50 protein-coding genes, 2 pseudogenes, 2 riboswitches and 1 other annotated feature (2 of these 55 cut by a window edge) are annotated in these 57671 nt (G+C 49.0%); of the genes and pseudogenes, 28 read left to right on the forward strand and 24 right to left on the reverse strand.

The features are described from left to right. Positions 1-761 carry the 3' portion of an HAAS domain-containing protein gene (locus D5E69_RS06860; RefSeq protein WP_063191335.1) on the forward strand. The gene continues 4 nt to the left of window position 1, outside the view, so only the last 761 of its 765 coding nucleotides appear in the window; the start codon falls outside the window, past its left edge; its stop codon occupies positions 759-761. 374 nt (positions 762-1135) lie between these two features. After that, positions 1136-2401: a GTPase HflX gene (hflX, locus tag D5E69_RS06865; protein ID WP_063191334.1), complete on the forward strand. Its 1266-nt coding sequence runs from the start codon at positions 1136-1138 to the stop codon at positions 2399-2401. A 39-nt stretch (positions 2402-2440) separates the two neighbouring features. Here hflX and D5E69_RS06870 read toward each other — a convergent pair whose 3' ends face one another. Then, positions 2441-3844 carry an alanine/glycine:cation symporter family protein gene (locus D5E69_RS06870; protein ID WP_048005070.1) on the reverse strand — a complete coding sequence of 468 codons (1404 nt, stop codon included), beginning with the start codon at positions 3842-3844 and terminating at the stop codon, positions 2441-2443. 282 nt (positions 3845-4126) lie between these two features. Between D5E69_RS06870 and D5E69_RS06875 the strand changes: the two genes are divergently transcribed. The 4 genes from D5E69_RS06875 (at position 4127) to D5E69_RS06890 (ending at position 7644) form a co-directional block, all read left to right on the forward strand. Next, entirely contained in the window at positions 4127-4966 is an 840-nt protein-coding gene (locus D5E69_RS06875) for a hypothetical protein (protein ID WP_159129464.1), read from the forward strand. 32 nt (positions 4967-4998) lie between these two features. Beyond that, the gene (locus D5E69_RS06880; protein ID WP_159129465.1) at positions 4999-5364 is read left to right on the forward strand and encodes a helix-turn-helix domain-containing protein; all 366 of its coding nucleotides are present in this window, start codon (positions 4999-5001) and stop codon (positions 5362-5364) included. 120 nt (positions 5365-5484) lie between these two features. Beyond that, entirely contained in the window at positions 5485-6609 is a 1125-nt protein-coding gene (gene ald, locus D5E69_RS06885) for an alanine dehydrogenase (protein WP_159129466.1), read from the forward strand. A 267-nt stretch (positions 6610-6876) separates the two neighbouring features. Further along, the gene (locus D5E69_RS06890; protein WP_148795873.1) at positions 6877-7644 is read left to right on the forward strand and encodes an SDR family oxidoreductase; all 768 of its coding nucleotides are present in this window, start codon (positions 6877-6879) and stop codon (positions 7642-7644) included. A 244-nt stretch (positions 7645-7888) separates the two neighbouring features. On the opposite strand, the gene D5E69_RS06895 is transcribed toward D5E69_RS06890, so the two are convergent. The 3 genes from D5E69_RS06895 to D5E69_RS06905 form a co-directional block, all read right to left on the reverse strand. Then, complete coding sequence (locus D5E69_RS06895) at positions 7889-8992, reverse strand: DUF1648 domain-containing protein (RefSeq protein WP_159129467.1); 1104 nt, start codon at positions 8990-8992, stop codon at positions 7889-7891. 2 nt (positions 8993-8994) lie between these two features. Beyond that, on the reverse strand, positions 8995-9372 hold the full coding sequence (locus tag D5E69_RS06900; protein ID WP_048005065.1) for a GntR family transcriptional regulator: 378 nt from the start codon (positions 9370-9372) through the stop codon (positions 8995-8997). Between the two features lie 103 nt (positions 9373-9475). Continuing rightward, complete coding sequence (locus D5E69_RS06905; RefSeq protein WP_053072218.1) at positions 9476-10099, reverse strand: TVP38/TMEM64 family protein; 624 nt, start codon at positions 10097-10099, stop codon at positions 9476-9478. Positions 10100-10434: 335 nt separating this feature from the next. Between D5E69_RS06905 and D5E69_RS06910 the strand changes: the two genes are divergently transcribed. Beyond that, entirely contained in the window at positions 10435-13368 is a 2934-nt protein-coding gene (locus D5E69_RS06910; protein WP_159129468.1) for a hypothetical protein, read from the forward strand. A 129-nt stretch (positions 13369-13497) separates the two neighbouring features. Continuing rightward, positions 13498-15270 carry a sigma-70 family RNA polymerase sigma factor gene (locus D5E69_RS23610; protein ID WP_159129469.1) on the forward strand — a complete coding sequence of 591 codons (1773 nt, stop codon included), beginning with the start codon at positions 13498-13500 and terminating at the stop codon, positions 15268-15270. An 82-nt stretch (positions 15271-15352) separates the two neighbouring features. Here D5E69_RS23610 and D5E69_RS06920 read toward each other — a convergent pair whose 3' ends face one another. The 4 genes from D5E69_RS06920 to D5E69_RS06935 form a co-directional block, all read right to left on the reverse strand. After that, on the reverse strand, positions 15353-15814 hold the full coding sequence (locus D5E69_RS06920) for a DMT family transporter (protein WP_048005061.1): 462 nt from the start codon (positions 15812-15814) through the stop codon (positions 15353-15355). Positions 15815-15826: 12 nt separating this feature from the next. Beyond that, positions 15827-16255: a DMT family transporter gene (locus tag D5E69_RS06925; protein WP_048005060.1), complete on the reverse strand. Its 429-nt coding sequence runs from the start codon at positions 16253-16255 to the stop codon at positions 15827-15829. A gap of 64 nt (positions 16256-16319) precedes the next feature. Next, complete coding sequence (locus D5E69_RS06930) at positions 16320-16637, reverse strand: ArsR/SmtB family transcription factor (RefSeq protein ID WP_048005059.1); 318 nt, start codon at positions 16635-16637, stop codon at positions 16320-16322. A gap of 10 nt (positions 16638-16647) precedes the next feature. Then, a complete protein-coding gene (locus D5E69_RS06935) occupies positions 16648-17022 on the reverse strand; it encodes a winged helix-turn-helix transcriptional regulator (RefSeq protein ID WP_048005058.1) in 375 nt (124 codons plus the stop codon). 112 nt (positions 17023-17134) lie between these two features. Between D5E69_RS06935 and D5E69_RS06940 the strand changes: the two genes are divergently transcribed. After that, positions 17135-17629, forward strand: coding sequence for a lactoylglutathione lyase family protein (locus D5E69_RS06940; protein WP_048012561.1), 495 nt, complete (start codon positions 17135-17137; stop codon positions 17627-17629). Between the two features lie 135 nt (positions 17630-17764). Here D5E69_RS06940 and D5E69_RS06945 read toward each other — a convergent pair whose 3' ends face one another. Then, the gene (locus D5E69_RS06945; protein WP_159129470.1) at positions 17765-19444 is read right to left on the reverse strand and encodes a sensor histidine kinase; all 1680 of its coding nucleotides are present in this window, start codon (positions 19442-19444) and stop codon (positions 17765-17767) included. Beyond that, positions 19441-20147, reverse strand: a pseudogene (locus D5E69_RS06950) (response regulator transcription factor). The gene D5E69_RS06945 and the pseudogene D5E69_RS06950 overlap by 4 nt, the downstream one beginning before the upstream one ends. A 155-nt stretch (positions 20148-20302) precedes the next feature. Between D5E69_RS06950 and D5E69_RS06955 the strand changes: the two are divergent. Further along, complete coding sequence (locus D5E69_RS06955) at positions 20303-20992, forward strand: ABC transporter permease (RefSeq protein WP_159129471.1); 690 nt, start codon at positions 20303-20305, stop codon at positions 20990-20992. After that, the gene (locus D5E69_RS06960) at positions 20986-21903 is read left to right on the forward strand and encodes an ABC transporter ATP-binding protein (protein ID WP_159129472.1); all 918 of its coding nucleotides are present in this window, start codon (positions 20986-20988) and stop codon (positions 21901-21903) included. Before D5E69_RS06955 ends, D5E69_RS06960 begins: the two co-directional genes overlap by 7 nt. 35 nt (positions 21904-21938) lie before the next feature. Here D5E69_RS06960 and brnQ read toward each other — a convergent pair whose 3' ends face one another. The 3 genes from brnQ to D5E69_RS06975 form a co-directional block, all read right to left on the reverse strand. After that, positions 21939-23258 (reverse strand): branched-chain amino acid transport system II carrier protein, encoded by a 1320-nt coding sequence (brnQ, locus tag D5E69_RS06965; RefSeq protein WP_048016237.1) that lies wholly within the window; start codon positions 23256-23258, stop codon positions 21939-21941. A 55-nt stretch (positions 23259-23313) separates the two neighbouring features. Beyond that, positions 23314-23552 (reverse strand) — a binding site (T-box leader). Between the two features lie 96 nt (positions 23553-23648). Next, the gene (locus D5E69_RS06970) at positions 23649-24053 is read right to left on the reverse strand and encodes a VOC family protein (RefSeq protein WP_048005051.1); all 405 of its coding nucleotides are present in this window, start codon (positions 24051-24053) and stop codon (positions 23649-23651) included. A gap of 315 nt (positions 24054-24368) precedes the next feature. Next, on the reverse strand, positions 24369-25787 hold the full coding sequence (locus D5E69_RS06975; protein ID WP_159129473.1) for an NAD-dependent succinate-semialdehyde dehydrogenase: 1419 nt from the start codon (positions 25785-25787) through the stop codon (positions 24369-24371). Between the two features lie 188 nt (positions 25788-25975). Between D5E69_RS06975 and D5E69_RS06980 the strand changes: the two genes are divergently transcribed. Then, on the forward strand, positions 25976-26905 hold the full coding sequence (locus D5E69_RS06980) for an NADP-dependent oxidoreductase (protein WP_048012559.1): 930 nt from the start codon (positions 25976-25978) through the stop codon (positions 26903-26905). A 103-nt stretch (positions 26906-27008) separates the two neighbouring features. Here the strand turns inward: D5E69_RS06980 and D5E69_RS06985 are convergent, their stop codons facing one another. From D5E69_RS06985 to D5E69_RS06995, 3 genes are read right to left on the reverse strand one after another with little or no spacing between them, the layout of a single operon-like run. Further along, complete coding sequence (locus D5E69_RS06985; RefSeq protein WP_159129474.1) at positions 27009-27668, reverse strand: hypothetical protein; 660 nt, start codon at positions 27666-27668, stop codon at positions 27009-27011. Further along, positions 27665-27880 carry a DUF3951 domain-containing protein gene (locus D5E69_RS06990; RefSeq protein ID WP_048005047.1) on the reverse strand — a complete coding sequence of 72 codons (216 nt, stop codon included), beginning with the start codon at positions 27878-27880 and terminating at the stop codon, positions 27665-27667. The genes D5E69_RS06985 and D5E69_RS06990 overlap by 4 nt, the downstream gene beginning before the upstream one ends. Next, entirely contained in the window at positions 27880-28842 is a 963-nt protein-coding gene (locus tag D5E69_RS06995; protein WP_159129475.1) for a DUF4003 family protein, read from the reverse strand. Before D5E69_RS06995 ends, D5E69_RS06990 begins: the two co-directional genes overlap by 1 nt. A gap of 325 nt (positions 28843-29167) precedes the next feature. Between D5E69_RS06995 and D5E69_RS07000 the strand changes: the two genes are divergently transcribed. The 7 genes from D5E69_RS07000 to D5E69_RS07030 all read left to right on the forward strand — a co-directional run bounded on the left by D5E69_RS07000 (position 29168) and on the right by D5E69_RS07030 (position 35693). After that, the gene (locus D5E69_RS07000) at positions 29168-30016 is read left to right on the forward strand and encodes an AraC family transcriptional regulator (RefSeq protein WP_159129476.1); all 849 of its coding nucleotides are present in this window, start codon (positions 29168-29170) and stop codon (positions 30014-30016) included. A 152-nt stretch (positions 30017-30168) separates the two neighbouring features. Further along, on the forward strand, positions 30169-31158 hold the full coding sequence (locus D5E69_RS07005) for a hypothetical protein (protein WP_159129477.1): 990 nt from the start codon (positions 30169-30171) through the stop codon (positions 31156-31158). A gap of 62 nt (positions 31159-31220) precedes the next feature. Beyond that, on the forward strand, positions 31221-31856 hold the full coding sequence (locus D5E69_RS07010; protein WP_159129478.1) for a sigma factor-like helix-turn-helix DNA-binding protein: 636 nt from the start codon (positions 31221-31223) through the stop codon (positions 31854-31856). 16 nt (positions 31857-31872) lie between these two features. Continuing rightward, on the forward strand, positions 31873-32451 hold the full coding sequence (clpP, locus tag D5E69_RS07015; protein ID WP_048005042.1) for an ATP-dependent Clp endopeptidase proteolytic subunit ClpP: 579 nt from the start codon (positions 31873-31875) through the stop codon (positions 32449-32451). A 112-nt stretch (positions 32452-32563) separates the two neighbouring features. Then, positions 32564-33622 (forward strand): C45 family autoproteolytic acyltransferase/hydrolase, encoded by a 1059-nt coding sequence (locus D5E69_RS07020; RefSeq protein ID WP_063191328.1) that lies wholly within the window; start codon positions 32564-32566, stop codon positions 33620-33622. A 246-nt stretch (positions 33623-33868) separates the two neighbouring features. After that, positions 33869-34426: a helix-turn-helix transcriptional regulator gene (locus D5E69_RS07025; RefSeq protein WP_053072217.1), complete on the forward strand. Its 558-nt coding sequence runs from the start codon at positions 33869-33871 to the stop codon at positions 34424-34426. A 40-nt stretch (positions 34427-34466) separates the two neighbouring features. Next, positions 34467-35693: an ATP-binding protein gene (locus tag D5E69_RS07030; protein WP_159129479.1), complete on the forward strand. Its 1227-nt coding sequence runs from the start codon at positions 34467-34469 to the stop codon at positions 35691-35693. A gap of 36 nt (positions 35694-35729) precedes the next feature. On the opposite strand, the gene D5E69_RS07035 is transcribed toward D5E69_RS07030, so the two are convergent. Further along, complete coding sequence (locus D5E69_RS07035; protein WP_159129480.1) at positions 35730-36404, reverse strand: NAD(P)H-dependent oxidoreductase; 675 nt, start codon at positions 36402-36404, stop codon at positions 35730-35732. A gap of 164 nt (positions 36405-36568) precedes the next feature. Between D5E69_RS07035 and D5E69_RS07040 the strand changes: the two genes are divergently transcribed. Further along, positions 36569-37186 (forward strand): class I SAM-dependent methyltransferase, encoded by a 618-nt coding sequence (locus D5E69_RS07040; protein ID WP_249931576.1) that lies wholly within the window; start codon positions 36569-36571, stop codon positions 37184-37186. Between the two features lie 96 nt (positions 37187-37282). After that, the gene (locus D5E69_RS07045; protein ID WP_156183439.1) at positions 37283-37444 is read left to right on the forward strand and encodes a hypothetical protein; all 162 of its coding nucleotides are present in this window, start codon (positions 37283-37285) and stop codon (positions 37442-37444) included. A gap of 37 nt (positions 37445-37481) precedes the next feature. Here D5E69_RS07045 and D5E69_RS07050 read toward each other — a convergent pair whose 3' ends face one another. From D5E69_RS07050 to D5E69_RS07075, 6 genes are read right to left on the reverse strand one after another with little or no spacing between them, the layout of a single operon-like run. Next, positions 37482-38807, reverse strand: a complete 1326-nt coding sequence (locus D5E69_RS07050) for a (Fe-S)-binding protein (RefSeq protein ID WP_159129482.1) — start codon at positions 38805-38807, stop codon at positions 37482-37484. Next, entirely contained in the window at positions 38804-40216 is a 1413-nt protein-coding gene (locus D5E69_RS07055; protein WP_159129483.1) for an FAD-linked oxidase C-terminal domain-containing protein, read from the reverse strand. Before D5E69_RS07055 ends, D5E69_RS07050 begins: the two co-directional genes overlap by 4 nt. Positions 40217-40249: 33 nt before the next feature. Then, positions 40250-41419, reverse strand: coding sequence for an anhydro-N-acetylmuramic acid kinase AnmK (gene anmK / locus D5E69_RS07060; protein WP_159129484.1), 1170 nt, complete (start codon positions 41417-41419; stop codon positions 40250-40252). Further along, the gene (locus tag D5E69_RS07065) at positions 41420-42310 is read right to left on the reverse strand and encodes a BadF/BadG/BcrA/BcrD ATPase family protein (RefSeq protein ID WP_159129485.1); all 891 of its coding nucleotides are present in this window, start codon (positions 42308-42310) and stop codon (positions 41420-41422) included. 3 nt (positions 42311-42313) lie between these two features. Next, positions 42314-43405, reverse strand: a complete 1092-nt coding sequence (locus tag D5E69_RS07070) for a DUF871 domain-containing protein (protein WP_048005033.1) — start codon at positions 43403-43405, stop codon at positions 42314-42316. A 13-nt stretch (positions 43406-43418) separates the two neighbouring features. Beyond that, positions 43419-43745 (reverse strand): PTS lactose/cellobiose transporter subunit IIA, encoded by a 327-nt coding sequence (locus tag D5E69_RS07075; RefSeq protein WP_048005032.1) that lies wholly within the window; start codon positions 43743-43745, stop codon positions 43419-43421. A gap of 161 nt (positions 43746-43906) precedes the next feature. Between D5E69_RS07075 and D5E69_RS07080 the strand changes: the two genes are divergently transcribed. From D5E69_RS07080 to metE, 6 genes are all read left to right on the forward strand, one after another. After that, complete coding sequence (locus D5E69_RS07080; protein ID WP_159129486.1) at positions 43907-44773, forward strand: MurR/RpiR family transcriptional regulator; 867 nt, start codon at positions 43907-43909, stop codon at positions 44771-44773. Further along, the gene (locus tag D5E69_RS07085; protein WP_048005030.1) at positions 44773-45078 is read left to right on the forward strand and encodes a PTS sugar transporter subunit IIB; all 306 of its coding nucleotides are present in this window, start codon (positions 44773-44775) and stop codon (positions 45076-45078) included. Before D5E69_RS07080 ends, D5E69_RS07085 begins: the two co-directional genes overlap by 1 nt. A 25-nt stretch (positions 45079-45103) precedes the next feature. Continuing rightward, positions 45104-46381 carry a PTS sugar transporter subunit IIC gene (locus D5E69_RS07090; RefSeq protein ID WP_056534520.1) on the forward strand — a complete coding sequence of 426 codons (1278 nt, stop codon included), beginning with the start codon at positions 45104-45106 and terminating at the stop codon, positions 46379-46381. 179 nt (positions 46382-46560) lie between these two features. Next, positions 46561-46797 carry a hypothetical protein gene (locus D5E69_RS07095; protein WP_213085582.1) on the forward strand — a complete coding sequence of 79 codons (237 nt, stop codon included), beginning with the start codon at positions 46561-46563 and terminating at the stop codon, positions 46795-46797. A gap of 12 nt (positions 46798-46809) precedes the next feature. Further along, positions 46810-48141: a 6-phospho-beta-glucosidase gene (locus D5E69_RS07100; protein ID WP_159129488.1), complete on the forward strand. Its 1332-nt coding sequence runs from the start codon at positions 46810-46812 to the stop codon at positions 48139-48141. Between the two features lie 142 nt (positions 48142-48283). Then, a riboswitch (SAM riboswitch) is annotated at positions 48284-48392 on the forward strand. Positions 48393-48453: 61 nt separating this feature from the next. Then, positions 48454-48638: riboswitch (cobalamin riboswitch) on the forward strand. A gap of 139 nt (positions 48639-48777) precedes the next feature. Then, positions 48778-51048, forward strand: a complete 2271-nt coding sequence (metE, locus tag D5E69_RS07105) for a 5-methyltetrahydropteroyltriglutamate--homocysteine S-methyltransferase (protein WP_159129489.1) — start codon at positions 48778-48780, stop codon at positions 51046-51048. A 69-nt stretch (positions 51049-51117) separates the two neighbouring features. Here the strand turns inward: metE and D5E69_RS07110 are convergent, their stop codons facing one another. Further along, positions 51118-52653 (reverse strand): glycoside hydrolase family 10-like protein, encoded by a 1536-nt coding sequence (locus tag D5E69_RS07110; protein WP_159129490.1) that lies wholly within the window; start codon positions 52651-52653, stop codon positions 51118-51120. A gap of 644 nt (positions 52654-53297) precedes the next feature. Between D5E69_RS07110 and gltB the strand changes: the two are divergent. Next, a pseudogene (gene gltB / locus D5E69_RS07115) lies at positions 53298-57671 on the forward strand (glutamate synthase large subunit); it runs 227 nt beyond the window's last position.

The following is a 57671-nucleotide window of genomic DNA, read 5'->3' on the forward strand; positions in this document are numbered from 1 at the left end:
ATGTTTCAAAGGAAAGCAGGGACTTCCTGGACCGGCTGAGTATTTACTTGATTACAAGCGGGAAGAACGAAAAAGAGATTAGGGAGATCACGGGTGAACTGGAAGATCATCTACACGAAGCTGAACAGAACGGGAAAAGCGTCGAGGACATCACCGGACTGACCCCGAAGGCGTACATGGATCAGATTGCGAAGGAGATGCCGTTTGATAAGATGGGGGTTTTCAAATATGCGCTGGTTTTGATCTTTGGATCCATCGCTTTCTATGTGATGGGGGACGCCATTAACGGCACAATGGATTACTCATGGATCATCCTCATTGGTCTACCTGTCATGATCCTGTTTTATGGTGTAATGGTAGCAAGACTGTTCAAATATACGGCAGGAAAAGTATTATCAAAAAAGAAGGAATTCACGCTCTTACTGGTGATGTCGGGAGTACCACTTGCCGGTATGGGAGGAGTTGTGTTTTTAGAAAAATTCATAGGAGATACAGCCGTATCGCTTGGCACAACAGGAAGAATGGTTGGATTCGTGCTGTGCGCCCTCATCCTGATCGGGATATCGATTTGGTCGAAGACACCTATCATGATCATCCTTCCGATTGTCGTATTTGTACCCCAATATTTTATCGAAAGATCTTCCTGGTCGGAAGAAACACAGCTTATGATGATCGGGATGATATTTCCTATAGGCTTCATGATTTCCCTGGGCATTTCCTTCTTACAGATCTGGCGAAAGGAACGCAAACAGATTGCGTAATCTGTCGGGAGGAATCCCTTTCTTTCACGCGATTTCTATGGTAAGATGACTGTACTTATAGGAATGGAGGTTTTCCAAATGATCTTGATCAGACTACGAATCCGCGAATGGAACGCATAATTGAATACGTTCAATGCTCTGCCTGTGTGCAGGGTAAATGGGATTGGTCTGATCGATTATAAGGGAAGCCTCGAACGTGGAGCCTTATCATTGAAATTGAATACCGACCGGTTGGCACATGATGGGGAAGTGCGGATTTCCCCATGCCTTTTTCCGTTTACGAAAAGCACAGGCAGAGGTCTGGGCTTTTTTTCGTATAGAGGACCGATCCAGATCCTCCCCTAAGGGAAGATCGATGAAGGAGTGAGAAATGAATGGAAGAACAAAAATTAAAAGCAATCGCCATCGGCGTGAATACAAAAGACCGTGATAATGACTTTGAATACGGGATGCTCGAGCTCAAGGGGCTTGCTGAAGCACGCCATATGGACGTAGTGGGTGAGTTCACCCAGAATATGCAGCGTCCCAATCACGTGCATTATTTAGGGAAAGGGAAGATCGATGAGCTGATCCCCCTCATAGAAGAGTGGGAAGCGGATGTGATCATTTCGAATGATGAGCTTTCACCTTCGCAAATCAGGGTGCTGGAGAAGAAGCTTGAGCTCCGTGTGATGGACCGGACCATGCTCATTCTCGACATTTTCGCTGAACGCGCGAAGACAAGGGAAGCACAGCTTCAGGTGGAAGTTGCACAGCTGCAGTATATGCTGCCCCGTCTGATTGGACGGAGGGAGTCCCTCGGCAGACAGGGGGGAGGCTCAGGACTTGCCAACCGTGGTGCCGGTGAGACGAAGCTCGAGCTCGACCGCCGTCGCATCGAGGACCGGATCACGGCCCTCCGCAAGGAACTTGACTCACTCGTTGAACTGAGAAGCACACAGCGGAAGCAGCGGAAAAAGAGCGGCATTCCCGTCGTTTCCCTTGTAGGCTATACAAATGCAGGCAAATCGACGACGATGAATGCCTTTGTCGAGCGATTCCACCACAACACCGACAAGCAGGTGTTCGAGAAGGATATGCTGTTTGCCACGTTGGAGACATCCGTGCGTAACATTACGCTGCCAGATCAAAAATCATTCCTGCTGACCGATACGGTCGGTTTCGTCAACAAGCTGCCCCATCAGCTTGTCAAAGCATTCCGCTCGACGCTCGAGGAAGTGGTGGAAGCAGACCTGATCATCCATGTGGTGGATCTGGCCGACCCCCATCACGACACGATGATGGATGTGACGGACAAAACGCTTGAAGAAATCGGAGTCGGCGATACACCGATCCTGTACGCATTCAATAAAGCAGACCTTGTTGGTGGGGATATCCCCCGCGTGGAGCAAGGCGGTGTCTTTTACTCTGCAAAGCAGAGGATCGGGATCGAAGAACTGCTGGGTGAAGTGAAAAAACAGATCTTTGGCGATTATAAGACATGCACGATGCTCATCCCGTATGACCAGGGACAGCTGATTTCTTATTTTAACGAACAGGCAACCGTCCTTGAAACTGAATATGATGAGAAAGGCACCATCCTGAAAGTGGAATGCAGGGAAAGTGATGCCGAACGGTACCGTGACTATATCATCGCATGAACAAAAGCCCCGTCCGGGATGAAGGACGGGGCTTTTTGGTTACTTCTTCTTGGTTGTTGCGGGAAGGTATTCGTTGAAGTAGTGCTTCGTTTCACTGGATATCACCTTGTAAAGGAGTATGAGTGCGATGAGGTTCGGGATCATCATGAGCGCATTGGCCATGTCGGCGAACTTCCATACGACATTCAGATTGGCAATGGCACCGGCGAACGTTGCGATCACATACACGAGGCGATACGGTACGATGAAACGGTAGTTGGTCAAGTATTCAAAGCATTTCTCCCCGTACATATACCAGCCGACAATCGTGGAAAATCCGAAGAACACGACGGAAAACGATACGATGTATTCCCCAGCCGTGCCGAGGGCATGTCCGAAAGCGGCGCTGGTCAGTGCCCCGCCATCCAGGGAAGGATCGTGGGCCACACCGGAGAGCAATCCGCCGGACGGATCCCAGAAACCTGTGATGAGCAAGACAAGCCCCGTCATTGTACAGACGATGATGGTCACGATGAACGTACCGGTCATGGCCACAAGAGCCTGTTTCACCGGATGGTCGGTCTTGGCATTCCCGGCAATGAGGGCCGCCGTTCCGAGTCCGGATTCATTGGAGAAGATTCCTTTCGAGAACCCGCTCCTCACGGCCTCTGCCACTACGACCCCTCCGAATCCACCTGCTGCTGCAACGGGATTGAATGCATATTCAAAGATCAGGGAGAAGGATGGGATGATCATATCGTAATTGATGAAGATGATCAGCAGTGATCCTCCTATATAGAGGAACGCCATAATCGGGACGAAGAATGATGCCACGGTCGAGATCCTCTGTATGCCCCCGAAGATGATAAGTGCTGTCAATACAGCCAGGGTGATCCCGGTAATCCATGGATTAATGGAAAAGCTGGAAGTCATGACATCGGCGATTGTATTGGATTGGACGCTGTTGCCGATCCCGAGTGCTGCAAATGCCCCGAAGAGAGCAAAGGCGACACCGAGAAATTTCCATTTCCGTCCCAGACCTTTTTCCACGTAGTACATCGGTCCACCGGAGTATTCGCCGTTTTTGTTTTTTACGCGGTATTTCATGGCCAGTAGGGCTTCGGCGTACTTTGTGGCCATCCCCACTAGACCGACGACCCACATCCAGAAGATGGCTCCGGGTCCGCCAATCGTGATGGCCGTGGCCACCCCTGCGATATTTCCGTTACCGATCGTGGCCGACAATGCGGTCATCAGCGTTTTGAAGTTGGAGATATCCCCCTCGGATGAGTCTGTCGAAGCGGACGGTTTTTCTTTCGTAAATGCGAGTTTGAATGCATAGAATAGCCTGCGGAACTGAATGCCTCTCAATACCAGTGTCAAAAATAGGCCTGTCCCGAATAACAGTACTAAACTTGGTGTTCCCCACAAGAATGAATTGATCTTGTCTAGTACGTCTAACATCGAATCCTCCTCTAGCTGTCTGTGAATATGTGAGTTTCCAACTCTTATTATATATAGTATCATCAAGAATGTGGATACCGTTTTGTCGAAAAATGAAAGTTGAAGCGTTTTCAATTGTGTGTTTTCACAAATGAGTGGATAATGTTTGTAAGGATGGAAATGTGCTGGAGGGTTCATTTTCAAAAACCTGTTCAAAATGCAGGGAAACCATTGCTTCGGAAACCGTACATCTACTATGATTAAAAACGGATCATTGAATTGCACGCAAAAGGAGTGGTACGAATGGACAAATTTTCAGAGCAACTCGACCCTTTCAAGGGACCATTCCAATCATTAGAAGAACTGGCTGACGCCATTAGTGAGACAATCGGATGCCCGATTACGATAGAAGATGCTAATCACCGCATCCTCGCATACAGCACCCATGATGATGATGTGGATCCGGCACGCATGGCGACGATCATGCGCAGGAAGGTTCCCGATAACGTCATCAAAAGTCTATGGAAAAATGGTGTCATCCCGAAACTATTCGACAGCGACGAGCCTGTCATCATCCCGGCGATTTCAGAAGTCGGTCTTGGGAAGCGGGTGGCGGTATCTGTATGGAAAAACGATGAGATCCTCGGCTTCATCTGGGGACAGGTGACGTGGGATATCACAGAAGAAGAATTGAATCTCTTCCGTAAAGCAGGGAAGGTCGTCAAGAATCAGATGTTATCGTTGAAAATCCGGAAGAAGGCGGGGGAAGAGGGGCATAAGGACTTCTTCTGGCAGCTGTTGACCGGGCATTTGAAAGATCGGGGGAAGATCGATTCCCTTGCTGATAAATACCATCTTTCCATGAACGGAGCCACGGGTATTGTCGTCTTTGAATTCCCCGAGGAAATCCAGCAATCCCTGGAGCGTCATGTCAACTACTACATCCAGGCCTCTTCCTATATTAAGCTCATCACGAGCACAACCGATGAAAACCAGTTGATCCTTCTTGTAAGGCCGTTCCAGGATGAAGGACCGTCAAGGCAGATCAAGGATTTCGTCCGTGACTTTGTGGAAGAGATCAGCAGCAGACTCGGGGTCCAGGAGCTGAAAGGAGCGGCCGGTACCCTCTATCGCTCCCCGTAAGCATCCGTGAAAGCTATAAAGAAGCCCTTTATGTGCTGTCGATCAAGGATCGATTTAAACATGAGGCAAGCGGGATCTATACGTATCAGGAGCTTGGGGTCTTCCAGTTCATCGATGATCTGTATGAAAAGCGCATCCGTGACGGCTATCAAAATTATCATCTTGAAAAATTGATGGAGTACGACCGGAAGCACCATTCCCAGCTCCTTGAGACGATCGATATGTATCTGAGATACGATTGCAACGTAAATGAGGCTTCCAAGGCCCTGCATGTTCATGCCAATACACTGAATTACCGCCTCAAGAGGATCGGGGAAATCACCGAGATGGATCTGAAGGACCCGAATCAGAAAATGACCTTATACCTGGATCTTAAAATTGAACAGATGAAAAAATGACGGGTTTGTGGAATTCTCCAAACCCGTCTTCTTTTTTTCTCTATTTTCCACGATGCAATTACTGTGAAGAATCCATATAATCAGAATTAACCAAACAATGATTATAGGAGAGATGTAGCCATGCAGATTGGAATTCCTAAAGAAATCAAAAACAACGAGAACCGTGTAGCCATCACACCAGCCGGTGTCCTCAACCTGGTGAAGGCAGGTCATTCCGTATATATCGAGTCTGGAGCTGGAATTGGAAGCGGTTTCACGGACAAGTCCTATCTGGAAGCGGGAGCGAAAATCGAAGCCACTGCTGCTGACGTATGGAATAAAGCCATGGTCATGAAAGTGAAAGAGCCTCTTCCCTCTGAGTATGTGTATTTCCACAAAGGTCTGATCTTGTTCACCTACCTGCATCTCGCAGCAGAACCGGAACTTGCCCAGGCACTGGTTGAAAAAGAAGTGACCGCCATTGCCTATGAAACGGTGGAAGTCAATCGCACTCTGCCGCTTCTGACTCCAATGAGTGAAGTAGCGGGACGCATGGCTACACAGATCGGTGCGCAATTCCTCGAGAAACCAAAGGGCGGGAAAGGCATCCTGCTGAGTGGAGTACCGGGTGTAAAACGCGGGAAGGTGACCATCATCGGAGGCGGAGTCGTCGGTACGAACGCCGCGAAAATGGCTGTCGGCCTTGGAGCGGACGTGACATTGATCGATCTGAGCGCCGAACGCCTGCGCCAGCTCGACGATATCTTCGGCAATGATATTCAAACCCTGATGTCGAACCGCCTAAATATCGAAGATGCAGTGAAGGATTCCGATCTTGTCATCGGTGCCGTGTTGATTCCGGGAGCAAAAGCACCGAAGCTTGTGACAGAAGATATGGTCAAGTCCATGCAGCCGGGATCTGTCCTCGTGGATGTTGCCATCGATCAGGGCGGAATCATCGAAACATGCGATCATATCTCGACGCATGATGATCCTACTTACGAAAAACACGGGGTCGTCCATTATGCCGTAGCGAATATGCCGGGTGCCGTTCCACGTACGTCCACGATTGCCTTGACGAATGTGACCGTCCCGTATGCCCTCCAGATCGCCAACAAAGGCGTGGCAAAAGCAATCCAGGATAATATGGCCCTTGCAAAAGGAGTCAACGTGGCCAACGGATTCATCACATACGAAGCCGTGGCGAGAGATCTTGGATACAAATACGTTACAGCGCATGACGCCATCCTTACAACCGTTGTATAATAGATATGAAAAAAGACGTGTGAATGGGTACACGTCTTTTTTTCTTGTATAGTAAGGTATCTTACTTCCTTCATCATTTTGGGCATACCAATTGCATTATTTAATGCACAATACATATCGTCCAATTAAAATAGAATGTCTAAATCAAATCATTTGGGCAGACCTGTTGCTATCTTTATAAACTTCCAGATTTGGTTCGTTACCAAAAGTCTAAACCTTACAGATGCTACAATATAATAAAAGCAATGGAAAAGGGAGGGAGATTTTTTGAAGATATTAGTAACGGGCTCAACAGGGCAACTTGGTTCAGCGGTCCTTCATCAACTTAAAGATCGTGAGTGTAGTGTCATCATGACTTCAAGACGAAAACCTTTATGTAGTGGGGATTTTGACTGGATCTATAGTGATATGCTCTCAGGTCAAGGATTAGAAGAGGCCTCAAAAGATGTAGATGTGGTCATTCACACAGCAACCAGCCCAATGAAAAAAACCAAAGAAATCGAAGTAGCAGGTCTCTCAAACTTTTTAAGTAAACTCACACACATAAAACACTTTATTTATCCATCGATTGTCGGTATTGAAGATATACCATTTAAATATTACAAGTATAAATACGAAGCAGAAGAATTGCTAAAACAAAGTTCTATCCCTTATACAATTGTTCGTGCAACTCAGTTCCATAGCTTTGTTGATTCTTTGTTTTTATCAAAAACATTATTAAAAGGGTATTTTATTCCGGGTAACATTAAGTTTCAAACTGTTGATGTAGGTGAATTTGCAAATCATTTAATTAATCTAACGGATAAAGGACCTCAAGGGAAAACGGCTGAATTTGCAGGACCAAAAATAATGACACTAAGAGAAATGGCAGATTTGAAAATAGGAATAAACAATAAACCGAGTAGAATTTATAACTTCTCCTTACCAGGAGGACTTTACAAAGCTTTATTAGATGGTAAAAACACGAATCCAATGCAGAATATGGGAACAGTTACATTTGAGGATTATTTAAGAAAAAAGGTGACTGAAAGGTAGGAGAGAATGAAAATATTCAGGGACTTTTTTGTGCGAAAATACGTAAACTAGGGGTTGCTTTACTTTAAGTATAACAAGGAAAACTCGCCACATTTGGGCGAGTTTTCCTTTATTTATATTGCCCTCTTGGACGTCAGCAGGACTGCCATTCCTGTGTGGTTTTTTATCAAAGTCCCTCACAACGTAACCCTTCACAGGGAGCGGACGGGGCTTTTTTTTTGCTTGGGACCCTATCGCTGCTTTTCTACAGCAGGGTGACCAATAAAATGGCGACGATCGGTGCAAGGATGAGGAGATAGCCGGCAGGTCTGGCGAAGTTCACCGTCCAGCCGACACCGAATCGTTTTTCCACCAAGAAGGAAGGGTCCTCGCGGTTGAAGTAAAAGATGCCGCCGATCCAGTGTGAATCATCGTCTTCATTGACGGTGTCCCCACCCTCATCGATGATGGTGGTACGGTCCAGATCCGAATCCGCTTTCCCAACTTTCACGGCCATCAAGACAGCCCCCAGGAAGACGAGCACAGAGAAGGCCAGTGGTGCAAAGAGCATGAGGGATCCGCTCAATAGATCTTCGTAAGCCGTTTTGATATGGAGAAAACTGAATAGCATGGCCGTGGCCATGGAAATGAAGAACAAGAACCAGCTGGAGTACTTTCTCAGTCTGAACTGGCGGACTTTGGATGCGGGAATGTTGCCGGCGCTCAGTTTGATGCCTGAGTTCCGTGTCAGTTCGTGGATGGCAAGGAACATGGCGCTCATGAGCAGTAATACAAAGGGCATGGTAAGAACGCTTATCCTGGTCTTGGCTGTGAATGCATCCGGCTCTCCGTTGGGTCCCCAATGTGTCGGTAGTTGATCAGGGAAGAGCTGATAATTCATCATGGTGAAGACAATGAGACCGGCCCCGATCACGATCGGGAACAGGAAGAAGTACCATGGGAGCATTTCATCCTTGGACCTTGAGGTAAGCTCGGACACGCGCACCTGTCTTCGTCCTTTGAACCATTGGCTTTCACGTTTGTAACGGACCACCCGCATGTGGAAGTAGGCATAGAGGGCCATGGAGATGAAGATGATGATGAATGGAAGCAGGATGCCTGAAGCGATGAGCCGGTCCTCCGGTAGGTCCATTGTGCCTGTAATGATAAAGAACAAGGCAATGCCGGCGACGGATAGAATGGCAGTGACCGCCGCATAGATCTTTTTGAAGCGGAGCAAGTGAGCATCACGTATGTGCTCAACAGGAACCGTGACTCCGAATACGACAGTGCGTTTCACGATGAATGGCAGCATCACTTGTAAAAGGAGCATGATGCCGATAATACCTATCAATAAAATGGATTGCATGGTTATTCCCCCTTGATACTTAATTGAATGGATCTGATCATATCCTGCACCTGTTCATCCGTCATTCCGGTGGCCAGTGCTTCCGCAAGTAGCGGTCGGACGGCGGAGGCGATCAAGTCGATCCGTTCCTTTGTCGGTTCGTCTGGCTTGAGGATGATGGCACCGGACTTGGGCACGATCTGAATGAATCCTTTGTCCTCTAATTCATGGTAGCTTTTATTGACAGTGTGCATATTGACACCCAGGTCAGCAGCAAACGACCGGACCGATGGCAGCGCATCCCCGGGTTTCAAGTCACCCCTCACGATGCCCTCAAGAATACCGTTCCGTACCTGGGCATAGATCGGAATGATAGAGTGTGGTTCAATATGGATCAGCAAAAGATCACCTCCTGTTTGTTATATGTTTATTATAACAGATTTGTTCTATTATATGTATAACAAAATATAAATAGGCTCGTCCTATTTTATCCAAGGCAGCCATTCATCGTCTGCCGCGAACCTTTTTATAATAGAAAATCATGATCATGATAAGAACAACAGTGACCATGCCGGTCTCAATCCAGGACATGGACAGGACCCCTAGGGGGATAAGTGACAGGCAGAAAAAATAAAGGAAGTTGCCCGTGATGGTCCCGGTGATCAAATGCCTGAATGAGATCCCGCTTATGCCAGCCGTTATATTGACGAGGCTTGTGGGAATCATCGGGATGATCCGTCCTTGGAATACATACGTGAACCCTCGTTCCTTCAGATAGGGTGAAGGAGGGAAGCGGGAAGACAAGCTGCGAAGGAACAGCTGTCTGACTGAAATAAACACAATTCCGGCTCCGATGATGCTCGAAATCCAGCTCCACAGGAATCCTTGCCAAAAACCGAAAAGCGTTACATTTAACGAAATCACGAGAATGAGAGGGATGACTGTAAACGAGTTCTGGATAATCATGACGAGCAGGGTAAGTCCGTAAAGACTGAATCCGTGAGACTCCTTCAAGGAAGAAAGGGAGGATTCATCCCCCGACAGGATCAGACCGATGGTATCCTTCTGGAGAAAGGTGAGAGTAGCCAACATGGTAAGGAAGAAAAGAATAAAAACGTTTCTGCTCATACTGGATGCACCGCTTTTTGATGTATCCTATGTCGCGTCTGTAGGAGCGGTGAGGGCGGGCAGATGTCATGAACTCGGGAGAACAGCCTACTGATTTTTGCATATGATGCATGAAAGTGTATTGAAAAGGACTGATTGAGATGTTGAAAAAAGGGAGAGAAACATCATCATTGCCCTGCAAAATCATCCCGCCTCCAAAAGGCTGTGAAGGGTTGTTTCCGAATCCGGGTAATGAGTGCAAGGAGCCGATCATTCAGCTTGATCGGATCGGCTCCATCAGTTGTGATGGGGTTATCAGTGGAAGAGTCCTTTGTGACTTTAGGCCTGTTGCAGGTGTGGCAGTAACATTATCTGCAACTCCTCCAATAGTGAACTTTGCCGATTCCACCCCAATCACGGATGAAACCGGGCGTTTTTCAACGGTCGTATCGGTTCCGCGGGGAACACCGATCACATCGGGTGTTGTGGTGACTGCCGCTGCCGTGGTAGCAGGTCAGAGTGTAAGTGACAGCATCAGTGTGACGGTTGACTGCATCGTATGTACCAATCCAATCCTGACCTTGAATCCGATTGAAGGACCTGTCGGCTGCGAGGGAGCACCTCTAAGCGGGAGACTTATCTGTGACGGAAACGCCATTGCAAGAGCACCCATCACTTTCACCATCACATCCCAGTCAAAGCGGGTCGTCGTAAACCCGAACCCTGCCATCACCCAAAATGACGGTACTTATTCAGCCACGGTCGTTCCGTTCATTGGAATCAATGAAACGATCACGATTGTGGCATCGACGAGGATCGGCGGAATCGAAGTGGTATCCGAAGCACGTCAACTCACCGTGCGCTGTGTGAAGTGTGTCAATCCGGTCATTTTCATTAAAAAAGTATCCACGATCAACTGTGATGGAGTCATTTCAGGCACAGTGCTTTGTGACGGCGTCCCCATCCCAAATGTTCCGGTAACCCTCTCAGGGCCACCCTTCCTTCAGTTTGAACCGGAGGTCCCTATAACGGATGTGAACGGCGTGTTCACTTCCAGAGTGACCGTTTCAAGCGGGACGCCATTCCAGGAAGCAGAAATAACGGCATCAGCGGTGGTGAGCGGCATCGAGGTCTCCACCAGCCGTATTATTACGGCAGGATGTCTCTTCTGCCGTAATCCGGAGCTTACCCTTAATACTCCGAAAAAGGTCATAGTCTGTGAAGGAGCGGAGCTTACCGGTAAGCTGACCTGCGGCGGTATTCCGTTCCCTGGGGCAAGTATAGCCTTCATCTTGACGCCGCAAGAAGGGGTCACAATCGTACCGGATCCGGCCATCACCGGGGAGGATGGATCCTATCGTGCAAGAATCGTACCGGAGCTTGGGACAGTGGGCACGTTCACCATCGAGGCGAGGACCGTGATTGCAGGTGTGCTGATTTCCTCCGAAGTCAAAACGATCCGAGTCGATTGCGAGTGCAAAAATCCGGTCATCAGCATTGATGACCCCGGCAAGATCAATTGTGAATCCCCGATTACGGGTCGCTTGACCTGTGAAGGATTCCCGCTCGCCGGTGTCGAGGTCACATTCTCGAGTCCTCTCCTTGCATTCAATCCCAACCCAGTTGTCACGGATGAAAATGGCGAATTCAGTACGACGGCAACCGTCCCATTCGGTACAGAACCTCAGGAAACGACCCTTACCGCTTCAGGAGGCGGAGCAACTGAGACCATAACGGTCAAGGTATTCTGTAAAAAGTGCCTGAATCCATTACTGACCCTGAAAGCACCGAAGTTCATCGGCTGTGACGGCGGGAAAGTCACGGGCAGGTTGACATGCGACGGAGTTCCGCTCAAGGGGAATCTCGTCACGTTCACCACCTCACCGGCAGGGTCGATTGCAGTGTCGCCGAACCCCGTCACCACGGACGAGGACGGAAGATTCACGGCTGTCTTGACCACCACGCTCGGTGTAGAGGAAGTCGTGACGATCCAGGCTTCTTCCATTGTCAGCGGAACAGTGGTAGTTTCAGAGAATGAGAAGATCAAAGTGAAATGTGTGTGCAAACACCCTGAAATCATTCTCGAAGATCCGTGTAAGATCAACTGCGAAGGTGAAATCAGGGGGAAGGTGAAATGTGAGGGGCTGCCCCTCGCCGGTGTCGAGGTGATGCTTTCCAGTCCAATCCTGGACTTCAATCCGAATCCTGTGCTGACCGATGAGACTGGATCATTTTCTGCCGAAGTGACAGTCCCTTCCAATACACCGCTCACGGAGACCACCATTACGGCAAGGGTGACAGTGAATGGCAAGACCATAACCGAAACCATCAAGGTGAAAGTGATTTGCTTGAAGTGTCGCAATCCGAAGCTTACATTAAATACTCCGAAATACATCGGGTGTCCTGCAGAGCGGATTTCAGGCCGTCTGACCTGTGATGGGGTGCCGGTAAGGGATGCGGCCATCACCTTTGTCGTTACCTCGGATACCCCGGGAGCCGTCACCGTGGATCCGAATCCGGCATTTACGAATGATATGGGCGAATACACGGCAAGCATCCGTGCAGGTGCCGGCGTCACGGAGGTCATCACCATCAGGGCAGAAGCCGTCGTTTCAAGAGAAGGGGTGTCTTCTGAATCCCAACAGATCAAGGTGGATTGTCAGTGCGAGGATCCAAGGCTGGAACTTGAATGTGTAAAGAAAATTCGCTGCCGTGCCGAAATAAAGGGAAGATTCCTTTGTAAAGGTGAGCCACTTGCAGGGGTGAAGGTAACGTTGACCAGTCCGCTTCTCGATTTTGAACCTGCCGAAGTGTACACGAATCAGGATGGCTATTACAGGACGTCTGCCGTTGTACCTGGGGAAAGGCCGTACGAACTCACCACCTACACGGCAAGGGTCGAAATCGGGTCTCGGATGATTTCCCAAACGTGCAAAACCGTTGTGGGCTGTGAGCGATGCAAAAATCCCCGTTTGACTCTCTGCACCCCGTTGTTCGTAGGCTGTGAGGGGGAAGAAATCACTGGTGAGGTCCTCTGTGATCATCGCCCGGTCGAAGGCGTAAATGTCTATTTTAAAGTCGTATCATCCCATGGTGAGGAATATATCCTTCCAAATCCGGCAGTTACGAAGGCGGATGGTACCTATACTGCCCGGATCGTGCCTGCAAAAGGAAAGGTGGATATCATCACCATCACCGCAACAGCGGAAGTAGGGGATGAACAGTTGAAAAAAGGTCCGTTCCTGGTCGTCGTGAAATGCCCGTGCCCTCCGCACGAAGGCAAAGAATAAGAAGGTGAAGCCGTCATCCGTGACGGCTTTTCACTGGAACGGTGCAGGACAGGCTATTACATAAAAAAATGAAGATACAATGAACTTTTCACGCAACCAAATACTCTTACAGGAAAGAGAGGTGGAGAAATGAATCTCAGAAGCGCAGTGAAGAAGGCGAAAAAAGGCAGCAAAGACGCGCTCCTTCAACTAATCATGGAAGAAAAGGAAAACTATTATCGATTGGCCTATGTATACGTCGGAAACGAACATGATGCCATGGATGCCATGGAAGATATGATCGTCACCGTTTATGAAAAAATTGAACAGCTCAACGATCCAGATGCTTTTTACAGCTGGAGCAAAACGATTCTTGTGAATGGCTGTAAAACCATGCTCCGGAAACAAAATCGCCTCGTGTTGAAAGAGGAGTGGGCAGACGAGGGGGAATCCTCAAATCCACTGGAACACAGCGACCGCGAGATGGAGATCAAGGAAATGCTTCTTCAGTTGAATGAGCACCAGGCAGAGGCCATCAGACTGAAATATATACTGGATCTTGATTATTCAACCGCCGCTATGGTGATGGGCGTGTCGGTGGGGACAGCAAAATCCAGGGTGTTCCAGGGGTTAAAGAAATTAAGGGAAACGTTTGGGGGACAGCAAATGAATGAAGTGGATAAAAAACTAAGAAATGAAGCAGAAAAAATGAAGAGTATCCAGCCGCCACAAGACCTCGAAGCGCGCCTTCGCACAGCCCTCAGCCATAGGCCGCAAAAGAAAAGGAACGGATGGAAGGCCGCAGTGGCCGCAGCTGCAGTCCTTATGATCCTCGGTTCGTTTCAATATCCAGCCCTTGCCTACTACGGAAAGAAAATCGTGGGTGCAGAGGACGTCATGAATGGTACGCTCCATGATTTGAACGAGGCAGGGATGGGCCAGGTCATCGACCGGACCTATGCTCTTGGAGAGGATGAAAAGATCACGATCGATGGTGTCATTGTCGATGAGAACCAATTCATCCTGTATTACACTTTGCATAATGCCAACGGAGTGGAAGAAGGGGATACATGGGAGCCGGGTGACCTGACCGGCTTCTTGACAAGAGAATATATGATCAGTGCAAAGACGGTCGTCAGTGAAGACCGGACAGAACTTAAGGGTGAAATCCGATATGATCCACCGAATGCCTTTGCCAAAGAGCTTACCCTTCATCTTGACCACTACAAAAACGATGAATGGGTGAAAGGAAAAAAACTTACCTTCAACTACCGGCCGGATCAAGCACTGCAAACCAAATTCAAGCAGGGGATCAATAAGACTGTGACATTTGATAATGGCTCCATCACGTTCAAGAGTATTACGGCAAGCCCCACCATCACGGTCATCAAAGGGAAGATGAAGCTGGATGAAGATATCAACGATCCACTTCACGATATTGAGCTTGTCGCAGACGGTAAAGTCCTTGAGTGGCAGGGGTCCGGCAGCTCATCCAACTGGGGTCTTTCCAATGATATTGAACTTGAATTCGATGCTCTCCCACACAACCTGAACAAACTTGAACTGGTAGTGAACGCATTTCCTGTAAAGGAGAAAATGGACATCTCCGTACCTCTCTCGGCATCTGAAACGTTTAAAGTGAATGATCAGAACGTAATGGTGAAGAAAAGCGGGGTAAAAGATGGGCAGGCTTTCGTAACAATCGAGAGCGAGGATGGGCTGCGCCTTGACGGAGTGAGCATCAAGACCGAAAGCGGGACTGTCAAGCTCGACCACACAACCGGTGACGAGTATACGAAAAGGGACGGAGAGGCTATCCATGAGCGCACCCTCCTCTTCGATACAAAGGATGAACCTCAATCACTCATCGTGAAAGGAATTTCGTACATGAAAACATATGATAAACATATCGATATCCAGTAGATGCAACGAATCTGAAAAAAGCCAAGAATCCCATGAACGGATTCTTGGCTTTCCTTCGTTACGTTTCTAAGACTGATGCCCTTTATGCAGACTGTTCCTGGCCTTTCTTATTCCCTACATAAATAAACCGTAAAGCAAGGAGCATAAGGACGATGGCAAGGATTCGTTTCCAGTCCAGGTGGATTTCAATCCCGCCGAACCATCCGAAATGGTCGATGATCATCCCCATGGTCAACTGTCCGATGACAGTGGATACGTTTGTGGCGATAACCCCGATCTTCGGAACGGCAAGAACTGTAAGGAACAGGTACCCTACACCGAACCAGACGGCAGCCAGCTGCCATTTAGGAACATCGAATATAGCGAAAATATTTCCATCTCCAAAGAACAGGATGATGAGGAATAAAATCATTGCACCCGTAGCAAACGTCATGAACGCTGTCTCATAGGTACCGGTTTTTCGACTGAGTGCCCCGTTCACGGAGGACTGTGCGCTTAGTGTGAAGCCGCCGAGCATGGCGGCGATCAGGATGAATGCAGACATGTTTGGACCTCCTTAATAGATGAGTACGAGAGAGGCAGCCATCAGGATGATAGCTATGACTTTCTCTTTGTTGATGCTGATCTTTTCACTTCCGAGCCACCCTTTGTGCTCAATGATCATACTCATGATCATCTGTCCGACAATGACGCTGATCATGGACAGTCCAACTCCTACCAGTGGAACACTGATCACAAGGATGGTAAGATAGATGGTCCCGAAGAATCCACCGGTGAGCTGCCATTTTGGTGCTTTGAGGGAATGGGACAGCGAGCCTTTTCCGAGGAAAAGCAGGACAATACCGAGAATGATCGTTCCGACGAAAAAGTTATAAAAGCTGCTTTCCAATTTCCCGATCGTTTTCCCGAGCTCGCCGTAGATGGCTCCCTCTGTACTTAATGATGCACCTGCAATGAGGGCGACGATATAAACCCATAGCTTCATAGTATGATGACTCCTTAAATCTATATTTCGAATAATATCGATATGATAACTCAAAAAAAGAGGCTTAAAGCTCCTCTTTGATCCACTTCGCAAGTTTCTCTATATTCTCTTCATTCCTTCGGTAGTACGTCCACTTTCCGTGACGTTCCGACTCCAATAATCCAGCCTTCTGCATCATAGATAAATAGTGCGAAACAGTGGATTGGGACATCCCGGCCCTTTCCGAAATATCACCAACGCACACGCCTCCTTTTTCACTCATATTCTTCGAAAGATGTGCAGAAGGCTTGTCGAAATGATCATAGGGATCTTTCAACCATTTCAACATTTCCAATCGAGTGCTGTTAGCCAACGCTTTGAAAATATCTACGTAGTTTTCCATGTGCATTAGACTAATCGATATTTATCGATATGTCAACCGGAGAAACTTCATCGGAGAAAGGACCGTGGGCACGTCCCCATTTGTGCATGGCCTGAAGGACGGGCATCACCGTGCTGCCGAAATCGGATAAGCTATATTCTACTTTTGGAGGGACGGTGTCGTAGGATGTCCTGATGATGAAACCATCTTCCTCGAGCTCTTTTAACTGCTGGCTGAGCACTTTATGTGCGACGCCTGGAAGGAGTCTCCTCAGTTCATTGTAGCGATGGACCCCATCCGTTCCAAGATGCCACAGGATCACGGTTTTCCACTTCCCGCCGATTTTTTTCAATGTATATTCAATGGAGCACTTCAGCTTTCCATTTTCACCTTTCTCAACTGCCATTCAGTTCACCCTTTCTTACCTCCAGGTTAGTATCTCACAAAAAAGTGCATACTTACATTCGGACGAATCGCCGATTATAATGAGGGCAATTCAACTAAAGGAGGACATGAATATGAAACCATATCCAAGATCATTTTCACATATCGGCCTTAGTGTGCCAAGCCTGGAGGAAGCGGTGAAGTTTTACCAGGAGGTATTCGGCTGGTATATCATCATGGAGCCTTCCGACGTGGAGAACGATGATAGTGCCATCGGACAAATGTGCCGTGACGTATTCGGCACTGAATGGGATACATTCAGGATCGCACACATGGCGACAGGTGATCGGATCGGAATCGAACTATTCGAATTCCCGCAAAATGAAGCCCCTGAGAACAACTTTGAATACTGGAAAACCGGCTTGTTCCATTTTGCGATCCAGGACCCTGACATCGAAGGGCTCGTGGAAAAAATCAAAGCACACGGCGGGAAGCAGCGCATGCCGATCAGGGAATACTACCCTGGTGAGAAGCCTTACCGGATGGTGTATGTAGAAGATCCTTTCGGCAATATCTTTGAAATTTATTCTCACGGTTATGAGCTGACGTATTCGGAAGGCGCGTACTGACATCTAGAAAAAGTAGCAGAGGCTGGGACAAACGTGTTTCAGTCATAGAAATACCCGGATTCATTCGCCTAAGATAAGGTTGATGAATCCGGGTATTTTAATGGGCACTTTATAGTGTTTTCCAAAAATCAGGTCCTATAGGGGCAGGATGACCCTTACCCTTGTTCCTTCGTCAGGTGCACTCTGTACATTGATGGAACCGTTGTGCAGTTCAATCAGCTGTTTCGTAATGGCCATCCCGAGTCCGGTACCGCTTCCGGAATCACTTGTGTTTGTTCCACGGTAAAAGCGTTGGAACAAGTGGGAGAGGGTCTCGGAATCCATTCCTTCTCCATCATCTTCAATTTTGATGACCAATAGTTGGTTTTCTATGGCTTCAGTGGAGATGGTGATCGTTGTACCATCTCCGTTGTGTTTGATGGCATTGGATAAGAGGTTGTCGAGGATCCGTTGAAACCACTTCCGGTCCACCATCCCGAGCATGGGGGTTTCCGTAGGAAGGAAGCGGATATCGGCTTGTGCCGTATTGATGAAATAAATGACGCTCCTCCGCACCGCTTCGTTGATATCTGTCCTTTCTTTCCTAATGGGCAGGGCTTGGCTGTTGAGCTGATAAACGAGGGTGAGATCATCAAGGAGATCCTTCATGAATGCGGACTTATCCACGATTGTACCGGCAAAATCCCTTATTTCTTCAGGAGTCCACTCATATTGATCGGACTGCAGCATCTGGGCATATCCGGTAATGGATGATAAGGGGGTTTTCAAATCATGCGATAGTCCGCTGATCCACTCTTCCCTTGAGCTGACCACCTTCTTTTCGTGCCTCTCGTTGCTCTTCAGTGTGTCCGTCAGCTTGGATAGCTGGCTGAAAAGTTCTTTGTATAGACGATAATTCCGTTTAAGCTTCCCGTTTTTCTTATAGATCGTGGATTCCCCGACCTGGTTGACCGGTTGGGAGTATTGACCGTCAGAGAGCTGCTTGATCCATTTAACCATGATCAAGAGAGGGGTGCCGAGATTCCGTGCATACCAAAAGGTGCTGAACAAGATCAGGAGGGCAATGACGATAAGCGCGATGAACCACCCGTTATGGATCGGTACCGAAATGGGTGCTTCAGCAGGAGGGTGAATCCCTGATATCAGGATCTTTCCTGAGAGGGGATCTTGGTGCACGGACTGATCCGGATCATCCAGCTGAAGGATGTCCTTGTACGTGTAGTTCTCTGAAGGTGGCCGGTCTCCATAAGCTTGAAGAACATTGCCATCAGGGTCGGTCAGTTGAATCCACACACCCTCTTTTTTTAGTTGCCGCTGATCTTTTGACGAAGGCAACCATTCTCCTTTACTCCAATCGACCTCATCTTTCACCTTGCTCAACCATTGCTTCTCAGGATGATGTTTCCCGAGCATCACGTAGGACGGTTCATCGTCCATATTCAGGATCTCCCACGTATGGATATCGGTAAAGGAGACCTCATCGGCAGCCGAAAGAAGATGTTTTGAAGAGAGAACGGAATCGGGAGCACCGTAAGATCCGGCAAAGTCTCCCCTGGAGTCCAGGATGATCAACCAGCTCTTTTGCTTTTGAAGAATTTTTTGTAAATGTTGATCGATGGTTGCTTTGCCATCCTTGACCTCGACCCTGTCGGAAAAATAGAGTCCTTCTGCGGTGGTGAGGTCTTTTTCAATGGCAGAATTCATGGTGAGGAACGCGATGAATAAGAAAATGATCAAGATCGACAGCAATAATAGGAAGCCGGTCAGGATCAGGCGACCGAGGAGGTGGAGGATGAATCGAGTATGGATATTCATCTGCTCCCCCTTGGAATCTCCAGTTTATACCCGAGCCCCCGGACGGTCAGGATGAGCTCAGGATTCCCTGGATCTTCCTCGATTTTCTCCCGCAACTTCCGGATGTGCACCATGACGGTGTTATCTTCCCCCATGAAGGCGTCTCCCCACACCTGCTCATAGAGCTGTCCTTTGCTGAAAAGCTGATTCGGGTGCTTACAAAAGAATAGTAATAATTGGTATACTTGAGCAGGAAGTCGAACGGATTCCCCCCGTACGAACACTTCTCCTGTCGATGTGTTCATTTCGATGGGTCCGCAGCTATGCACGGTCTGATCCTGTATCGTACTGATCTTCAACCTCCTGGATAGATGTGCCTTGATCCTTGCAACGACTTCGAGGGGTTGAAGGGCTTGGTGATGTAATCATCAGCCCCGACTGCAAATCCCGATAACTTATCGAGGTCGCCGGCCTTGGCGGTCAGAAAGAAGATCGTGGCATCGGATTGCTCGCGGATCGATGGGCAAATCTCAAAACCTGTTTGATCAGGAAGCATCACATCCAAGAGTATCAAATCATAGGTATGACTCTTACATAGGGCAAGTGCCTGTGAGGCAGTCTCTGCTTTATCAATCTTTGAAATTCCCTCTCTGAGGAGCAGGGTCTCAAGCATATTCATAAGTGCCATTTCATCATCAACAATCAATAATCGTGCTTCATTCATCATTAATCTCCTAACTTAACGGTGTTACACCTATCATATCATCAAAGTTTTAGTAGAATTAGAGAATTAAGGAAAAGTTAAGGTGGGATTTCACCTGCGTTAAATGTAGTGGATTATCCTTTTTGTATAGACAAATAAGAAAAGGAAGTGTTCATATGTTTGCCATCGCCAAAAGGGAATTCTTTCAATTATTCAAGGGGTTCAAGTCCATCGCCATCATCCTCATGCTCCTTGTCCCGACGTATTATTTTGCGAAATTCTCCTCTATGTTCGAGAGCGCATTGGAGTTAACGCCCGATGAGGCGGATATGGCCCATTCAGCAGGCTTGCTGGTGGTCATGATTGTATTCGGTCAACTGTTCGTCATGGGACTGTCGCATGACACGATGAACCGGGAGATGCATGAACGGACCATGAGATTCCTGTTGACCCGTACGTCAAGGCGGTCCATCGTGGCAGGCAAGTTCCTCGGGATCCTGGCATTCTGGTTTGCTTGCATCACTGTTTCCCACGTGATCATCGCGATTTTCTCACACCGATTCGATGCTTTCACATTCTTTCAGCTCATGGGTCTCATCGCTTGTCAGGTAGCCTTTACGGTCTTCCTGTCGACGGTGGTCCCGGTGCCTGCGTTGACGATGTTTATGAGTATCATTGCCGGAATCCTCCTTCCGATCCTCGGCTACTGGTTGGCATACACCTCGAATCCATGGTTCAGCTGGATGAAGTATGTTGATCCGAACTATTATCTTGTCAGGGAAGATTATACGTTCTTGCTCATGTATCTTGATGCTTTCATTTTACTTTTACTAACATATATATTCTTCCGAAGGAGGGGATGTTGATGATTACAACGAAAGGGCTGACAAAGTCGTTCGGGAAAAATCAGGTAGTCAAAGGAATCGATCTCACGGTGGAGAAGGGGGAGATCTTTGGGTTCCTCGGGAGGAACGGAGCAGGGAAATCAACGTTCATCAACATGCTGACCGGTATCGTGATACCAACTTCCGGTAGCTATTCCCTCCTAGGAGAAGAGGAGAATCACAATGCAATCAAGCACAAGATCGGCGTCATGCCTGATTATTCAACATTCTATCAATCCATGACCGCACTGAAGCATCTGCAGTTCCTTGCCGGTGTATCGGGGAAAAAGGTATCCAAGGATACGTGCATGTCGGTGCTGGCCGCCGTCGGTCTAGAAGGGCATGAACATAAAAAAACCTCCAAGTTTTCCTTCGGTATGAAGAAGAAGCTTGGAGTGGCACAGGCCATCATCCATGATCCTGAATTGATCTTCCTTGATGAACCGACTTCAGGAATGGACGCAGAGTCGGTCCTGCAGATTCAGCACCTGATCCGTTCCCTGCAGAAACAGGGGAAAACGATTTTCATGACGTCTCATAACCTCGACGAAGTGGAAAAGATCTGTAACCGTCTTGCTATCATGAAGGAGGGGTGGATTATTAAAAGCGGCACGATGGAAGAGCTGAGGGCATTTTACCGCTCGAACATTGAAGTGAAAGTCAAACATTCACCCATCCCTGTCCGTGATCAAGAGGATCTGGAACAATGGCTTTCCATTAACGGTCGGGATCTCGAAATGGAAGAAACCCATTTTCATATAGTGGTGGAGGATGAGAAGAAGATTGCTGACATCATCCGCGTCCTTAACCGGATCAAGGTTGACGTTTACCGGGTAGAGGTCGATGAACCAACCCTGGAAGAGATTTTCCTTGAAAGGGAAGAGGCAAAATAAATGGCAAGGTGTCGCGAAGACACCTTGCCTTTCGTTTAGCCATCCCACTGTTCGCTCGTCCGTCGGTAACCGGAAATATGGTCCCATACAAAACCGATGACGGCACAGAGAAGAGCGGGAAGGGTCCACTCCAACCCATTAGCCGATAGAGGGATCCAGTCTACGGCGTGTTCGAGACTTTTCGGTACCATATTGAAACTGTGGAACGTTTCATAAAGTGAAAACGCACCCGTCATCCCCACCGAAAGGATGAACATCCTCCTGCTTTTCCCCAGGAAGAGCTGAGCAAGGGAGAGGACAACAAGAACGATGGCTATAGGATAGATCAAGGATAGAAGAGGTCCAGCAATCTTGAGGATCATATTCAATCCCAGGTTCGTAAAGAGAAGCCCGATCAAGGTGAATACCCCGACATACCCTTTATAGGAAAGGAGGGTGAAGCGCTCCTGGAAAAATTGAGCGCACGCATTGATCAGACCGACACAGGTTGTCAGGCAGGCGAGGATCACGATTGAACCGAAGATCAGATTCCCGCTGGGGCCGAATAGCTGTCCCGATGCCAGCACAAGGAGTTCGGCGCCGTTGGCAACAGCCTGGTCGGCAGGAATCACCCTTCCGATCCATCCGAGAGATACGTATACAAGAATGAGACCCAGAGCGGCAATCGATCCTGCACCGATCGTCCCTTTCACAAGCTCACTCCGTTTGCTCATTCCTTTGGAGCGGAACCCATTTATGATGACAATGCCGAAAGCAAGGGCTGCGATGGCGTCCATTGTATAATAGCCTTCAATGAAGCCCGTAAGGAACGGGGAGTGTTGGAACTTGTCTGTTGTCGGTGCATCCCCGTACGAATAGGTGAAAAAGGCCTTAATGAATAGAATAGCCAATACGATGAGAAGTGCTGGAGTAAGCCACTGTCCCACAAGGTCGATGGCTTTCTTCGGATTCAGGCAGATCAAGAACGTCACTCCGAAGAAGATAATCGAGAATAGGAGAAGAGGCATATGCCCCTGGACGGGAAGAATCTGTTCGAACCCGAGCTCGAATGCCACATTGGCGGCCCTTGGAATACCGTAGAAGGCGCCGATGGATAAGTATACGATGATGGCGAAGATCATCCCGAAAAGGGGATGAACCCGTTCACCGATTGATAAAAGCCCATTCTTCGAAAGAGACACAGTGATGATCGTGAAGAAGGGAAGGAATACAGCTGAGAGAATGAAGCCAGTGATGGCAGGTATGAATGCATGACCTGATTCCATTCCAAGGGTAGGAGGGAAAATCAGATTCCCGGCCCCGAAGAAAAGGGAAAAGAGCATGAATCCAGCTACGATAATATGTTTTTTATTCATAATGTTGAACCTCCTGATTATATCCTGAAAAACAAAAAAGCCCGCCCCTTAAATAAAAAGGGACGAGCTTATACCCGCGTTACCACCCGAATTCCGCCTGCCAAAGAAGCAAGCGACACTTGAACGTACCAACATACGTCTTCCTGTTAACGGTGGAAAACCGGCAGTGCTTACTCCGTTCGGCACTGCGTCTCAGGGATGATTTTCAATAGGGTACCGTTCGCCTGCTCCCACCAAATGCCGGCTCTCTTTGCAACAGTGTCCCAATCTACTCTTTCCCGTCGTTGACATTTACTATAGTAGTAATCTAGCACAGAAGGAATTCATTCGTCAATTTGTTTTTTAAATATAGTATTTATTCTGACATATAAGGGAGGAACCTGTAAACGCTTAGAATCCCTGTCTGACTTCATCGAACGATAAGGAGGAATGAAGAATTTCTGATAAAGTCACTCTATAGCCATCAGGATCGATCAGGACGACTTCCCGTGCATTCCACGGTCGATCGACTGGCCCTTCCACAATGCTTGAGTCCGGAGCTCTCCCAGCAGTAAGGTGTACGTCATGCCACTGCAGATTGATGGTGATTCCCTGTGGATGAACGATTGATCCAGCAGGGATCAGCATTAGATCCTGGTATCTTTCACCGCGGATATGGGCCATCACCATCTTGTTTTCCTCCCCCCTAAGACTGTACACCTCGTTGAATTCCAAGACATCCTTGTACCATTTCACGGAACGCTCGATATCTCTCACTTCCATTTTCACAAACATGGGCATCGGATATGCTTCCATTCTGTCACTCCTTTCTGTTGATATCCTTCACTGTAATCCATGACGCTACGTAAAGGTCAACAAAAAAAAAGAGGGTGGGACAATACTAAAAAGGACCATTGAATGACGAACACGATCAGTATAGGCTCTTTATACCGCACATGATTTCTGTGCAAGACTTCGCTTTCCGCGGGAGTCTTCGTCTTGCACTCCAATCAACCGCTGCTGGAAACCATATAACAAAATAAAAACCCGAATTCATTTGCCTGATCGCAGGCAGATGAATCCGGGTTGTACTATGACTAAAACACGTTTGTCTCAGCCACTCGAAAAGGATTATAATCCGACAGAAATATATTTCACTTCCAGGTATTCGTCCATTCCCTGATGGCCGCCTTCCCGGCCAAGTCCGCTCTGCTTGAATCCACCAAATGGTGCCTGAGGAGCGGATGGCCCTCCGTCATTCAACCCGACAATCCCGTATTCCAATTGCTCACAAATGGCAATTCCTCGGGAGATGTTTTCTGTGAACACATACGCGGCCAGTCCATAGATCGAATCATTGGCACGTTCAACGGCTTCTTCTTCCGTTTTGAACGTGGTGATCGGGGCAAGGGGGCCGAATGTTTCTTCGCTCATGCAGAGCATATCGTCTGTTACGCCGGTGAGTACGGTGGGTTCAAAGAACAGCCCTTCTTTCACGCTGCCTCCCGTTGCAATTTCAGCGCCCTTTTCAACGGCGTCATCGATATGTTTTTTCACTTTATCCACGGCACGGTCATCGATGAGAGGTCCGATGTCAATGCCTTCATCCAGTCCGTTGCCGACCTTCAGCTTTTTGACCTCTGCTACATATTTTTCGGTGAATTCATCAACGATGGATTCGTGAACATAAATGCGGTTGGTACATACACAGGTTTGACCGGCATTGCGATATTTGGAAGCTACCACTCCTTTGACGGCCTTATCGATGTCCGCATCCTGGGTCACGATGGAAGGAGCGTGACCGCCAAGCTCAAGGGAGATCTTCTTCATCGTATCCGCAGAGTTCTTCATGAGGATTTTACCGACAGGAGTTGAGCCTGTGAACGTGAGCTTGCGGACGCGCGTATCATCCGTCCACGCTTCCCCGATCGTCTTGGAGTCTCCGCTCACAACATTGATGACGCCTTTCGGTATACCTGCTTCTTCTGCCAGATGGGCAAGTTTGAAGGCTGTCAGCGGTGTGAGCTCAGCCGGTTTGATGACGACGGTGCATCCTGCCGCTAATGCAGGCGCGACCTTCCGTGTGATCATCGCAGCGGGGAAGTTCCACGGCGTGATGACGGCGACGACACCGACTGGCTGCTTCGTCACGAACATCCTTTTGTCGCGTTGCGTTGCCGGAATCTGCTCTCCATACACACGCTTTCCTTCTTCAGCAAACCAGGAAATGTAGCCGTTGGCATAGTCGATTTCCCCAAGGGCCTCTTTAAGCGGCTTTCCTTGTTCCAATGTCATCGTACGGGCGAGGTCTTCGCGATTATCATGAATGAGATCATGCCATTTACGGACCAGTTCGCTCCGCTCGTAGGCTGAGTGTTTACTCCAGCTTTTAAACGCTTCAGAAGCAGCATCGACAGCGTACTTTGCTTCCTTCGTGCTTCCGTTCGGAACGGTGGCGATCACATCTGATGTGGCGGGGTTGACGACCTCGATCGTGTCGAGATCCTGACCGGTTTGTTGACCATTGATCAATAGCGCATACTTTTCCATTAAATGAACCTCCTGAATTGATTGGTTGATAAGATAGTGAGAGTTTTCCCTCTCTATATGTAGCTTAAACGTTACCTCAAATGTTGCAGTGACGCCAACAAATGAACCTCGAAGTTCCTGTGTTTATTCTTATTCAGGTTGAGGGAACATATACCGTATGAACTTAGATTACCAAGGAGGAATCCACTGTGAAAGCAATTGTGATCAATCAATATGGAAGCAAGGATGTTTTGGAAGAAAAGCAAGTAGAGAAGCCGGCAATCGGTGATGATCAGGTGCTGGTAGAGAACCATGCAACTTCAATCAATCCGATCGACTGGAAGCTGAGAGAGGGATACCTGAAGCAGATGCTTGATTTTGAATTCCCGATCATACTTGGATGGGATGTAGCAGGCACCATTTCTGAAATCGGTAAGAACGTCAGCGGCTATTCCATCGGCGATCGGGTATTCGCCCGTCCGGAAACGACGAATCAGGGAACCTATGCGGAGTATGTGCCGGTGGATGCCCATCTGCTAGCACCCATGCCGGATTCCATGAGCTATGAAGAAGCAGCAGCAATCCCACTTGCTGGATTGACGGCCTGGCAGTGCCTGGTGGATTTTGGTGAAATCAAGAAAGGCGATAACGTATTGATCCATGCAGGATCAGGAGGAGTCGGAAGTTATGCCATCCAGATTGCTAAGAGCTTCGGGGCCCATGTCGCCACCACTGCGAGCGGGAAGAACGAGCAGTTTGTCCGGTCCTTGGGGGCAGATGAATTCATCAACTACCGGGAGCAGGATTTCAGCGAGCTCTTATCAGACTATGATCTTGTCGTCGATACGATGGGAGGAAAGGTTCAGGAGGACAGCTTCAAGGTATTGAAAAAAGGTGGCAAGCTCGTCTCCATCGCCGAACAGCCTTCTGAAGACTATGCGGCCGACTTCACAACGAAATTCCTGTGGCTGGAGCCGAACGGCGAACAGCTGAAGAAGCTGGCGGACCTTTATGAGAAGGGAGAACTGAAACCGATCATAGGAGAAACCTTCGACCTCAGTGAACAAGGCTTGAAGGATGCCCATGCCCTAAGTGAAACTCATCATGCAAAAGGGAAGATCATCATCAAAGTGAAGTAGAAACAGAACCAGTGAAAATCCGGGTGTGCTCACTTCCTGAACGGAAGGGCAACGCCCGGATTTTATATTTTTTATGGGAGTCTCAAAATGGTTTTGTATTTTTCTACCTATTATTGGGGGTGTGAATGCCTTTTATTGTATGCTCTGATTCAAACAACCCCTCCAGAAGATATCGTTGAACCCCTTTACAGCACTGAGCGGCCTCCCTGTAATGCCTCCTGCTTGCTTCTACATCCCCGCTCAGGGAGTGGAGTCGGCCGAGGATACTTTCTTTCATCCATTCTTTTGACATGGAATCGGCCCTCTCTGCGGCTTCTTCAAGCCTTCCTTCCTCTAGCAATAAATGAACCTGGTAATACTCCCTTACCTGCGACTGTTTAACTTGAAGAAGATGGGAAGCGGCGCTTCGTACATCCTTTCGCTGTGCAGCCTCTGCAAGAAGGAAAATCGCTTGGTGTGCGGGAGATTTGTACTTTCGCAGGACCTTGTTGAGCTGATCCTTCACCAGGAGAGGGTCACCTTGGCCGAGCGCCCAATAAAAGCCCAGTATCGGCTGCCTTGTGCGTGCAGATAAAAACTGTTCAACTTTGTGTGAATCTGTTGCATGGTACATATAATACATATAGGGAATCATGGCAATGAGAAGGACAGAGGCTGTGATCACCGTTACGACTGCACCAAAAGGAAGATCAAAAAAACCACCTGTAATACCTAAAGTAATAGCGAAGCTGAACATGATGATGTACTGTTTTTTGCTGATCATGGATGGTTCCTTTCCGGTTCGTCTCCAGTCTCTTCATCTACCGCCGGGATTTCCTGTTCTTCATGGAATTCCACTTCTGTCTGCCCGGTGATCCCGTCAAATGGCGTATAGAAGAGCGAAGGAGACCGTTTCTTTTTGAATGATTTTATCCCTGCGATGATGAGGAGCAATGTCACAGAGAGGGGGAGCAGGGCGAATGCCAGCAGCTCCATCATGAATCGTTGGACGAGCTTGTGGCTACGGCGCTTGCAGACATGGTGGCGATCATGGCAGTCTGCTGTGCTTGGATCAGTGTCTCGATCGTCGTCGACAAGCTCGTCGTGGCGAGGGAAGAATCCTCCAAGTGATTGCTCACATAGAAGTTCACGGCCATCATGAAATTCACATCTTTATGCCATCTGAATGCTTTGATCCTGTTCAGGTTGTCCCATACGGAACGGACCCTGCCGCAGTCCGCATCTTTGACGAATGACAGCAGGGCGACCTGCGGATAGTAAGCCGGTTTCATGCGGATTCCTTCCGAGCGGAGGGCATCATATACCCCTAGAACCCTTGATATCAGGGCTTCCGGTCCTTCTTCCTCCTGAAGGGAAAGGATATGGCTCATCGTCTGGAGATCATTCCCTTTTCGGAAGCCTTCATGGTTCAGCTGGTCGTAAAAGGACTCGATATAGCTCACAATATTCTCCTGTTCCTTTGTAGCGAGAAGTACGGCAAAAGGATAGTCGCTATGGCCGGTCAGAAATAAATGTTCCTTCGCCATACGCTTATATAGGGCAAGTGCCCGTTCAGGCAGGCTTGAATCCGTTTCTTCCTCACCAAGGACGGCAAGGGCAGCAAGATGGGTGAAGATTCCCCTCTTGAAACCTGCTTCAATGAGGCGGTCATAAAGAGCTTGGAGGCGTTCAAATTGTAGGCGTGGGTCTTCAGATTTCACATCGAGAAGGGCAGCGAATGAAAAGCGCAACTGCGTTTTCAAGTGAGAAAACATACCGGTTTCTTTTTTGATCATTTCGCTTATCTCCAAGAAGCGCTCCACGTCAAAAGCATGATCATTCGTACAGTAAATGGAGGCGGTCAGCATGAGTGCCCGTTGATCGGAAACCTGCCAGCGGAGACGCTTTTTCAAGGTGGTATAGATGAATTCATACTGATCGATCTGGTCTTGGATCATATTGAACACGTCCTTAAATGATTGATTCCTTTATATACGGATGTAATGGTTTGGGGTTTCATTTTCCTGCAGATGTCAATTTCTTATATGAAAGAAGCCATCTGCATTGTCCTGCCATACAAGAATCGTTATTAAATTTTTTACAATTTGAGTGAGAAATAGTTAATAGTCTGCTATGGTGATGTAGGATACATACTTTGTTAAACCACCAATATCTGAATGGGGGTATACTACGAGGGCGTTGAAGCAGCATCTGTCCTCAGAAAGCCGAAAAAGACAGGGAGGCTTCCGGGTTTCAATGTATTCTACATAAGGGGGGAATCAAATGGAAATGCTGGAGCGGTTGAATCAGTGCATCGACTATATTGAGAAGAATCTGGACGGAGTAATCGATCCGGATGAGCTATCTGCGCTCTCCATGTATTCCCATCATCATTTCCAGAAGATGTTTTCCGTCATCTCCGGGTGCCCGCTTGCGGAGTATATCCGGAAGAGGAGGCTCACCGTAGCGGCCCAGGAACTCATGGTGACAGAGGCAAAAGTGATCGATGTTGCCCTGAAGTATGGATATGAAACGCCGGAGTCGTTCTCGAAAGCGTTCCGGAAGCTTCATGGAGTGCCGCCTTCGAGGATACGTTCAGCGTCTGTCAGGGCGTACCCGAGATTGGGTTTTAAACTTCAGATAACAGGGGTGAACGAGATGAATTATCGCATGGTTGAAAAAGAAGCGTTCGAAGTGGCGGGGATCGGCAGGAGAATGAGCACGCAGGATGGAGAAAACCTAAGGGAGATCCCTAAGTTCTGGGAGCAGGTGAACAGGGATGGGATTGACCGGGAGATTTGCAGGGCTGCCAACGCCGATTCGATTATGGGCGTGTGCCTGCACGAAGATCGCACCAAGGATGAATTCACGTATTTCATCGGGGCTGAAAATACGGTGGCTACGGTAGCCTATGAAACGCATACGATGCCTGCTGCCACTTGGGCGGTATTTGAGGTGGTGGGTCCGATGCCTCTGGCCATACAGCGCGTATGGGAGAGGATCTTCACAGAATGGTTCCCGTCCACGGGATTTGAGCACAGCGGTGGTCCTGAGTTCGAACTGTACCCGATGGAAGACGCCGGGGCAGAAGACTTTCGCTGTGAGGTATGGGTGCCCGTTAAGAATCGTTAATATCATGTTGAAGCAAGGCAACGTCGTGTTGCCTTTTTTTGATTTTCAAGAATGTTCTTATTCATTCCTCCTAAAACTGGACCTTCTTGTTATAATGTAAGAAAAAGGATATGTGGATTGGGAGTGAATCGATGGTTTTCCGAAGGACACGTATGTCAAAATGGGCGCTCATGCTCGTGCCCGTCATCTTACTATGCAATATTCTACTGTATCAATCTTCAGTACAACTCTACCTAGATATTCATATCAGCAAAGAAGTGGTGTTCGGCAGCCTCCTTGACCTGGTGGTCGTCCTGCCGGCTTTGATGTATGCAGCATTCAGACTTTCCAAAAAACAGCTTGCAGGTATCGTGGTATTCGGTCTCGTCCTCGCAAGATTCATACTCCCCGAAGCATACTTTGCTCAGTACACGATTCTGCTGTATGCCGGACTGGCGGTCGAAGTGATCGTTGTCATGGGAGAACTTGCACTGGTCTTCCTCCTGGTGAAAAAGATACCGGACATAAAGGGCTATATGAGGGAGTCTGGAAACGGACCCCTGTTTTCACTTCTCCCCGCAGCCATACGGAATGTAAAGGATCATTTTATCGTCAGGTTGATCACCTCTGAAATCCTCACAATCTACTACGGTCTAATGAGCTGGAAGCGCAAAGCACCCGTCCATCGCGGAGTGGTGACCATGCATCAAACCACCAGCCACACAGCCATGAATCTCATGTTGATCCACGCCATCGTCCTGGAATCAGTGGGGTTTCATTGGTGGCTCCATGATATTCAACCGGTCCTGTCCATGGTGCTCCTCATACTCAATGTATACGGGGTCATCCTGTTCCTTGCTGAGATTCAGATCGCCCGCCTGCATCCCCTTGAAGTGAAGGACGGGATGATCTATATCGGCCAGGGACTTCAAAAGAGGATTGTCTTTCCTATAGAAAATATTGAACACATGGAGTGGGGTGGAAAACCAGCTGAAGCCGGTCTTCTCCTCATGTATAAAGATTTTGAAGAAGTGGAGCCCCAGGTTGTCATCACATTGAAGGAAGAAGCAGAAGCCACACTATTCATGGGTAGGAAGGTCATGGTGCGTGAAGTGGCCATCAGGGTGGATGATCCAAACCGCCTGAAAGAATTATTGGTGTGACCCGTATCTTTTTCGGCTTCCCATCCGTTAGTAGTGTGAGAGGATGATAAGGAGTGAAGGATATGCAACCTGTAGAAAAGTCGCCTCACCCAGGCGGCATGAAGGAACAAAGGGACAGTCTCCTACGATACTGCCGCTTTCTGACGAAAAATCAGTGGGATGCCGACGAGATTGCACAAGAGTCCCTTGCCAGGGCATTGGAACATTACCGACATGAGGAGTGGACCCAAGCACTGCTGAAGCGTATCGCTTATTCTGTGTGGATTGATGTAACGCGTAAGCGGAGATGGGAAACGGTGGAAGCTTCACGTCAAGAGCAGTCGTATCAATTGTCCGGTTTTGATTGCGCCCACCTTCTCCGTCACCTTACCCCGAAGCAGATGGTCACCTTCGTTCTGAAAGAAGCATTTCAGTTCCGCATTGCAGAGATTGCTTCCATATTGAACATGAGTGAAACCGGGATCAAGGCGCTATTGAGTCGTGCAAGGAACAGACTGAAAAATCTGCAGGATGAGCCTGGCATGGAGGAACCTTCCGACATTCAAAAACAACTGGATGCCATCCTGCTCCGTACCCTTCGTGCACAGGATCCTGCCCTTCTTCTTCAGTTTATCCCGACGCTGTTAGCCCGTCAGTCGACGGTAAGCGGTGAACGTCTGCATGTCCACTCCTCCTTCTTCCTCTCCAACGCAGCATAATGGAGGAGGATACAAGATGAATGCCATACCGTATGTGATTGAACAATCGAGTAACGGGGAGCGCTCCTACGATATCTATTCAAGACTGCTGAAGGACCGGATCATCATGGTAAGCGATGAAATCAACGATGCCATGGCCAACAGTATCGTCGCCCAGCTCCTGTTCCTGGCGGCAGATGCGCCTGACAAAGATATCTCCCTTTACATCAATAGTCCCGGTGGTTCGACTTCCGCCGGTTTTGCCATTTTCGATACGATGGAGTATATTACTCCGGAGGTGAGGACGATCTGTACAGGGATGGCCGCGTCCTTCGGTGCCATGCTCCTCCTTGCCGGCACCAAGGGGAAGCGGATGGCCCTTCCGAATAGTGAAATCATGATTCACCAGCCTCTCGGGGGGGCACGTGGGCAGGCGACTGACCTCGAGATCTCCGCGAAACGGATCGTCAAACTTCGTAAGCATCTCAATGAAATCATCGCGGAAAGGACGGGAAAGCCCCTGGAACAAGTCGAAGTCGATACCGACCGGGATTACTTCATGACGGCGGAGGAAGCGCTGGAATACGGGATCATTGATCATATCGTCAAAAAATAAGAGTGGGGCCCTTCTGGTATCAGAAGGGTTTTTGAATTGAAGGAGGTTTGCTTTCATTCTCTGGTTCCATCCTTTATGATGAGGGAAAATAGAGAAAAAGAGGGTTTATAGTATGAAGAAAATCCATAGTGATATCATCCAGTTCAGGGGTACTCACTTCGAATTCGGGAAGATGCAGGGAGATAAGTTGAAGGGTTCCTTGACGGTACGGAACAGAGAGAATCAATGGAAAGTGAGAAGACCGAGATTTGACATTGATCAGGAAGAAGCGGAGACGGCCATCAAGCGGTTCGCCCCCTATGTGTGGGAAGAAATTCTAGGCCTTCAGGAAGCCCTTGGGTGGCCGATGGAATCGGTGCTGAGGGAATTCGGCGGGTATCGGGTCCCCTATGGAAAATCAGGCTGCTCCATCATGACTGGAAACGGCTATCTCATACGGAACTATGACTATCACCCAAAAACCTACGAAGGCCGGTATATGCTCTTCCAGCCTGCTGATGGGGGATATGCCATGATTGGTCCGAGCCAGCGTACGACGGGCCGTATGGATGGCATGAATGAACACGGGCTGGCCATCGGCTATAATTTCATGCACCGCAAGAACCCGGGGCCGGGTTTCATCTGCTGCATGATTGGACGTCTGTTGCTTGAGTCATGCAGGAATGTGCCAGAAGCAGTCGACATGTTGAAGGAAATCCCCCATCGCAATTCCTTCAGCTATGTGCTCCATGATGCAGAGGGGAGGACGAAGATCGTGGAGGCCTCTCCACGTGGAATCGAGGTAAGGGAAGATCACGCGTGCACGAATCACTTCGACATCCAAGTAGGGGAGAATCGAAATCATCTTGGAGATTCCATGAGGAGGCTTTCCATCCTGAAAGAGCACCCGGGACTGGAAGCCGGGGAAGCCTTCAGGCTAATGAATGACCGTGATAAAGGAGTCTTCTCCGAGCTTTATGGAAGCTGGGCGGGGACCATCCATACATCCGCCTATTTCCCTAAAGAAGGAAAAGCATGGTTCGCCCTCGGCGGAGATCGAGAACCGGTTGAATTCGATTTTACCGAATGGCTACATGGAAAAGAGATCGGGAAAGAGAGAATCGAAGGGGAAGTGGACACAGATATTCCGTTCCTTCATATAGATGAAGGGGCGGATTGGTTTAAACGATGAAGAGCAAAGCCCGCCTGGGTATTTAGGCGGGCTTTTTCCATCATATTGCCTTTTGTATAAAACTCCTTAGAAGGAGGAAAATTCAAAAAAATACGTCCGTAAGACCTATTTTCATTTTCTGATATTACCTTTTCTTTAGTTCCTTTTAACAAATTTACGGAATTTAGCAAGAGTGACAAAATAGGCACATAGCTTTTAAATCCCTTCTCAGTATAATATAACTAGGAACAACTCGGAGGGATGCAGATGGAGCACAAAAAAAGAACTTGGCTTGGCAGGATGCGGAAGGTTAAGGGCTTAAGCCAGGATGAAGTCGCCAAACTCGTACATATTGACAGATCTTATTATTCGAAGATCGAGAATGGCTTGAGAGCTCCCAGTGAAAAGCTAGCAGAGGACCTCGCCGACCTGCTTGGATTCCACTATTCTGTATTCGGTATGGAAAAGAGTCCGTTCTTTTTTGCTTTGAGGCATTCGAAAGTGGTATTGGCACATTTCGACCTGAATCTGCGCTACACGTGGCTCTTTAATCCTCACGCAGATTTTGATCCTGTCCTTGCGGTCGGAAGGACCGACGTGGAGATGGATAAAGGCAGCGGGTCTGAACAGCTGATGCAAATGAAGCAGGAAGTGATCAGCTGCCGCATGACCATGAGTAAGAAGATCACCTTTACCCTTTCCGATGGTGACGCGTCCTATGATGTGACCTGTCATCCATTATTCAACGCCAGGGGAGTCCTGATCGGAGGGAGCACGGCAGCCATTCGATTACCGGTGTGCATTTTGCCGAAGGTTCATTCATGACAGAAGATCAGGATGGGGGGATACGATGTATCCGGAAGCCTTGACATTACTATTGCTGGATTTTCTATTTATCATTACCGGATTGCTCTTCTTTGCACTGTATTATGACTTAAAGAAGAAATTCCCCTCGAAGGTCTGTGCCCTCATGGTAGCGATTCCTGTTATCCTCTTATGCATGCTGTTCAGCTATGAGATCACTGAAGGCGTTTATGCAGATTTGAGGAGGATCCCCTTCTTCTTGGCAAGCCTTTACTTCGGTCCCCTCGTTTCGATTATCCTGGTCGCGGTCATCGTCGTGTTCCGATTCATTCTCATCGGTCCTGAACTGATCCATCTGGTGATCTTCAATTATCTTTTGGCGTTTCTGGTCATTGTCCCAATCAGTAAGAGGTTCTCTTACTATTCATTGAAGTGGAAACTGGGAATCATGATCATCCTGTGTACATATATGTCACTATTCAATCTATCTTTCGGCGAGCTGTATGATCCGAAGACAAAAGCCGAGGAATACATGCTCCTGCTGATTGTTCCTGTTGCAGCGTCTGTCATTGCTATTCTTTGTGCCGAGATGATCCGTAATCTCATCACCTTGAAGCGAAAGGAACAGAAACTCGAGAAGCTGAACATGGTGGGGCAGCTGGCAGCGAGTATTTCCCATGAGGTCCGGAATCCCCTGACTTCTTCTAAAGGATTCCTTCAACTGATCAGGGAAGAGAAGGATGTGGAGCTGCAGCGGCAGTTCATCGAGCTGTCCCTGGTGGGCATTGAACAGGCAACAGGTGTGATCGAAGACTATCTGACGTTCACGGATGCTGTACCGGATGAGGCTATACTGATCGATGTCCGTTTGGCCATCACGGAAGTAGCAAACGAATTGGAGTCTTTTTCGTCGGAGCGGAAAATAAGGGTGTACCTTGAGCTGGAGGAAGGGGTATTCATACGAGGGCAACGCCGCAGCTTCAGTCAGTGCATGATGAATATGATGCGGAATTCCATCGATTCCATGCCTGCCGGAGGTAAACTGACGGTAAAGGTGGAAAAGAAGGAGAAAGTACTCATTTCGATCTGCGACACGGGAGTGGGCATGACGAAGGATCAAATCAGACGATTCGGGGAACCCTTTTTCACCATCAAAGATGAGTCGACGGGCCTCGGGGTCATGGCGGCCCATATTATCGTCCAAGCCATGAAAGGGAATATCACCGTGAAAAGCGAACCAAACAAAGGAACGACCATTTATATCGAATTGAATCCTGGAATTGCATGAAGAAAGCCGGCGGATGCCGGCTTTTATTCATTCACTCTATACAAATTTCACGATATCATCAAACGGACGGCGGGTTTTTTCTGCCGGATCCTTCACGCGATATCCGAATGCCACCATGACAGAGATGCTGAAGCTGCCATCTTCAAGAAGTCCTTCTTCCTCAAGGAGCTTGTTCATCTTTTCGATGTGGAAGCCTTCAATCGGACAGGAATCCACTCCGATTTCGGCTGCAGCCGTCATCATATTGCCTAGTGCGAGATAGGTTTGTTTGCCTGCCCAGTCGTAAAGCGGGCGGTCACCACCAAGAAGGTTGAAGTCTTCTTTCTGGAATTCTTCGATTCTGCTCAAGTATTTTTGAAGATGCTCATCGGGCATATGTTTCACTTCTTTGAAGTGCTGCTGAAGATAGTCCGCATCGTAGCGTGTATCTTTTTTCGTCCTTGCGAGCAGGATCACGAAGTGGCTCGCTTCAGGGAGTTTTCCGTAGGCTCCCCATGCCGCATCCTTGATCTTTTGACGGAGCTCTTCGCTCTGGATCACGAGGAAGCGCCACGGCTCGAAGCCGAATGAAGAGGGAGAAAGACGCCCGACTTCCATGATGAATCGGAAATCATCATCGGAAACCTTTTTCTCAGGATCGAATTCCTTCGTTGCATGCCTGTCCAGATGGGCAGCGAGTATTTCTTGTTTGCGCTGTTCTTTGTTTTGCACTGCGATCACTCCTATCCATTTGATGAGAACACATTCACCCTACCACATGCGGGAGGGAAGTGCATGTATTTAGTATGGCGGAGGTGCAGGATTCCATTCTTTTGAAGTGATTCATGTATAATGGACGTAATTCAAAGGGCTTAGAGCCTGTTAGGGAGATTCTTATGAAAACAGATTACGACCGCCTGCTTCACATCGAGACAGATAAACGGCAAATGGGCTTCCACCGGTCTTTTCACTATCATCGATATGAACCGACGCCGTATGAGGCGCTGGATGAGTTTTGCGAGCAGTATCCATTCTCCAAATCAGACCGGGTTGTGGACTTTGGATGCGGGAAGGGACGCTTGAACTTTTATCTTCACCACCGGTTCAAATGTACAACAATCGGTGTTGAAATGAACAGGGACTTCTACCGGGACGCCATGGTGAACTTGGATCATTATCTCCGGCATGCCGGAATCCGGAAAAATAACGTCCACTTCAAGGAGTGCCTGGCAGAGGACTATGCCATTCACCCCCGGGATAACCGCTTTTATTTTTTCAACCCGTTTTCTGTCCAGATCTTCATGAGCGTCATCAATAACATTCTTCATTCCGTAGAAGGGCACCTAAGAGACGTGGACATTATCCTGTATTACAGCCCTGATGATTATATTCACTATATGGAAGATCATCCTCTATTTCGCTTGAAAGCAGAAGTGGACCTGACCGGTCGATTTGCGGAGAATCCATATGAGAAGTTTAGGGTTTATGAGCTTTTTTATGGCGGTGAAGGGTGAAGGGTGTTTCTTTATTTTTCCTTTTTTATGAAACCTTTCATCGCGCCATGCGTACATAGGAGTAGAAAGCGGACGCTTTCATAAGGAGGATGGGACATGTACAAATGGGTGTGGGCGAGCTTTTTGATTGTGATCTTGGTGACCATTGGTCTTTGGGTGACAAAAGGAGCGGAGTCTGCCATTCTGCTTCTCTCGGGATATGGTCTCGTTTTCTTCTTTCTGGTTTATTTCATGTTCCCGAAGTCAAAGAAGCAGTAGGTTGGAGAAAAGAAGAAGGATGATCCTGCATGGAGGATCATCCTTCTTCTTTATAGAGGACGGCTTCAAGGAGAAAGTCGACGATATGGACGGCCCGCACGGTGTCAGACAGCCCTTCACGTTCGATTCCGAGTTTCATCTGAAGGAGGCAGCCGGGATTCGAGGTGACGATGGTCACGGCCCCTGTGTCCTTGGCGTGCTTCATTTTCGTATCCAGGATCTTCATCGACATGTCGGACTCGACGATATTATAAATGCCGGCAGAACCGCAGCAGTGGTCTGCCTGCTTCATCTCGTGGTACTCGGCACCACCGACTGCCTGAAGGAGCATGCGTGGCTCGAGGAACGTCTTCTGTACGTTCCTGAGGTGACAGGAATCCTGATACGTGATGATCTGAGGTGCTACCTTCAAATCTTTTCCGTGGAATCCAAGTTCGACAAGGATGGATGAAATGTCCTTGATTTTAGCAGTGAAACGCTCTGCCCGAGCATTCCATTCCGGATCTTCTTTCAATAGATGATCATAGTCCACAAGGAAGGCACCGCATCCCCCTGCATTGGTGATGATGTAATCGGCACCGCAACGTTCAAACGCGGCGATGTTTTCTTTTGCAAGCTTTTTCGCTCCGTCCTTCTCACCGCTGTGACCATGAAGGGCCCCGCAGCATGTTTGGGCTTGTGGAATGACAATTTCACACCCGGCCTGTTGGAGGAGGGTCGTCGTTGCGTTGTTGGTGCTGAGAAACAGCGTATCCATGAGACAACCGCTGAAGAAGGCGACTTTTTTCTTTTTGGTTCCTGCAGGCTCCAGGTGACGCGGACGATCGGTCATATCACCGCGTCTTGGCACCTTGGGCAGGACCTTTTCCATCGTGGCCAAGTGATCAGGCAGGATGTTCATGAGTCCCGATGCCCTCACGGCTTTCTGGATTCCTGAACGCTGATAGAAGCCGAGCAGGGAAGTGGCGGTCCGCATCCTGTCAGGGTGGGGGAACAGCCCGGAAAATACCGTCTTTCTTACGACCTTCTCTCGAATGGAGTGCTTTTTGTTCTTGTTGATGATATCCCTTGCTTCTTCCAGGAGGTGCCCGTACTTCACCCCTGAAGGACAGACGGGCTCGCAGGCGCGGCAGCCCAGACATAGATCGAGGGAACGTTCCACATCTTCGTCCGGTTCGATGACACCGTCGACGACGGCCTTCATCAGGGCGATCCTGCCGCGGGGAGAGTGTGATTCCTTGAATCCTGATTCGATGTAGGTCGGGCAGGATGGGAGGCAAAATCCGCATCTCATGCAGTTAAGAAGTTCATCCTCATCCATCCGTTCCTTGAACTCTTGCTGCATTTTCGTTCGTTCACTCATCGTGAAATCACCACGCGCTTCCTGGATTCTTTGGCAAATACTTTATTCGGGTTCATGATATTACCTGGATCGAATGCCTGTTTGATGAGCTTCATGGCATTCACCCCCTCGGGTCCAAGCTTCCATTCAAGATATGGCGCCTTCATCATCCCCACACCATGTTCTCCCGTGATCGTACCGCCCAACGAAATCGCTTCAGAGAAAATGTCGGCGAAGGCCGCTTCCACCCGCTCCATCTCTTCGTGATCCCTTGCATCGGTTGCGACGGTTGGATGGAGGTTCCCGTCACCTGCATGCCCGAACGTACAAATGTTGAGTTTGTATTTTTCAGCGATGCGATTGATGGCCGAGACCATCGTGGCAATCTCAGAACGAGGCACGGTGGCGTCCTCCAGAATGGTCGTCGGCTTCAACCGGGCAAGGGCAGAGAGGGCGGATCGTCTTGCCGTCCTGAGAGCTTCCGCTTCTTCAGGTGTAGCAGCAAGCTCAACGGATACGGCGCCGTGCTCCAAACAGATCTCCTTCATTCTCTCCATATCCCTTGTGACGAGTTCAGCGGGTCCGTCCTGTTCGATGAGAAGCACGGCCTTCGCTTCTGTAGGGAGACCGATCCTGGCGAAATCCTCGACGACAGCGAGGGTCGGCTGATCGAGGAATTCCAGGGTGGCCGGAATGATCTTGCCGGAGATGATATGGCAAACACTCCTGGCCGCAGCCTCCATGTCTCCGTATGTGGCAAGCATCGTCTTCTTCGTTTCCGGGAGAGGCACGAGCTTCAGTGTCGCTTCAGTGATGATTCCGAGCGTCCCTTCCGAACCGACAAGGAGCCTCGTCAGATCGTAACCGGCCACATCCTTGGCGAGCTTTCCGCCTGTCCGGATGATGTCTCCGTTCGGAAGTACAGCTTCCAAGGCCAGGACGTAGTCACGTGTCACCCCGTATTTGAGGCCCCTGAGGCCACCGGAATTTTCGTTGATATTCCCGCCGATGGTAGAGATCTTCATGGAGCTTGGATCCGGTGGATAAAAGAGACCCTTCGCTTCAACGGAGGCTATGAGTTCCCCCGTGATCACACCGGGCTGGACGGTGACGGTGAGATTCTCCTCATCGAGTTCCAGGATGCTGTTCATCCGTGTGAAGAGGAGGACGATTCCGCCCTCGGTAGGGCAGGTGCCGGCACACAGGTTGGTACCTGACCCCCTCGGTACGATCGGTATGCCATGCTCTCCGCACACCTTCACGATCCCTGCAATCTCCTTGGCTGAAGAGGGAGAGAGGATGGCATCAGGCATCGCCTGATAGTTAGGGGTGGCATCGTATGAATAGACGAGCCTCTCTGCGGGGCTGTCATAGTAGTAAGCTTCTCCTACAATGCTTATGAATGATTGCTTGATAGACGAAGTGATCATGGGTGATCCCGCCTTTCTGATATTCTTGTAGATTCAGTTCTTTCCGGGAAACGGGGCAGGGGTGATGGAACCAAGGATCACATAATTCCCGGCACCGGTCGCACCTGGTACATTCCCCGGCTGCCCGTTCAACGTCTCGTGCGCAAGAAGGGCGAAGGCGATGGCCTCTTTGGCATCGGATGAGTAGCCTATTTCTTCCTGTGTGAGGAGAGTGCAGGTTGGAAGCAATTCCTTCATCATGAGGATGAGGCTTGAGTTATAGCTTCCTCCTCCGCCAATGATGATTTCATCCACCTCATAGAAAGGAAAGATGAACGTCTTATAGGCATCAACGATAGAGCGGGCCGTAAAGTAAGTCGCCGATGCGATGAGATCTTCTTTCGGAAGGTGAGGGAACTCCTCCATGATGCGGTGGATGAAAATATCCCCAAACTGTTCCCTGCCAGTTGATTTAGGGGGCTTCCTTGAGAAAAACCCTGCTTCCCATTCCATCCATTCTTCCACAATCTTTTCATGCACCTTCCCCGTAGAAGCAATGGCCCCGTCTTCATCGAATGGCTTGCCGTAAAGCCTCTCGCATAGCCCGTCGATGATCATATTTCCCGGTCCTGTATCGAATCCGTACACGTCTTCAAGGGAACCGTCCTTGGATAGGACGGTGACATTCCCGATCCCCCCGATGTTTTGAAGGAGTCGCCCCACTCCAGGCGACCGGTAGAGGATGTATTCCGTGTAGGGAACGAGGGGGGCTCCCTCGCCACCTGCAGCGACGTCCATGGACCTGAAGTTTGATACAACGGCAGTATTCGTCATGTATGCGATCACGCTGGGCTCACCGATCTGGAGAGTGGAAGGGACAGAATCCGCCGTGGGGAAAGGCTGGTGAAATACGGTCTGCCCGTGGGATCCGATGACATCGAGATCCTCCAGCGGAACACCTGCTTCCGTGCAAAGCCCAATGACGGCCTCCCCGTATATGCGGCCAAGCTCGAAGTGAAGGCTGGAGAGGGCAGGAGTGGAAGAGTGTTCCTCACTGATGACCTCGAAGATTTTCTTTTTGACTGACTGTGGGAAGGGGGTGGAGGTGTAATGGATCAGCGTGCAGGCTGCACTGCTTCCCGTCCCTTCCAAGGATACGAGGGCAGCATCCACCGCATCGACGGATGTGCCTGACATGAGCCCTACGGCTAGACGTTTGACCATTTAATGTTTCCTCCTCATTCTTGAATAAGTCGTGACGGCACCCAAGGCCGGGGACATTGGACTCAAAAGGATAGTCACATCTGGGTAGGTCTCTGAGACTACCTGTTTAAAAGATGTTTGAACTACGTTGCTTGCTTCCAAAACGCTTCCCTTTATGGCCACCTTCAACGATGAAAGGGAAAGGTTACGGGCGAGCTGAACGGTCTGCATCCCTAGGGAAGCCCCGGCTTTTTGCAGGATCATCTGGGAAGAAGCATCCCCGTCCTGAGCACATGCATCCACGATCTTGGACAAGGAGGCGATTTCCCCCTTATCGGATGTGTAGATGAATCCTTTCAACCCCTTCCCGTCAACAGCACCAATCTCCTTCATCACTGCATGTGAGAGGGGAGACAGGGGGACATCTCGATCGATTTCAGAAGTGATGATCTGAAAGGCCTGGATAGCAATGGAATAGGCACTCCCCTCGTCACCGAGAAGATGGCCCCATCCTCCGGTCACGCCTGTCATCGTACCGTGGCGGCCGTGGGAAATGGATCCCGTTCCCGCAATGGTGAGGATCCCGTCGCCGTCACCGATCGCACTGTCGAATGCCAGCTCAGCATCACTGATGATCCACATGGGGGAGGGAGACAGGGGTGCGAGAACGTCCTTCACCCGTCCCTCAAGCGGCCCCGATTGAAGCCCGGCCATCCCGATGACGATGGCATCTGCGTCTCCGTCATGCAGACAGTCATTGAGAACCAATGTAAGGTGTTCCATGGCTTGTTGAAATGATACGGAAGGATTGCCATGACCGGCAACCGATTCGAAGAGCACATTCCGTTGCTCATCCATCACGAGAGCCTGTGTCTTCGTCCCACCTGCGTCTATTCCTATGATTCTCCCCATCTGTCAGCCTCTTTTTTCGAAGGCGAATTTGCCCCATGGTTGCAGATAATCGAGGAGGACGATCTCTTCTTCGCGAATCCGGGCGACCACATTCGTCTTACCGGAATTTTTCATGTCTTTCAAGGCGATCTGAAGCTCACCGGCATATTGGGCGTACAGGTCATTCTCAATGATGATGTCTCCACGTCTGATGTCACGGGTGTTATGGGGAGCGAACTCTCGACCGCGATACTTCACCCGGCTCTGGGTGGAACGGATCATATAATCCGACACGTCCCCGCGGTAGAAATGAGGCTCCTCGAACAGGATGGTTTCTTCAAGTTCCGTAGTAGTATCCACCACATCCACAGAGAACGTGATTTTTTGAAGATTAAGAGAACTGAGGAGCTTCAATTCCCGTTCGGAAGCATATGCGTTACTGATGATCACATCATCGATCAGCCCCGTTGCAAAAAGGTGTTTTGCCTGGACGTCGATTGGAAGGTCCCGGTGCATTTCAAGGGTGGGAAGCCCTTCGACTACCGGCCAGGGTCCGAATGTCGCATCTTCCGAAGAGACGAATGCCGCGGTCCTCATACCGAGATCTTTAAACTTCTGACTGCACTCGACGAAGAACGGATAAGACAACCCCGAGTAGCGGTGAGGATAAAAGTTATGACAGCCTAGGAGTGCGTCCTTGTTGGGCTGATAAGTCATGATGTTGTCGATGTATTTTGTGGCATTGCTCATATTGAGTTCGATCTTCAGGTCATACGGATTGAAGGACATCATGGACTCCTCCTGCCCGGTATACCCCATATCGAGACGGATGCCATGGGCTCCCAGATCTGCAAAGAAGGAGAGATCATCATAAGAGATGTTCAGCTCCTTGAAGATGCGCGGTGAGATGTCTGCAATGACTTCCATGCCGAGCTCTTTTGCAAAAGAGATGGTATCCTTGAAGTTTGCAAGGATCGCGTCTTTTTCCCCCTCTACTGATAGAAGACAGGTGAATACTCGTTTGAATCCATAGGAAGAAGCCAGTTCAAGGTACGCTTTGTCATCTTCCACCTTTGAATGATTGGGATAAATTGATACTCCGAGACGTTTACTCATCTATTCTTCCTCCTTATCGGGTTTCTAATTGGTGGATGCGTTTCAACATAGGGATCATCTGCTCGATGAGCGTTATCTCACTGATGGAAGTCATGAGGTGATCCTGGGCATGGATCATGAGAAGGGACTTTTCGAAGCTGTCCCCGTTCAGCTCCGCTTGAATCAGCGATGTCTGGGTGTTATGGGCCTTGTTCAGCTCCACATGTGCGTCTTTCAAGAGCTGATCGGCTTCATCGAATTTCCCCTCATGCGCCATGGAAAGTCCTTCATAGGCGATGGCTTTTGCGTTCCCTCCATTTGAAATGATTTCAAAGATTTCTACTTCTACATTTTTGGTCATCTTCCTATTCCTCCTAGTACTCTTATAGAACTGTTTTATTCAGCTTGGTAAAATAAAAGTTTAGAAATTTCAAAAATATATTGAAATTTAATTTCATTATCGCATATAATCATAGTAAATTGAAAGCCTTTACAATACAACTCATTTTTTTGGAGGTGACCATGACAGAGTTTCACGTATTAAAACACATCAAGAGTCAGATGGAAGCATTCACTCCTTCTGAGCGCGCAGTAGCAGAATATGTACTGGAATATCCCGATAAAGTAGTGGAAATGACGACAAAACAGCTTGCTTCATCATGTGGGAGCAGCGAAGCGGCGATCATCCGGTTCTGTAAACGGATCGGCATCAACTCCTTCAGTGGGTTGAAGATCGAACTCGCCAAAACCTCCTGGATCGAGGAACCGCAAAATCCCGAAGTGAACACACTTTTACACTTTGAGGACAGCCTGGAAACGGTATTCAGTAAAGTGACGATGAATACGTACCAGGCCATCAAGAACACGGAGAAACTGTTCTCGGTGGAGGAGCTCGAGCGTGCGGTGGAAGCACTGCACCACGCCGATCGCGTCTATCTATACGGAGTCGGAGGTTCTGCTGTCGTGGCGGAGGACTTCACCCAGAAGATCCTCAGGCTCAATTATCTGGCCTTCCAGGCGGGGGATATCCACGTCCAGATGATGATGGCAGCGAATATGACGAAAAACGATGTCCTGTTCGTCGTTTCAACATCCGGTCAGACGAAGGAAATCCTGAGGCTCATGACCGTGGCACAGGAAAAAGGGGCGAAAATCATCCTCCTTACCCAGCACGGGAAGTCTCAGGCGAGAAAGCTTGCCGATATCGTCCTGACGATCTCGGAAGAGGAGAACAATATCAGGATCGGTACGATGACGGCACGCATTGCGCAACTCGTCATCATAGACGCCCTGTTTGTTGCATTATGTATGAAGAAAGGACATGGCGTCTTCGAACAAATCGTCGAGACCCATAATATCGTCCAACGAATGAAAAAGGAGGAAGATTGATGAAAGTATTATTTGTATGTGCAGGTGGGATGTCCAGTTCCATTGTCGTCAATGCATTGAAGAAAGAAGGGGCGAAAGAAGGGCTAGAAATGGACGTCCTGGCAATCGGGACGGGGGAAGTGGCCGATGAGATATCCAAGGGATGGGATGTCTGCATGGTCGCACCGCAGATCAGGCACCGCTTCGATCAGGTGAAGAAAGCGGCTGACGGGGCAAACGTACCATGCGGGCCGATCCCGCCACAGGCGTACTCACCGCTCGGTGGGGCCACATTATTGAAAACCGTCAAAGAATTGACGAACTAAAGGGGAAGAACAAGGGGGTAGGAACATGCAAAAGTTTGTAAATTTCCTGGAGAATAATTTATCCGGGCCAATGGCGAGACTTTCGGAACAAAGGCATTTGCAGGCGATCCGGGATGGGGTCATTTCTGCACTGCCGTTCATTATCGTAGGATCATTCTTTTTGATTGTGGCGTTCCCACCGCTGCCTGATGCAGGGGTATTCGGTGACATCAAGCAGTGGGCTGCAGATAATATTGTGGAAATCCTGATTCCATACCGTGTCACCATGTTCATCATGTCGCTCTATATAGCCTTCGGGATAGGATACAATCTATCGAAAAGCTATGGCCTCGATCCTCTTTCAGGCGCTCAGATGTCCGTAGCTGCACTTCTCTTAACTATTACACCTCAGGCAGTTGACGGCGCATGGATGCTTCCAATGACAAACCTCGGGGGACATGGATTATTCGTTGCCATGGTCGTCTCGATACTCGCAGTGGAGATACTCAGGTTCTGTAAAAAGAGAAATATTACAATCAAAATGCCAGAACAGGTACCACCATCCGTGGCACGAAGTTTTGAAGCACTGATTCCTGTTGCCTTCGTCATCTTGGGTGTATCGGCCATCACCGTTTGGGCAGGTCTTGATCTTCACCATTTGATCGGTGTGGCAGTCGCTCCTCTTGTAACGGCAGGGGACAGCATTTTTGGGGTATTGATTCCTGTTTTCTTAATTACATTCTTCTGGTCATTCGGAATTCACGGAGTATCAGTAGTAGGAACCGTTGCTCGTCCATTATGGGAAGTGTTCCTAGTGAACAATGCCGACGCTGTTGCAAACGGTCAGGTTATTCCGCATATCGCTCCGGAAACCTTCTACCAATGGTTCATCTGGATCGGTGGATCAGGAGCTACACTTGGGCTCGCTCTTGCTATGGTATTCTTCTCCCGTTCCAAGTATTTGAAAGCATTGGGTCGTACCAGTATCGTACCTGTTACGTTTAATATCAATGAACCGATCATCTTCGGGGCACCGATCGTCCTGAATCCAGTCTTGATCATTCCGTTTGTCATCACACCACTTATTACGGCAACCATTGCTTATGTAGCAACAGCTACAGGCATGATTTCGCCGACCTATATCATGCCGCCGTGGACCCTACCGGCACCAATCGGCGCATTCCTGGCAACAGGAGGAGATTGGCGGGCTGTCGTCATGGTCTTCATCAACATCGCTATTTCGTTCGCTATCTACTTCCCGTTCTTCAAGATGTATGATAGAAAAATGGTGCAAGTAGAAGAAAACGACCAACAAGCCGCTTGATCAATGTGGAAACTGGTCGATTACACCCCGTATAAACAGCAATATATGTAAGGAAGTGAACAGTGAAGCGGGAATCCATGGATCCCGCTTCTTCACTATGTACCCTAAGGAGAGTGAAGGAAATGACTGAGACTGTCATCCCCAGGAGGATTGGATTCAAAAGTGTATTCATTTTATTAATGACCGTATCCATCGGCTTATTATTATTGTCAAAGCCTTTAATAAGTGCAGGTTTGCCAAAGGAGTGGAGCATTTTTTTGGCAACGGGAATTTCGACTTCTCTAGGGTTGAGCCTCGTATTACTCAAGATTGAAGGGCCTGTAGAGGATCCTTCTATTAAGAAGAAGCGTTTATGGCTTGGTGTCGTCGTTAGTTTTGCCATCAGTTTTGTGCTGGCATTTGCAGTGAAAGGATAAGGAGGTATGAGCATGAAAGAAGGCTTAAAAATCGTGACCATCGGCGGTGGCTCAAGCTACACGCCGGAGTTTGTGGAAGGGTTGATCAATCGTTATGATGAGCTGCCTGTCCGGGAGCTGTGGCTTGTGGATATCCCTGCTGGAAAAGAAAAGCTCGAGATTGTCGGGAGCCTTGCGCGGAGGATGGTGTCTAAGGCCGGTGTTCCCATGACCATTCACCTGGCTTTGGACCGGGAGGAAGCACTGGAGAATGCTGATTTTGTTACGACCCAGATGCGGGTCGGTCAGCTGAAGGCAAGGATTCAGGATGAAAGGCTGCCGATCAAGTACGGGATGATCGGACAGGAAACGAACGGGGCAGGTGGACTATTCAAAGGCCTCCGGACCATTCCGGTTCTTCTTGAGATTGCGGAGGATATGCAGCGGCTTTGCTCTGATGCATGGCTGATCAATTTCACCAACCCGGCTGGAATGGTGACGGAGGCCTTGCTCCGATACAGCAAGCATTCGAAAGTCGTGGGCGTATGCAACCTGCCGATCAATACGAAGATGACCATTGCCAGGCTTCTTGGCGTAGAAGTCGCTTCAGTCGATATCCGGTTTGCCGGCTTGAATCATATGGTGTACGGACTGGATGTGACGGTCGATGGGGTGTCCGTCCTTGGGAAGGTACTGGAACTGATGGGTGATGAGGATAAGCAGCTCAGCATGAAAAATATCGCCCCACTGCCATGGGATCCTGATTTCCTGAAGGCTCTCGGAGTCATACCTTGTCCGTATCACCGGTATTTTTACAAAACCAGTGAGATCCTGGAGAAACAGCTGGAGGAATTTAAAACGGGGACAACCCGTGCCGAGGTCGTCCAGCGATTGGAAGATGAATTGTTCGAGCTGTATAAGAACGAAGACCTTGATGTGAAGCCCCCGCAGCTTCAGGAGCGTGGAGGAGCCTACTACAGCGATGCCGCCTGCAATGTGATTTCTTCGATCTTCAATGATAAAGGGGACGTACAGACCCTGAACGTCAGAAATGACGGCAGTATCACCGGCATCCCTGATGAGTCCGCCGTGGAAGTGAACTGTGTCGTGACCAAAGAAGGGCCTAAACCGATCCATATAGGTGAACTGCCTGTAGCCGTCAGCGGACTTGTTCAACAGATCAAATCCTTTGAGCGGATCGCGGCAGAAGCAGCCGTGTCAGGCTCCTACGAAAAAGCCCTCCTCGCCATGACGATCAATCCGCTGGTCACCAGTGATTCGAGAGCAAAACCATTGTTGGATGAACTTCTGGAAGTCCACCGCGAATTTCTTCCTGCGTTCCATGCACAGTCGAACATCCTCTGAATGGCACATGTGGCACTTTTTTTGGTACCAAGGGTACCGTCAACGACAGTAGGACCTTCGAACGAATGTTAGAAATATTTTGACAAAGTAAAAGCTGGCATGCTAGTATTACCCTATTCAACGGACAAATAAATGATCGATACTCTTATGAAGAGCGGTGGAGGGACTGGCCCTGTGAAACCCGGCAACCATTCAACACTTGTTGAAAAGGTGCTAATTCCTGCAAAGCATCATGCTTTGGAAAATAAGAGAGGACATCCCTTTAAAGGGCCTCTCTATCGTGGAGAGGCTTTTTTCGTTGAGTTGAGAACTGAATAGGAAGATGCGACAGGTGCCGTGTGGAAGCATGGCTGAAAAGGGAAACCGGTGAAAGTCCGGTACGGTCCCGCCACTGTATGGGGAAGCAACTTATCACATCCACTGTTTCTGGAGGGAATGGGAAGGGATAAGGCGTGATGAACCTGAGTCAGGAGACCTGCCTGTTGTGTGCACTTGAGCTCTACGGGTCATAGAGGGGAGTGAGGAACGCGTGTTGGAATCATAGGATTGTCAACGTTTATTCATTGCGCGCAAAATCTCTCTTTCTCTGAAAGGGAGATTTTTTTATTGGAGAGAAAATGAGAAGGAGTGAGCAATATGGTGAAAAGTTCAAATCTCGGTTACCCGAGAATCGGTGAAAAACGAGAGTGGAAGAAAGCGCTGGAACAATTTTGGGAAGGAAAGCTAAAGGAAGAAGAATTTGTGGCGAAGACAGATGAGATCCGCCTTCGTCATCTTAAAAAGCAGGCGGATGCAGGTATTGACCTGATTCCTGTCGGGGACTTCAGCCTGTATGATCATGTATTGGATACAGCCGCCATGTTCGGGGTGGTCCCGAAGCGGTTCGGTCATGGGGGAGGGAAAGTCCCGTTGAAGACGTATTACGGTATGGCAAGGGGGACGGGCGACGCAGTGGCATCCACGATGACGAAGTGGTTCAACACCAATTACCATTACATCGTTCCCGAACTGGACGGGGCAACGCCTTCTTTGGCCGATAATCCCCCGCTTCGCTACTTCAAGGAAGCGAAGGAACAGCTTGGCATCACAGGGAAGCCCGTGCTCCTCGGCCCGGTAACGTTCGTAAAGCTGTCCAAAGGGTATGATCCCGAGGCGTTCGCAAGCACTGTCGATGGGTTCGTCCCGTTGTATGCGTCCATTCTCAAGGAGCTTGAAGAGGCTGGCGCCGGATGGGTTCAGATTGACGAACCCGTGTTATGTACCGATCTGACCGCTGAGGAGTGGACGGTCCTTGAGCAGGTCTATGACACGCTGATCAAGGCAGCGCCTCGAATCAAGGTCATCCTTCAAACCTACTTTGATCGCGTCAGTCGCTATGAGAGGGTGATCAGGCTTCCGGTGCATGGGATCGGATTGGATTTCGTACACGATGGTGGAGGGAATCGTCAGGCCCTGAACACCCATGGGTTCCCTGAAGACAAGGTCCTTGCCGCGGGGATCATTGATGGGAGGAATATATGGAAAGCAAATCTGAATCGGACCCTCGACTCGCTTGAGGAGTTGGAGAGCGCTGTTTCAAGAGACCGTCTGATCATCCAGCCATCATCGAGCCTGCTCCATGTGCCCGTCACAGTCAAAGGAGAGGAAGGACTCGGGGACCGCCTTACACGCACACTTTCTTTTGCAGATGAAAAGCTGCAGGAAATTGTCACGGTTACAGAGGCAATCAAGGAAGGGCGTCCTTCTATCTCCAATGAGGAAGAAAGCTCTGACGGTCTCGAAAATATCAAACAATCCCGGACTCTCAGAGAGAGTGAGCAACTGGACGGAAATGAATTCCTTCATCGGGCCCCATTCTCTGAGAGGCGGGTCGTTCAGGAGGCAGAGCTCGGTCTTCCCCTCTTCCCAACCACTACGATTGGAAGCTTCCCGCAGACCAAAGAGGTGCGGAAAGAACGCCTGAAATGGAGGAGGGGGGAAGTGAGCGATCAGGACTACCGGACGTTCATCCAGGATGAGATCGGAAAGTGGATCGACATCCAGGAAAGAATCGGTCTGGACGTACTCGTTCACGGTGAATTCGAACGGACGGATATGGTGGAGTACTTCGGGGAGAAGCTTGGTGGATTTGCTTTTACCAAACAAGGCTGGGTTCAGTCCTATGGTTCACGCTGTGTGAAGCCTCCGATCATTCATGGGGAAGTAAGATTCCAAGAACCGATGACAGTGGATGAAACGGTCTTTGCGCAATCGTTGACTAAAAAACCTGTGAAGGGCATGTTGACTGGTCCAATCACGATTGTAAATTGGTCATTTGTCCGGACCGACATCCCGCGTTATGATGTCGCCAATCAAATTGCCCTGGCTTTGAGAAAGGAAGTCGAGGCCCTCGAGGCAAACGGAATCCGCATGATCCAAGTCGATGAACCGGCCCTCAGGGAGGGGATGCCACTGCAGAAAGAAAAGAGGGCAGGCTACCTCGAGGCCGCCGTCCATGCTTTCAAACTTGCAACGTCATCTGTGAAAGACAGTACGCAAATCCACACCCATATGTGCTATTCGGAGTTTGGGGAAATCATCGAGAGCATCAAAGCGCTTGATGCGGACGTCATATCGATCGAAACGTCAAGAAGCCATGGTAATCTCATTCATTCCTTTGAGGAAAACACCTATGCCCAAGGGATCGGTCTCGGCGTTTACGATATACACAGCCCTAGGGTTCCAACGCTCGAGGAGATGACTCAGAACATCGAACGGGCCATTCGTGTACTCGATCCACAACTGTTCTGGATCAATCCGGACTGTGGTCTGAAAACACGCGGAACCGACGAAACCATCGAAGCCCTTGTCGTAATGGTGGAAGCAGCGAAGAAGATGAGGGAAACCGTTCTGGCAGCTCAACAGTGAACGGACACAAAAAGTGCGGACAGCACCCGTCTAGGGACGGTGCTGTCCGCACTTTGCTGTGCATATGAATCAATATTTCACACGCACGGTTTTGGCGTCTCGACTTTCAAGACCGGTATGGGATACAGATGTAACTCCATAGGTGTAGATTCCCTTAACAGGAGGAACGTCTGTATAGGAATCTTCATCTGCGTAGACGACATCGATGATATTGGAAGGGTCATTATAATCGCCTTCACGAGGACCGTCAAACCGGTAGATGACAAACTTTCTTGCAGTGTGTTTCTTATCTTCAATCTCAAGTTTGACACTGCCATGTTTAGATTTCCCTTTTACTTTGGTCGGTTTTTTCGGCAGTTCCCTGTTATTCCAGGGAGTAGGCGGTGTCAATGCTGTTTCTGTATAGATTTCGTCCTTCAGGATATCGGCATATCCAAGGCGGTTGTTATGAAGCTGCTGAAGGGAGAAATGCATTTGTCCTTTTGCCGTGCCGTTTTCACGGTTATCCAGGATCTGTTCCGGTAGTTCATACGGGTCATACCATTGCTGGTCGAAGTTGTCACCGACCTTGTAGTCTGCCATCCCGATATAGAGGTGAACGGGGTGTTCATAGGCGTACTCAGTCACTTCATTGCTCCACCAGTCGAGAAGCACGGAATAGTTTGCAGCGGCAAAGTCCCGGGACCAGTAAATCTGTGGTGTGATATAGTCAATGCTGCCGTCTTTGATCCACTGACGGGTGTCGGCATATAAATCATCGTAGTTCGTCTGACCTGCCGTCGTTTCACTTCCAGTCGGATCCTTGGCGATATTCCTCCAGACGCCGAACGGAGAGATACCGAACTGGACCCATTCCTTCATATCTTTAATAGAAGTATTGATATCTTTGACGAGGAGATCGACATTATTTCTCCGCCAGTCTTCGATTGAATCAAAGTCCTTGCCGTATTTTTCATATGTAGCTTGGTCAGGGAAGTCTTGTCCGGCAATTTTATACGGATAGAAATAATCATCCATATGAACGGCTTCAATATCATAATTGGCTACCAGCTCTTCCACAGTCTCGATGAGGTATTGCTGAACCTCAGGCAAGCCGGGATCAAGATAGTATTGGCTTCCATACTTCAGCACCCAGTCAGGGTGTTGCTTTGCCACATTGCCGGGATCAAGGTCGTTAAGCGTCATGCCGGGCATCGTGACACGGTAGGGATTCACCCACGCATGTAGCTCGATTCCCCGTTTGTGGGCTTCTTCAAGCATGATGCCGAGGGGATCATATCCCGGATCGGTTCCTTGAGCTTTACCGGTGATGTATTTGGACCAAGGGGCAAGATCTGATGGGTAGAGGGCATCGACTGTAGGTTTCACCTGATAGATGACCGTATTGAATTTCCTTTCTTTAAGATCATCCAGAGTCGATTGAACCCATGACGTGTAGGCGGCTTTGTCCATCCCTGCCTTCATGTCGATATTCTGAACAGTGGCAATCCAGGCTGCACGCATCTCATGTTTTGGCTGTGCCGATGCAGAAGCTTGTCCAGCCCACATGGGGGCAAGCAGGGCCAGAAGCAGGATGACGACAATTGACTTTTTTCCTTTTTTCATTGAACTCCTCCCTTTCTTCTTTTGGTTAGAAAACGCTTACAAATAACTGAGTGAAATAACACTTCACTTATATCTGATAATTCTGTGAAATATTATTTCTACCTACATTATAGAGGCGGGTAGTTCCGTGGTATATAGTTCCATTAGAGTGAATGGCTTCTAGTGAATACTAGTTGTTTTGCACTATGGTTTTATCTTGTTGAAGAAGGGGTAATAGATTTGGATATCCGGTTATCCAGGAATGACCATCTCCTTCCCTGAAATCCGATCTGTCACCGTTTTCCCCAAAACATCCTTGTGGATGGACCTGAAATCACTTTGTAAAACTGTCTGACAAAAAAATTTTTTTAAAGATTTTTTTGTATGAAAATTCATCTGTGGACCTGCATTTTCCGGATGAAAATGAAAACGATTACTTTGTTGTCAAATCAAGGTTTTAAAGATTCTGAAAATTAAAGGAAATCTATATGTTTTACCCTGTCGGACTTGCCTGCTTTTCCAACTATAATGGTAAGTGCGGGAGGTTTTTTAATGACTAAATTTTTCGTTTTTTCTAAATTTCATGATATACTAACGAAAATCAACTAAATGCATCAGGTGGTATTTATTCAATTTTTATACACGTGAGTAGAGGAGGACATTGAATGAAAACGAATCTTCCGGCGGCACAAGGATTATATAACCCCCTTCATGAGCATGAAGCATGCGGGATCGGGATGATTGCCAACATTGATGGAAGCAAATCACATAGTATCGTACAGAATGCGATCAATATTCTCTGTAACCTAGAGCACCGCGGAGGACAGTCCGCTGATACCAGTACCGGTGATGGTGCTGGTATTCTTACTCAAATCCCCCATCATTTCTTCAAAAAGCAGTGCGAGAAAGAGGACATCTTCCTTCCGCGTAAAGGAGAATACGGGGTCGGGATGGTCTTCCTCCCTGAACAATATGAGAAGAGGATGAAAAGCAAAGAGATCTTTGAACGCATCATCGTCGAAGAAGGTCAGGAAGTCCTTGGCTGGAGGCCGGTGCCGTTAAATGATTCCTTCGTGGGGAAAGTGGCATCGAAGTCCAAACCGTTCATACGCCAGGTTTTCATCGGTGCGTCTGATGATATGAAAACGCGCATGGACTTTGAACGCAAGCTCTATGTAATCCGGAAACGGATCGAAAATGAGGCAGCCAAGGCAGTTGGACAGGAAGATGTGTATATCTGCAGTCTTTCTTCGACCACTATCGTCTATAAAGGGATGCTGGTGCCTGAGCAGCTGGACTCCTTCTACATTGACCTCAATCATCCTGAATTTCGGTCTGCACTCGCTCTTGTGCATTCCCGTTTCAGCACGAATACCTTCCCGAGCTGGCAGCGTTCGCATCCGAACCGCTATACGATCCACAACGGTGAATTCAATACCCTGCGCGGAAATGTCAATTGGATGAGAGCAAGGGAGAAACTGTGCGAATCCACCGCATTCAATGACGAAGACCTTAAGAAGATCCTTCCTGTCATCGATGAGACAGGCAGTGATTCCTCCATGTTCGATAACTGCTTCGAGTTCCTCCATCTATCGGGACGATCCCTTGCCCATACGGCCATGATGATGGTACCGGAGCCTTGGGAAAATGATGAAACCATTCATCCTAAGAAAAAAGACTTTTATGAATATCATAGCTGTCTCATGGAACCGTGGGATGGACCTGCTGCCCTTGTATTCACCGACGGCAAGGAAATCGGTGCATGTCTTGACAGGAACGGCCTGCGCCCTGCCAGATACTATGTGACGAAGAACGGCATGATCGTTCTTGGCTCCGAGGTAGGGGCATTGGATATCTTCGCTGATGATATTGTTTATAAAGACCGCCTGCAGCCTGGGAAAATGCTATTGGTGGACCTTGAAAAGGGAAGGATCATCCCTGATGAGGAAATCAAGCTGCGTGTTGCGTCCGAACAGCCTTATCGCCACTGGCTGGATCAGAATAAATTCAATTTGAGAGATCTACCCGATCCTGTAAGGGAGCCGGATACGATACCAGAAGAAGAGGTAATGGTGCAGCAACAGGCTTTCGGTTATACCACCGAGGAACTCAATAAGCTCATCAAACCGATGGTACTTGAAGGGAAGGATCCCGTCGGGTCCATGGGGTATGATTCACCGCTCGCCGTCCTTTCGAAGAAACCACAGCTTCTCTATAACTACTTTAAACAGCTATTTGCCCAGGTGACGAATCCGCCGATCGATGCCATCAGGGAACAGATCATCACCTCTGTCGGAACGACAATCGGTGCCGAAGGGAATCTTGTTGCACCGACCCCCGCTAGCTGTCGCCATATCTACCTCGAGACACCGGTCCTTACGGGTACAGAGTTTGAAAAACTGCGTCAGCAACGTGAAGAGGGCTTCAAAGCCGTCACGCTGTCCATCCTTTTCGAGGTGACTGAAGAAGGAGATCAACTGACCCCTACCCTGGATCGCCTCTTCGAACAAGCAGATCAAGCGGTAGAGGATGGAACGACCCTCCTGATCCTATCCGATCGCGGAGTGGAAGAGAAGCGGGCTGCGATTCCTGCCCTCCTTGCCGTATCCGCTCTGCATCACCATTTGATCCGGAAGGGGACACGTACGAGGGTAAGTCTTCTCCTGGAATCAGGGGAGCCGAGGGAAGTGCACCATTTTGCCACACTGCTCGGCTATGGTGCCGAAGCGATCTACCCATACCTAGCGTATGAAAGCCTGCATAGCATGATCGGAAACGGTGAAATCACCGGCAAGACCTTCGACGAAGCCGTCGATAAGTACGTAAAGGCTGCAACGGACGGAGTGGTCAAGGTTCTCTCTAAGATGGGGATTTCGACCATCCAGAGCTACAGGGGTGCACAGATCTTTGAAGCTGTGGGGATTCAAAACGATGTTATCGATCGCTATTTCACCCGTACGCCGTCGAGGCTCGGGGGGATCGGGATCGACCTGATCGAGAAGGAAGTCCTTCTGCGCCATAACAAAGCTTACGCCGACCGGAAAGACCCGAACCGGACCCTTGAATCAGGTGACGAGTTCCAGTACCGGAACAAGGGGGAGGACCACGCTTACAATCCAAGTACGATCCATACGCTGCAGCACGCCTGCCGCACGAATGATTATGAGCTTTTCAAGAAGTATTCGCGCATGCTCACCGACGAGAAGCAGCATCTGCAATCGTTAAGGGGCTGCTATCCTTCAAGGACGCCAAATCCATCCCGATCGAAGAAGTGGAATCAGTGGAAAGTATCTGCCGACGCTTCAAGACCGGGGCGATGTCATTCGGTTCCATCAGTCAGGAAGCCCATGAAGCTCTGGCCATCGCCATGAACCGGATCGGAGGTCGAAGCAACTCGGGAGAAGGCGGAGAACATCCGGATCGCTTCCAAGTTGATGAAAATGGAGACTCCCGCAGAAGCTCCATCAAGCAGGTAGCTTCAGGGAGATTCGGTGTCACCAGTCATTATCTGGTCAATTCCGATGAGATCCAGATCAAGGTTGCCCAAGGGGCGAAGCCGGGAGAAGGCGGTCACCTTCCGGGTAAGAAAGTCTATCCTTGGGTAGCGGAAGTAAGGGGGTCCACCCCTGGAGTGGAACTTATCTCACCTCCGCCCCATCATGATATCTATTCCATCGAAGACCTTGCAGAGCTCATCTACAATCTGAAGAATGCCAATCCACGCGCACGCATCAGCGTAAAGCTCGTGTCTGCCGTCGGTGTCGGGACGATTGCCGCAGGGGTAGCCAAAGGAAGGGCCGATGTGGTCCTCATCTCGGGTTATGATGGAGGGACCGGTGCCGCTCCGAGAACGAGCTTGAAGCACACGGGCCTCCCGTGGGAGATCGGTCTCGCAGAAGCCCACCAGACTTTGCTCCTCAATCATCTCAGGGACCGGATCGTCGTGGAGACGGACGGAAAGATGATGACCGGAAGAGATGTGGTCATCGCCTCCCTGCTCGGAGCAGAAGAATATGGATTCTCAACGGCACCCCTTGTGGTCCTTGGATGCGTAATGATGAGGGTGTGCCATATGAATACATGTCCGGTCGGGATTGCCACACAAGATCCTGAACTGAGGAAGAAATATATGGGTGACCCTGAGCATGTTGAGAATTTCATGCGCTTTGTGGCTCAGGAAGCAAGGGAGATCATGGCCCAACTTGGATTCAGGACGATCAATGAGATGATCGGAAGGACCGATGTCCTTGAAGCGAATGAAGCCATCGACCACTGGAAAGGAAAGGGGATCGATCTATCAGGCCTTCTTTATCAGCCTGATGTGCCTGCTAAAGTGACTCGGTATGCAACGCGCAAGCAAGATCATGAATTGACGAAGACCCTCGATTATCAGGAGCTCATCCCACGCTGCCGGAACGCAATCGATAAAGGTGAAAAGGTGGAGTGGACCACAGCCATCCGGAATATCCACCGTGTTACGGGCACGATGCTCGGAAGTGAAATCACGAAGCGCTACGGTGCGGAAGGACTTCCGGAAGATACCATCCGCCTGACCTTCAAGGGGTCGGCCGGTCAAAGCTTCGGGGCTTTCATACCGAAAGGCCTTACGTTAAGGCTTGTAGGAGACTCCAATGACTTTGTCGGGAAAGGACTGTCAGGAGGCAAAATCATCGTTCATCCTGATCCAACGGCCACGTTCATCCCCGAGCGCAATACCATCGTCGGGAACGTATCCTTCTATGGTGCTTCTTCAGGGGAGGCTTACATTTATGGTATCGCGGGAGAACGTTTCTGTGTGCGTAACAGCGGTGCCGACGTGGTGGTCGAAGGAGTCGGAGATCATGGATGTGAATACATGACGGGTGGAAAGGTGGTCGTCCTGGGTATGACGGGACGGAACTTTGCTGCAGGAATGTCCGGAGGCGTCGCGTATGTACTGGATGACGACGGAACGTTCCGAAGCCGCTGCAATCAGGAACTTGTCCATGTACAGCCGCTGTTTGATCCCGAAGAATCGAAAGAATTATATGAAATGATCG

It is taken from the genome of Rossellomorea marisflavi, assembly GCF_009806575.1.
GTDB lineage: Bacteria > Bacillota > Bacilli > Bacillales > Bacillaceae_B > Rossellomorea > Rossellomorea marisflavi_A.

Bases quoted from the DNA above. Each gene is read 5' to 3' on its own strand.
- D5E69_RS06905 (WP_053072218.1), bottom strand. From the start codon at position 10,099: ATGAGCAGAAACGTTTTTATTCTTTTCTTCCTTACCATGTTGGCTACT.
- D5E69_RS06995 (WP_159129475.1), bottom strand. From the start codon at position 28,842: ATGATCCAAGACCAGATCGATCAGTATGAATTCATCTATACCACCTTG.
- D5E69_RS06940 (WP_048012561.1), top strand. From the start codon at position 17,135: ATGAAACCATATCCAAGATCATTTTCACATATCGGCCTTAGTGTGCCA.
- D5E69_RS06970 (WP_048005051.1), bottom strand. From the start codon at position 24,053: ATGGAAGCATATCCGATGCCCATGTTTGTGAAAATGGAAGTGAGAGAT.
- D5E69_RS07055 (WP_159129483.1), bottom strand. From the start codon at position 40,216: ATGATCACTTCGTCTATCAAGCAATCATTCATAAGCATTGTAGGAGAA.
- brnQ (WP_048016237.1), bottom strand. From the start codon at position 23,258: ATGAATAAAAAACATATTATCGTAGCTGGATTCATGCTCTTTTCCCTT.
- D5E69_RS07070 (WP_048005033.1), bottom strand. From the start codon at position 43,405: ATGAGTAAACGTCTCGGAGTATCAATTTATCCCAATCATTCAAAGGTG.
- clpP (WP_048005042.1), top strand. From the start codon at position 31,873: ATGAATGCCATACCGTATGTGATTGAACAATCGAGTAACGGGGAGCGC.
- D5E69_RS06870 (WP_048005070.1), bottom strand. From the start codon at position 3,844: ATGTTAGACGTACTAGACAAGATCAATTCATTCTTGTGGGGAACACCA.
- D5E69_RS06945 (WP_159129470.1), bottom strand. From the start codon at position 19,444: ATGAATATCCATACTCGATTCATCCTCCACCTCCTCGGTCGCCTGATC.
- D5E69_RS07005 (WP_159129477.1), top strand. From the start codon at position 30,169: ATGTCAAAATGGGCGCTCATGCTCGTGCCCGTCATCTTACTATGCAAT.
- D5E69_RS06930 (WP_048005059.1), bottom strand. From the start codon at position 16,637: ATGGAAAACTACGTAGATATTTTCAAAGCGTTGGCTAACAGCACTCGA.
- D5E69_RS07050 (WP_159129482.1), bottom strand. From the start codon at position 38,807: ATGAGTGAACGAACGAAAATGCAGCAAGAGTTCAAGGAACGGATGGAT.
- D5E69_RS07085 (WP_048005030.1), top strand. From the start codon at position 44,773: ATGAAAGTATTATTTGTATGTGCAGGTGGGATGTCCAGTTCCATTGTC.
- D5E69_RS06875 (WP_159129464.1), top strand. From the start codon at position 4,127: ATGGACAAATTTTCAGAGCAACTCGACCCTTTCAAGGGACCATTCCAA.
- hflX (WP_063191334.1), top strand. From the start codon at position 1,136: ATGGAAGAACAAAAATTAAAAGCAATCGCCATCGGCGTGAATACAAAA.
- metE (WP_159129489.1), top strand. From the start codon at position 48,778: ATGGTGAAAAGTTCAAATCTCGGTTACCCGAGAATCGGTGAAAAACGA.
- D5E69_RS06975 (WP_159129473.1), bottom strand. From the start codon at position 25,787: ATGGAAAAGTATGCGCTATTGATCAATGGTCAACAAACCGGTCAGGAT.
- D5E69_RS07010 (WP_159129478.1), top strand. From the start codon at position 31,221: ATGCAACCTGTAGAAAAGTCGCCTCACCCAGGCGGCATGAAGGAACAA.
- D5E69_RS07110 (WP_159129490.1), bottom strand. From the start codon at position 52,653: ATGAAAAAAGGAAAAAAGTCAATTGTCGTCATCCTGCTTCTGGCCCTG.
- D5E69_RS07080 (WP_159129486.1), top strand. From the start codon at position 43,907: ATGACAGAGTTTCACGTATTAAAACACATCAAGAGTCAGATGGAAGCA.
- D5E69_RS06925 (WP_048005060.1), bottom strand. From the start codon at position 16,255: ATGAAGCTATGGGTTTATATCGTCGCCCTCATTGCAGGTGCATCATTA.
- ald (WP_159129466.1), top strand. From the start codon at position 5,485: ATGCAGATTGGAATTCCTAAAGAAATCAAAAACAACGAGAACCGTGTA.
- D5E69_RS07020 (WP_063191328.1), top strand. From the start codon at position 32,564: ATGAAGAAAATCCATAGTGATATCATCCAGTTCAGGGGTACTCACTTC.
- D5E69_RS07045 (WP_156183439.1), top strand. From the start codon at position 37,283: ATGTACAAATGGGTGTGGGCGAGCTTTTTGATTGTGATCTTGGTGACC.
- D5E69_RS06935 (WP_048005058.1), bottom strand. From the start codon at position 17,022: ATGGCAGTTGAGAAAGGTGAAAATGGAAAGCTGAAGTGCTCCATTGAA.
- D5E69_RS06920 (WP_048005061.1), bottom strand. From the start codon at position 15,814: ATGTCTGCATTCATCCTGATCGCCGCCATGCTCGGCGGCTTCACACTA.
- D5E69_RS23610 (WP_159129469.1), top strand. From the start codon at position 13,498: ATGAATCTCAGAAGCGCAGTGAAGAAGGCGAAAAAAGGCAGCAAAGAC.
- D5E69_RS06895 (WP_159129467.1), bottom strand. From the start codon at position 8,992: ATGCAATCCATTTTATTGATAGGTATTATCGGCATCATGCTCCTTTTA.
- D5E69_RS07100 (WP_159129488.1), top strand. From the start codon at position 46,810: ATGAAAGAAGGCTTAAAAATCGTGACCATCGGCGGTGGCTCAAGCTAC.
- D5E69_RS06990 (WP_048005047.1), bottom strand. From the start codon at position 27,880: ATGGAGCTGCTGGCATTCGCCCTGCTCCCCCTCTCTGTGACATTGCTC.
- D5E69_RS06985 (WP_159129474.1), bottom strand. From the start codon at position 27,668: ATGATCAGCAAAAAACAGTACATCATCATGTTCAGCTTCGCTATTACT.
- D5E69_RS07090 (WP_056534520.1), top strand. From the start codon at position 45,104: ATGCAAAAGTTTGTAAATTTCCTGGAGAATAATTTATCCGGGCCAATG.
- D5E69_RS07095 (WP_213085582.1), top strand. From the start codon at position 46,561: ATGACCGTATCCATCGGCTTATTATTATTGTCAAAGCCTTTAATAAGT.
- D5E69_RS06955 (WP_159129471.1), top strand. From the start codon at position 20,303: ATGTTTGCCATCGCCAAAAGGGAATTCTTTCAATTATTCAAGGGGTTC.
- D5E69_RS07075 (WP_048005032.1), bottom strand. From the start codon at position 43,745: ATGACCAAAAATGTAGAAGTAGAAATCTTTGAAATCATTTCAAATGGA.
- D5E69_RS07065 (WP_159129485.1), bottom strand. From the start codon at position 42,310: ATGGGGAGAATCATAGGAATAGACGCAGGTGGGACGAAGACACAGGCT.
- D5E69_RS07025 (WP_053072217.1), top strand. From the start codon at position 33,869: ATGGAGCACAAAAAAAGAACTTGGCTTGGCAGGATGCGGAAGGTTAAG.
- D5E69_RS07000 (WP_159129476.1), top strand. From the start codon at position 29,168: ATGGAAATGCTGGAGCGGTTGAATCAGTGCATCGACTATATTGAGAAG.
- D5E69_RS07040 (WP_249931576.1), top strand. From the start codon at position 36,569: ATGAAAACAGATTACGACCGCCTGCTTCACATCGAGACAGATAAACGG.
- D5E69_RS06960 (WP_159129472.1), top strand. From the start codon at position 20,986: ATGTTGATGATTACAACGAAAGGGCTGACAAAGTCGTTCGGGAAAAAT.
- anmK (WP_159129484.1), bottom strand. From the start codon at position 41,419: ATGGTCAAACGTCTAGCCGTAGGGCTCATGTCAGGCACATCCGTCGAT.